Annotated in this window: 51 protein-coding genes, 2 tRNA genes, 1 rRNA gene, 1 other RNA gene and 1 pseudogene (1 of these 56 only partly in view); 32 read left to right on the forward strand and 24 right to left on the reverse strand. The window is 71.0% G+C overall.

What is annotated here, in order from left to right; translation table 11 throughout:
* Nucleotides 1-9: 9 nt before the first annotated feature.
* A 5S ribosomal RNA gene (gene rrf / locus KBX50_RS25760) occupies nt 10-126 on the forward strand.
* Nucleotides 127-242: 116 nt separating this feature from the next.
* On the forward strand, nt 243-494 hold the full coding sequence (locus KBX50_RS25765; protein WP_210940267.1) for a hypothetical protein: 252 nt from the start codon (nt 243-245) through the stop codon (nt 492-494).
* 89 nt (nt 495-583) lie between these two features.
* On the opposite strand, the gene KBX50_RS25770 is transcribed toward KBX50_RS25765, so the two are convergent.
* Nucleotides 584-2,398, reverse strand: a complete 1,815-nt coding sequence (locus KBX50_RS25770; RefSeq protein WP_210940268.1) for a VanW family protein — start codon at nt 2,396-2,398, stop codon at nt 584-586.
* 179 nt (nt 2,399-2,577) lie between these two features.
* Entirely contained in the window at nt 2,578-3,837 is a 1,260-nt protein-coding gene (locus KBX50_RS25775; RefSeq protein ID WP_210940269.1) for a polysaccharide biosynthesis protein, read from the reverse strand.
* A gap of 171 nt (nt 3,838-4,008) precedes the next feature.
* Between KBX50_RS25775 and KBX50_RS25780 the strand changes: the two genes are divergently transcribed.
* Nucleotides 4,009-4,764, forward strand: a complete 756-nt coding sequence (locus tag KBX50_RS25780) for an FkbM family methyltransferase (RefSeq protein ID WP_210940270.1) — start codon at nt 4,009-4,011, stop codon at nt 4,762-4,764.
* Between the two features lie 71 nt (nt 4,765-4,835).
* Here KBX50_RS25780 and KBX50_RS25785 read toward each other — a convergent pair whose 3' ends face one another.
* The gene (locus KBX50_RS25785) at nt 4,836-7,160 is read right to left on the reverse strand and encodes a hypothetical protein (RefSeq protein WP_210940271.1); all 2,325 of its coding nucleotides are present in this window, start codon (nt 7,158-7,160) and stop codon (nt 4,836-4,838) included.
* A gap of 241 nt (nt 7,161-7,401) precedes the next feature.
* On the opposite strand from KBX50_RS25785, the gene KBX50_RS25790 reads away from it, so the two are divergent.
* On the forward strand, nt 7,402-9,120 hold the full coding sequence (locus KBX50_RS25790) for a hypothetical protein (protein ID WP_210940272.1): 1,719 nt from the start codon (nt 7,402-7,404) through the stop codon (nt 9,118-9,120).
* Entirely contained in the window at nt 9,117-9,278 is a 162-nt protein-coding gene (locus KBX50_RS25795) for a hypothetical protein (RefSeq protein WP_013736401.1), read from the forward strand. The genes KBX50_RS25790 and KBX50_RS25795 overlap by 4 nt, the downstream gene beginning before the upstream one ends.
* 126 nt (nt 9,279-9,404) lie before the next feature.
* Here the strand turns inward: KBX50_RS25795 and KBX50_RS25800 are convergent, their stop codons facing one another.
* On the reverse strand, nt 9,405-10,565 hold the full coding sequence (locus KBX50_RS25800) for a glycosyltransferase family 4 protein (RefSeq protein ID WP_210940273.1): 1,161 nt from the start codon (nt 10,563-10,565) through the stop codon (nt 9,405-9,407).
* A gap of 259 nt (nt 10,566-10,824) precedes the next feature.
* Between KBX50_RS25800 and KBX50_RS25805 the strand changes: the two genes are divergently transcribed.
* From KBX50_RS25805 to KBX50_RS25820, 4 genes are all read left to right on the forward strand, one after another.
* Nucleotides 10,825-12,492: a substrate-binding and VWA domain-containing protein gene (locus KBX50_RS25805; protein ID WP_210940274.1), complete on the forward strand. Its 1,668-nt coding sequence runs from the start codon at nt 10,825-10,827 to the stop codon at nt 12,490-12,492.
* Nucleotides 12,489-16,787 (forward strand): alpha-(1->3)-arabinofuranosyltransferase, encoded by a 4,299-nt coding sequence (locus tag KBX50_RS25810; protein ID WP_247674436.1) that lies wholly within the window; start codon nt 12,489-12,491, stop codon nt 16,785-16,787. Before KBX50_RS25805 ends, KBX50_RS25810 begins: the two co-directional genes overlap by 4 nt.
* Entirely contained in the window at nt 16,784-17,605 is an 822-nt protein-coding gene (locus tag KBX50_RS25815) for a bifunctional 2-polyprenyl-6-hydroxyphenol methylase/3-demethylubiquinol 3-O-methyltransferase UbiG (RefSeq protein ID WP_210940276.1), read from the forward strand. The genes KBX50_RS25810 and KBX50_RS25815 overlap by 4 nt, the downstream gene beginning before the upstream one ends.
* 68 nt (nt 17,606-17,673) lie before the next feature.
* Nucleotides 17,674-18,816 (forward strand): DUF3068 domain-containing protein, encoded by a 1,143-nt coding sequence (locus tag KBX50_RS25820; protein WP_210940277.1) that lies wholly within the window; start codon nt 17,674-17,676, stop codon nt 18,814-18,816.
* A 111-nt stretch (nt 18,817-18,927) separates the two neighbouring features.
* Here the strand turns inward: KBX50_RS25820 and KBX50_RS25825 are convergent, their stop codons facing one another.
* On the reverse strand, nt 18,928-20,598 hold the full coding sequence (locus KBX50_RS25825; protein ID WP_210940278.1) for a DUF885 domain-containing protein: 1,671 nt from the start codon (nt 20,596-20,598) through the stop codon (nt 18,928-18,930).
* A gap of 49 nt (nt 20,599-20,647) precedes the next feature.
* Nucleotides 20,648-21,241, reverse strand: coding sequence for a Uma2 family endonuclease (locus KBX50_RS25830; protein WP_247674445.1), 594 nt, complete (start codon nt 21,239-21,241; stop codon nt 20,648-20,650).
* Between the two features lie 122 nt (nt 21,242-21,363).
* Here KBX50_RS25830 and KBX50_RS25835 point away from each other — a divergent pair.
* A pseudogene (locus KBX50_RS25835) lies at nt 21,364-22,493 on the forward strand (DMT family transporter); the annotation flags it as partial.
* On the opposite strand, the gene KBX50_RS25840 reads toward KBX50_RS25835, so the two are convergent.
* From KBX50_RS25840 to KBX50_RS25850, 3 genes are all read right to left on the reverse strand, one after another.
* Nucleotides 22,382-23,446 (reverse strand): PHP domain-containing protein, encoded by a 1,065-nt coding sequence (locus tag KBX50_RS25840; RefSeq protein WP_210940280.1) that lies wholly within the window; start codon nt 23,444-23,446, stop codon nt 22,382-22,384. The pseudogene KBX50_RS25835 and the gene KBX50_RS25840 overlap by 112 nt on opposite strands.
* Before the next feature lie 73 nt (nt 23,447-23,519).
* The gene (locus KBX50_RS25845) at nt 23,520-26,432 is read right to left on the reverse strand and encodes a glycosyl hydrolase (protein WP_210940281.1); all 2,913 of its coding nucleotides are present in this window, start codon (nt 26,430-26,432) and stop codon (nt 23,520-23,522) included.
* 160 nt (nt 26,433-26,592) lie between these two features.
* Nucleotides 26,593-27,369, reverse strand: coding sequence for a M23 family metallopeptidase (locus KBX50_RS25850; protein WP_210940282.1), 777 nt, complete (start codon nt 27,367-27,369; stop codon nt 26,593-26,595).
* A gap of 49 nt (nt 27,370-27,418) precedes the next feature.
* Between KBX50_RS25850 and KBX50_RS25855 the strand changes: the two genes are divergently transcribed.
* From KBX50_RS25855 to KBX50_RS25870, 4 genes are all read left to right on the forward strand, one after another.
* The gene (locus KBX50_RS25855; RefSeq protein ID WP_307871073.1) at nt 27,419-27,778 is read left to right on the forward strand and encodes a hypothetical protein; all 360 of its coding nucleotides are present in this window, start codon (nt 27,419-27,421) and stop codon (nt 27,776-27,778) included.
* 87 nt (nt 27,779-27,865) lie between these two features.
* The gene (locus KBX50_RS25860; protein WP_210940283.1) at nt 27,866-28,033 is read left to right on the forward strand and encodes a hypothetical protein; all 168 of its coding nucleotides are present in this window, start codon (nt 27,866-27,868) and stop codon (nt 28,031-28,033) included.
* A 130-nt stretch (nt 28,034-28,163) separates the two neighbouring features.
* The gene (locus KBX50_RS25865) at nt 28,164-28,697 is read left to right on the forward strand and encodes a tRNA adenosine deaminase-associated protein (protein ID WP_210940284.1); all 534 of its coding nucleotides are present in this window, start codon (nt 28,164-28,166) and stop codon (nt 28,695-28,697) included.
* Between the two features lie 145 nt (nt 28,698-28,842).
* Nucleotides 28,843-29,337: a nucleoside deaminase gene (locus KBX50_RS25870; RefSeq protein WP_210940318.1), complete on the forward strand. Its 495-nt coding sequence runs from the start codon at nt 28,843-28,845 to the stop codon at nt 29,335-29,337.
* Between the two features lie 12 nt (nt 29,338-29,349).
* On the opposite strand, the gene KBX50_RS25875 is transcribed toward KBX50_RS25870, so the two are convergent.
* From KBX50_RS25875 to deoD, 3 genes are all read right to left on the reverse strand, one after another.
* A complete protein-coding gene (locus KBX50_RS25875; protein WP_210940285.1) occupies nt 29,350-29,802 on the reverse strand; it encodes a thioesterase family protein in 453 nt (150 codons plus the stop codon).
* Nucleotides 29,799-30,437 (reverse strand): TetR/AcrR family transcriptional regulator, encoded by a 639-nt coding sequence (locus tag KBX50_RS25880; RefSeq protein WP_210940286.1) that lies wholly within the window; start codon nt 30,435-30,437, stop codon nt 29,799-29,801. Before KBX50_RS25880 ends, KBX50_RS25875 begins: the two co-directional genes overlap by 4 nt.
* 126 nt (nt 30,438-30,563) lie before the next feature.
* Nucleotides 30,564-31,271: a purine-nucleoside phosphorylase gene (gene deoD / locus KBX50_RS25885; RefSeq protein WP_210940287.1), complete on the reverse strand. Its 708-nt coding sequence runs from the start codon at nt 31,269-31,271 to the stop codon at nt 30,564-30,566.
* Between the two features lie 75 nt (nt 31,272-31,346).
* Between deoD and KBX50_RS25890 the strand changes: the two genes are divergently transcribed.
* A tRNA-Ser gene (locus tag KBX50_RS25890) sits at nt 31,347-31,433 on the forward strand.
* A gap of 106 nt (nt 31,434-31,539) precedes the next feature.
* Here KBX50_RS25890 and KBX50_RS25895 read toward each other — a convergent pair.
* Entirely contained in the window at nt 31,540-32,088 is a 549-nt protein-coding gene (locus KBX50_RS25895) for an RNA polymerase sigma factor (RefSeq protein ID WP_210940288.1), read from the reverse strand.
* Nucleotides 32,089-32,126: 38 nt separating this feature from the next.
* On the opposite strand from KBX50_RS25895, the gene KBX50_RS25900 reads away from it, so the two are divergent.
* Nucleotides 32,127-33,554 carry a serine/threonine-protein kinase gene (locus KBX50_RS25900; protein ID WP_210940289.1) on the forward strand — a complete coding sequence of 476 codons (1,428 nt, stop codon included), beginning with the start codon at nt 32,127-32,129 and terminating at the stop codon, nt 33,552-33,554.
* On the opposite strand, the gene KBX50_RS25905 is transcribed toward KBX50_RS25900, so the two are convergent.
* On the reverse strand, nt 33,551-34,252 hold the full coding sequence (locus KBX50_RS25905) for a hypothetical protein (RefSeq protein WP_210940290.1): 702 nt from the start codon (nt 34,250-34,252) through the stop codon (nt 33,551-33,553). The genes KBX50_RS25900 and KBX50_RS25905 overlap by 4 nt on opposite strands.
* A 188-nt stretch (nt 34,253-34,440) precedes the next feature.
* Here KBX50_RS25905 and KBX50_RS25910 point away from each other — a divergent pair, with 188 nt between their 5' ends.
* Nucleotides 34,441-35,670, forward strand: a complete 1,230-nt coding sequence (locus KBX50_RS25910) for a cytochrome P450 (protein ID WP_210940291.1) — start codon at nt 34,441-34,443, stop codon at nt 35,668-35,670.
* Between the two features lie 6 nt (nt 35,671-35,676).
* Here KBX50_RS25910 and KBX50_RS25915 read toward each other — a convergent pair whose 3' ends face one another.
* From KBX50_RS25915 to KBX50_RS25935, 5 genes are all read right to left on the reverse strand, one after another.
* Entirely contained in the window at nt 35,677-36,207 is a 531-nt protein-coding gene (locus tag KBX50_RS25915; RefSeq protein ID WP_210940292.1) for a hypothetical protein, read from the reverse strand.
* Nucleotides 36,208-36,246: 39 nt separating this feature from the next.
* Nucleotides 36,247-36,804 carry a hypothetical protein gene (locus KBX50_RS25920; protein WP_210940293.1) on the reverse strand — a complete coding sequence of 186 codons (558 nt, stop codon included), beginning with the start codon at nt 36,802-36,804 and terminating at the stop codon, nt 36,247-36,249.
* Nucleotides 36,805-36,847: 43 nt separating this feature from the next.
* Complete coding sequence (locus KBX50_RS25925; RefSeq protein ID WP_210940294.1) at nt 36,848-37,054, reverse strand: DUF397 domain-containing protein; 207 nt, start codon at nt 37,052-37,054, stop codon at nt 36,848-36,850.
* On the reverse strand, nt 37,045-37,812 hold the full coding sequence (locus KBX50_RS25930) for a helix-turn-helix transcriptional regulator (protein WP_210940295.1): 768 nt from the start codon (nt 37,810-37,812) through the stop codon (nt 37,045-37,047). The genes KBX50_RS25925 and KBX50_RS25930 overlap by 10 nt, the downstream gene beginning before the upstream one ends.
* 221 nt (nt 37,813-38,033) lie before the next feature.
* The gene (locus tag KBX50_RS25935; RefSeq protein WP_210940296.1) at nt 38,034-38,486 is read right to left on the reverse strand and encodes a hypothetical protein; all 453 of its coding nucleotides are present in this window, start codon (nt 38,484-38,486) and stop codon (nt 38,034-38,036) included.
* Between the two features lie 131 nt (nt 38,487-38,617).
* Here KBX50_RS25935 and KBX50_RS25940 point away from each other — a divergent pair, with 131 nt between their 5' ends.
* Complete coding sequence (locus tag KBX50_RS25940; RefSeq protein WP_247674437.1) at nt 38,618-38,779, forward strand: flavin reductase; 162 nt, start codon at nt 38,618-38,620, stop codon at nt 38,777-38,779.
* 102 nt (nt 38,780-38,881) lie between these two features.
* Here the strand turns inward: KBX50_RS25940 and KBX50_RS25945 are convergent, their stop codons facing one another.
* Together KBX50_RS25945 and KBX50_RS25950 are read right to left on the reverse strand one after the other, a co-directional pair.
* Nucleotides 38,882-39,961: a hypothetical protein gene (locus KBX50_RS25945; protein ID WP_210940298.1), complete on the reverse strand. Its 1,080-nt coding sequence runs from the start codon at nt 39,959-39,961 to the stop codon at nt 38,882-38,884.
* Nucleotides 39,958-40,323 (reverse strand): PadR family transcriptional regulator, encoded by a 366-nt coding sequence (locus tag KBX50_RS25950; protein WP_210940299.1) that lies wholly within the window; start codon nt 40,321-40,323, stop codon nt 39,958-39,960. Before KBX50_RS25950 ends, KBX50_RS25945 begins: the two co-directional genes overlap by 4 nt.
* A gap of 151 nt (nt 40,324-40,474) precedes the next feature.
* On the opposite strand from KBX50_RS25950, the gene KBX50_RS25955 reads away from it, so the two are divergent.
* Genes KBX50_RS25955 through msrA form a run of 3 tightly spaced genes read left to right on the forward strand, consistent with a single transcriptional unit; the run spans nt 40,475 to nt 42,616 of the window.
* Complete coding sequence (locus KBX50_RS25955; protein ID WP_210940300.1) at nt 40,475-41,182, forward strand: thioredoxin family protein; 708 nt, start codon at nt 40,475-40,477, stop codon at nt 41,180-41,182.
* A complete protein-coding gene (locus tag KBX50_RS25960; protein WP_210940301.1) occupies nt 41,179-42,078 on the forward strand; it encodes a redoxin in 900 nt (299 codons plus the stop codon). The genes KBX50_RS25955 and KBX50_RS25960 overlap by 4 nt, the downstream gene beginning before the upstream one ends.
* A 25-nt stretch (nt 42,079-42,103) precedes the next feature.
* On the forward strand, nt 42,104-42,616 hold the full coding sequence (gene msrA, locus KBX50_RS25965; RefSeq protein WP_210940302.1) for a peptide-methionine (S)-S-oxide reductase MsrA: 513 nt from the start codon (nt 42,104-42,106) through the stop codon (nt 42,614-42,616).
* Between the two features lie 89 nt (nt 42,617-42,705).
* Here the strand turns inward: msrA and KBX50_RS25970 are convergent.
* Nucleotides 42,706-42,790: transfer RNA gene (locus KBX50_RS25970), tRNA-Ser, on the reverse strand.
* Between the two features lie 81 nt (nt 42,791-42,871).
* On the opposite strand from KBX50_RS25970, the gene ffs reads away from it, so the two are divergent.
* The 10 genes from ffs (at nt 42,872) to KBX50_RS26020 (ending at nt 54,093) form a co-directional block, all read left to right on the forward strand.
* An RNA gene (ffs, locus tag KBX50_RS25975) (signal recognition particle sRNA small type) lies at nt 42,872-42,961 on the forward strand.
* A gap of 218 nt (nt 42,962-43,179) precedes the next feature.
* Nucleotides 43,180-46,191, forward strand: a complete 3,012-nt coding sequence (locus KBX50_RS25980; RefSeq protein ID WP_210940303.1) for a DNA polymerase III subunit gamma and tau — start codon at nt 43,180-43,182, stop codon at nt 46,189-46,191.
* 124 nt (nt 46,192-46,315) lie between these two features.
* Complete coding sequence (locus tag KBX50_RS25985; RefSeq protein WP_247674451.1) at nt 46,316-46,624, forward strand: YbaB/EbfC family nucleoid-associated protein; 309 nt, start codon at nt 46,316-46,318, stop codon at nt 46,622-46,624.
* Between the two features lie 8 nt (nt 46,625-46,632).
* A complete protein-coding gene (gene recR, locus KBX50_RS25990; RefSeq protein WP_093410030.1) occupies nt 46,633-47,226 on the forward strand; it encodes a recombination mediator RecR in 594 nt (197 codons plus the stop codon).
* A gap of 99 nt (nt 47,227-47,325) precedes the next feature.
* Nucleotides 47,326-47,763, forward strand: a complete 438-nt coding sequence (locus tag KBX50_RS25995) for a hypothetical protein (RefSeq protein ID WP_210940304.1) — start codon at nt 47,326-47,328, stop codon at nt 47,761-47,763.
* 262 nt (nt 47,764-48,025) lie between these two features.
* Nucleotides 48,026-49,687, forward strand: coding sequence for an ABC transporter substrate-binding protein (locus KBX50_RS26000; RefSeq protein ID WP_210940305.1), 1,662 nt, complete (start codon nt 48,026-48,028; stop codon nt 49,685-49,687).
* Between the two features lie 77 nt (nt 49,688-49,764).
* Entirely contained in the window at nt 49,765-50,769 is a 1,005-nt protein-coding gene (locus tag KBX50_RS26005; RefSeq protein WP_210940306.1) for an ABC transporter permease, read from the forward strand.
* Entirely contained in the window at nt 50,766-51,734 is a 969-nt protein-coding gene (locus KBX50_RS26010; protein ID WP_210940307.1) for an ABC transporter permease, read from the forward strand. The genes KBX50_RS26005 and KBX50_RS26010 overlap by 4 nt, the downstream gene beginning before the upstream one ends.
* Nucleotides 51,735-51,797: 63 nt before the next feature.
* The gene (locus tag KBX50_RS26015) at nt 51,798-52,913 is read left to right on the forward strand and encodes an ABC transporter ATP-binding protein (RefSeq protein ID WP_210940308.1); all 1,116 of its coding nucleotides are present in this window, start codon (nt 51,798-51,800) and stop codon (nt 52,911-52,913) included.
* Between the two features lie 76 nt (nt 52,914-52,989).
* Nucleotides 52,990-54,093 (forward strand): ABC transporter ATP-binding protein, encoded by a 1,104-nt coding sequence (locus KBX50_RS26020; RefSeq protein WP_210940309.1) that lies wholly within the window; start codon nt 52,990-52,992, stop codon nt 54,091-54,093.
* Nucleotides 54,094-54,174: 81 nt separating this feature from the next.
* On the opposite strand, the gene KBX50_RS26025 is transcribed toward KBX50_RS26020, so the two are convergent.
* Together KBX50_RS26025 and KBX50_RS26030 are read right to left on the reverse strand one after the other, a co-directional pair.
* Nucleotides 54,175-54,621, reverse strand: a complete 447-nt coding sequence (locus KBX50_RS26025; RefSeq protein WP_210940310.1) for a hypothetical protein — start codon at nt 54,619-54,621, stop codon at nt 54,175-54,177.
* Nucleotides 54,603-55,262: an HNH endonuclease family protein gene (locus tag KBX50_RS26030; RefSeq protein ID WP_210940311.1), complete on the reverse strand. Its 660-nt coding sequence runs from the start codon at nt 55,260-55,262 to the stop codon at nt 54,603-54,605. The genes KBX50_RS26025 and KBX50_RS26030 overlap by 19 nt, the downstream gene beginning before the upstream one ends.
* Nucleotides 55,263-55,370: 108 nt before the next feature.
* Here KBX50_RS26030 and KBX50_RS26035 point away from each other — a divergent pair, with 108 nt between their 5' ends.
* Nucleotides 55,371-55,788, forward strand: the beginning of a protein-coding gene (locus KBX50_RS26035; RefSeq protein WP_210940312.1) for an MFS transporter. It continues 1,055 nt past the right edge of the window; the window shows 418 of its 1,473 coding nt (coding positions 1-418); it begins with the start codon at nt 55,371-55,373; its stop codon lies beyond the right edge, outside the window.

Genomic DNA, 55,788 nt, shown 5'->3' on the forward strand with positions numbered 1-55,788 from the left:
TGATAAGGTTACGGCGGTCATGGCGGAGGGGAAACGCCCGGTCTCATTCCGAACCCGGAAGCTAAGCCCTCCAGCGCCGATGGTACTGCACCCGGGAGGGTGTGGGAGAGTAGGACACCGCCGGACATTCTTCCCGTTCAGGGCCACCCACCAGGGTGGCCCTGAACGCGTTTCTGGATCGTGTCGGCCTGCGCACCCTTCCCCGGTCACGACGGACGCCCGATCTGCCCTAGGCTCGGTTCGTGGATGGTGTGCTGGTGTTCCTGGTGGTGATCGCCTGTCTGGCCGCGATCCTGGGCGCGCTCGCCTGGCTTGGAGTTCGTGTTCGTCGCCGCGGTGTCGGCGGCGAGATGATGGGTCCGTTCGAGGAGATCTGGCATCCGGCTGCCCATCGATCTCGTGCGGAGATCCGGGTGCAGGAGGAACGGGCGGTTCCGACGCCGTCGCCCGATGACTTGGATAAGCGGCACCATCGCGAACCCGGTCGGGCATAGCGGCAAGTTCGACGAGAGAGCCTGGACAACAAACGACCCCGCCGGCCGAGGCTGGCGGGGTCGTGACGGAGCTGGGTGCCCGGCGGACGTCAGGTGGGTTCCTTGGCGCAGATGAAGCGCGGCTCGGCGCTGTAGGTCCAGCTGAACTTCTCCCGCTTGACGACCTTGCCGTCCTTCTTGATGACCCGGAACGCGTCCTGCGTGAAGCCCTGGCTGCCGCTGGCGGGAATGCAGGTCGGCCCGGGCTCCAGGTAGACGGTCTTCGGCGAGGTGATGTTCCGCCGGGGGCCGTACTCGGTCTTCACGCTGTCCCAGATCTTCGTGCTCCACATCGACACCGTAAGCGAACTGCCGGTGTAGGAGGTGTCGATCAGAACGCCGTAGTCGGTGTTGTTGCGGAACTTGAAGTCGAGGTTGGGCCAGAAGATGGTCGACTCGATGACCGCCGGGTACCGGCTGAAGTAGTACGAGTGTGGCTTGTGCTCGACGTCCTCCAGGCCGGCGTAGTAGGAGGCGTTGAAAAGAGTCGTCGTGAATTGCGAGGTGCCGCCGCCGACGCCCGGCACCAGCTTGCCGTCGAGGATCACCGGCGCGTCACGGTAGCCCTGTGCGTAGCCGCGTTCGCCGGTGTGACCGTTCAGCGAGAACGTCTCGCCCGGCAGAACCACAGTCCCCTTCACGTCGTTGGCGATCGTCACGATGTTCTGGCTGCGCGGCGAGGAGAGCCCGCCGGTGAAGTTGGTGGTGAAGGAGGACACCTTCTCCTTGATCCCCAGGCTGCGCAGCTTCGCCGCGGTGAGCTTCGGCTCGACCGGCTTGAGGTCGGCGGAGACCGTACGACCCTCGCCGCGAGGGAGTACGGCGAGCAGGTCAGGGCCGAGGTCGCCGGTGTCGACCTGCTTGCCGGCTCGCCCGTCTACCACCTTCGGCTTGCCGCCGGAGATGGTCATCGTGGCGTTCTTCGGAGCCACCTCGACGCTGTCGAGCTTGCTTCCGAGCGCGGCCTTCAGCTTCTTGACGTCCACGCTGGGCGTGAGCTTGCCGGTCTTGTCGGCCTTGAAACGGAGGCCCTTCGCGATGGCCTCCGGCGGGATGGTGACCGAACCACGCTCGGTGGTCAGCTTGACCGGTGCCGCCACGGCCGGCTCGGCCAGCTCGGCGACCAATCGGTCCACCTCCTCGGCGGTGGTGGCCGGGTGGTTCTCGACCAGCGGAACAGTCACCGGCTGCCCGCTCAACCAGCCCTGCTTGACGGCCTCGGCGGAGTGCTCCGGGTCGATGGTGAGGGCGGGCTTCGGGTAGCGCACCTTCGGCTTGGTGCCGGAGAAGGTGATCGCCGGCATGGTCATCTTCCGGCCCTGGTCGCCCACGAGCTTCGTCAGGGCGGTCTCCAGCTTCGGCACGTCGACCGAGACAACCGGCTCGACCTCCCGCGACCCGACCAGGCGGTCCACCGCGTGGGCGTTCGTCGCGGCGGCGGCGGCCACGGTGGCGTCCACGTCGACGGTGAGCCCCACCTCGGCGGGGTTGATCTCAGCTGTCCGCTCGCCAACGCGTACCTGGATGGGGGCCTGAAGTTCGGCGGCCCGGCGGTCCAGTTGCGCCCGCAGCTCCCGCGCGGCCTCCGTCCGGCTGCGCCCACCGAGCTCGGTGCCGAGCACGCTGGTGCCGCGCGGCACGTCGCCCGCGTACGCCCAGACGGCCACCGCGCCCATCGAGCCGAGCACGGCGGTGGCCACGCCGGAGGCGAGTAGCAGCCGGAACCGGCGGGACCGGGGGCGGTCACTGCCCGGCGGGACGGGTGCCGGGCGCGCCGGCTCCTCGATCGGCCAGTTGACCGCAGCCACCTGCACCGTGGGCCGGTCGTCGGCCGGCGGGGGACGTTCTTCGCCGTACAGCGTCACAACTACCTCTTAGCGACATACCGCGTGCGGAGCCGGGGTTCCTTCTCCGGAAGAGAACCACGGTAGCCAACCAGACCACCGTCGGGGAGCCTGAGTCGGCACGGATCTCCAGTCGTGCCCGTTCGGCGTGGCGAGCATGCCGAATTATCACTCATGGTGACGGTCGGGTCTTCCGCGGGTCAGCGCCGACCGCGCCCGAACACCAGCCAGGCCATCACCACGGCAGCCAGGGTGGCGACGGCCAGCGAGCAGGTCAGCACTCCCGTCACGGTGCGTGGCGCGATCAGCGCGGTTGCCGCCGTCAAACCGGCCGTCGCCAGCCACAGCGGCGCGGCGGGCCATCGGGCGGCGGTCGCCACCCGATCGTTCACCAGCATGAACACCATCGCGTAGAGCGCTCCGACGGCCGCGAACATCGGCGCCGTCCCGGCCAGGTGCAGGTAGTCGGCGCCGCCGACGAGCCGGAAGGCCAGCTCGCCGGCGACCGCCGAACTGACCACCAGGACCGCCCCGCACGTCAGGATCAGCGCCAGTGCCACCAGCCGGGCCCGCCGATCACCCTGGGCCAACCGGGGCAGCACCAGCAGCGTGACGACCTGGGGCGCCCAGAGGGCGCCCTTGGTGAGGACCGCGCCGACGGCGTACGCGCCGGAGGCGGCCGCCGGTAGGAGTTGACGGGCCAGGATCAGGTCCGCGTACGAAATGGTGAGCATCGCCAGCGTCGCTCCGCACGCCGTCATCACCTGCCGTGCCCCCAGCCGCTGCACAGCGGGGCTCGGAACAGGGGCTGTCCCGGTCACATCGACGTCAGAGGGGCCGGGCGTGGTCGGGTCGACTGGTCGCGGGTACTCGGGCGTACTGGCGAGACGGGCCAGGAGCGGCAGCGCCAACAGGCCGGTCAGGCTGGTCAGGAACAGGCACATTTCCGGTCCCTGGCCGAGCAGCAGCCCGGCGACCAGTCCCCCGTAGCGGCCGACGGCCACCGCGACCATGGCCGCGGCGAGCCGCAGGAAACGCTGCTGCCCCTGGAGTTCTCCGAGCCACCGGCCGCTGAGCACGGTGGCGAACGTGGTGGTCGCGAGCAGCAGCGTGAGTGCCAGCGGCAGCCGCAGGGCGATGGTCAGGATCGGTGCCGCGGCGACTGTCACCCCAGCCGTGAGGGCTGCGGTTCGCAACCCGAGACGGCCGGTGTCACCAGCGCCCCTCCGTGCCCGGTGGGCGGCCACCGCGATCTGCAGACCGAAACCGGGTACCGCCGCGATCGCGGCCAGCGCGAGCACCGTCGCCAGCGCGCCCAGGTCGGCGGCAGTGAGCCGGCGCGCACCGAGCATCGGGACGACGTACGCCAGCGCATTTGTCACCACGGTCGCGACCGTGACCGCGGCACCCGCCGCGCCGAGTCGCACCCGTGCGACGTCCCTGCTCGTGGTCTGGGCCATGCCACTCCGCGTCGTGTCGGTCGTCCGCGCGGACGACCCGGCGTCTTCGGGCCGCGATCCGGTCGGGACGGCGGCCCGACCGGAAGACGGTATCGGCAGCTCGACAGTTCCGACAGCCCCGCACCGGTGGCCCCTGCCCAGCAGGCCCGGAAACGTCTAGTGTGCTGCCCCATGGCGTCGACGAAGCTGGCCCCCGCCGCGACCTCCGGACTGGCGGCGCTGCTACCTGCCCGCCTGCTGGCGGGAGCGATCCGCCGCGCGTACCCACGGGTGGAGCCGGAACTTGCCCGGCTCACCGATTTCGTTCCGGCCGGGGGCACCGCTGTCGACGTGGGTGCCTGGTACGGGCCGTGGACGGCCCGACTGCTCCGCCGAGCCGACCGGGTGGTTGCGGTGGAGCCGACCACGGCGCTGGCCGGGCAGCTCCGAGTGGCCTTCCCGCAGGTCGAGGTGGTCGAAGCAGCCGTCTCCGACCACGAGGGCACGGCCACCCTCTACCTGCCGGAGGGTGGGGCGATCGTCGGCACCTCCTCCCTGGAGGACGCGGCCCAGGGCCCTGCGGTCTCGGTCCGAAGGATCACGCTGGACTCGCTCGACCTGACCGACGTGCGTTTCATCAAGCTCGACATCGAGGGTCACGAACTACCCGCCCTGCGCGGTGCGGAGCGGACCGTCCGGCGGGACCGTCCGGTGCTGCTGATCGAGGTCGAGGAGCGGATCCAGCCGGTGGAGCCGCTGCTGGACCTGCTGACCGGCTGGGGCTATCGCGGGTACGTGCTGCCGGATCGGACGTGGGTGCCGTTGGCCGACTTCGACCTCGGTGGGCATCAGCGCGCGGCGATCGCCCGGGTGGGTCAGGGCTTCGCGCGCCGGGTCGTGTGGCCCCGCCCCCGGTACGTCAACTCGGTGCTGTTCCGGCCCGAGTGACCGGGCTGTTCGGGCCCGGGTGACCGGCGGGCGGCGGGACGCGGTTTGCCCCGCCGCCCGCCGGCTTGGGCCTACTCGGGCTTGGGTGCCGGGTTGCCGATCGCGATCTCGTTGGTGCAGAGCGACACGTCGCTACCGGCCACCGTCAGTTCGACCGCGTCCCCGCCACCGACGATGCGGAAGAAGCGCTGGTTGAGGCCCTTCTTGACGGGGAACTCGGCGGTGCCGGTGCCGAACCGCAGGGTGGCTGTGCCGTCCGCCGAGCTGAGGTAGCCGATACGGGCCACCCAGTGCCAGTCGTCCCGGGGCTCGTTGAGCGGCATCCGTACCGTCTGCCCGCTGGCGACCAGGTAGCCGCAGCCTTCCTGCGGTCCCGGCTGGATCGTGCTACCGACGATCGTAGCCACCTGGATTCGGCCGAGGGCGTCCAAGACCGAGACGTGGTCGGCCTCGTCCACGTACGTGGGACGGGTGCCGAAGGCGCGGAAGAAGCGTGACTGCAGGTTGTACGGCCAGGACAGGCTCGGTACGACGTTGTCCGGGACCGGAGCGTCGAAGAACACCGTGTCGGGCGGCGCGCTGGCCATCTCGATCCGAACGGTGTCGATGTACGACCGGCTCGACTTGACTGCCCACTCGTCGCTGTAGCGGGACGTGGTCCACACCGTGCCCAGGCAGACGGCGACGAGCATCAGGGCAAGCATCACGTTCACCGCCTCCCGGTAGCGCTCGGGCAGTGGGCCGAGCAGCCCGGGAGGAGGAGGCCCGAGCGGGTCGGAAGGGGTGGCGGCCGGTGGTCGCCGGTCCGGCCCGGTCGGTCGGTCGTCGGCGTCGCGTGGCGGTGGGCCGGCGGTCGAGGCGTCACCGGCATCCGGGGGGCTGCTGGGGTGCGGCTCGACGACCGGATCAGGGGCGCGGACGGCACCGGCCTCGGCGTCCGGCACGGAGTCGGCGACGGATGCCGTCGGCGGGGTCACGTCCGGCGCGGTCGTCGATGCCGGATCCGGCTCGGGGTCGACGGGGGCTTCGGCGTGGATGACGCCGAGCCGGGCCACCACCCGCGCGGGCCGTCCGGTCCGGACCGACTCGGCCAGCACCGACGCGGTCGGGCCTTCCGGCGGTGCTGTGGCGCTCGGCGCGGCCACGGTCTGCGGGACGCCGCTGTCCGGGGCCCGGCCGTCTCTCGGTTCCGGGAGGGCCATGGGCGCCGTTCGAGGCGTATCGACGGTGGGTGACTCGGTCGCGTCGGGGAACCGGGACGGCCGGGCCAGCCCCACCACGGCGACGCCGAGACAGATGGCGGCCACCACGACGACGTCACTGACGTAACGGGGAACGCCGCCAGCGACCCCACTGAAGGTCGAACCGAGCCGGGTTGCGGCAAGCATCGCGGCCACCAGCACCAGGTACGACCCGAGCAGCAGCCAGGCGCGTCCGGCGCGACGGCGACGGCGGACGGTCGCCACGACCAGGGCCACGAAGATCGTCCAGGCCACCCAGGTGCCGAGTTCCGGTGGTGCCGCGACCGGGGCGCCGTCTCCTGCCCCCAGCCACTGCCATGGTCCGCCCACCAGGCCCGGCACCACAGTGGACCCGAGCATCTGGGTGAGGAAGGAGAACACCTCACCGGCCGATGCCGGCCGTCGCAGGGAAGACTCCGAGTTGCCCAGGTAGGCGGCGAGGAAGCCGAGCGACAGGACGGTGAGCAACAACCACGACGGCCACCAGCGGCGGATGGTGGTCCAGATGGTGCGGAAGAAGCCGCCTTCGGCGTAGAGGGCAGCGGTGAGCAGAAAGACGAGCGCCACGACCAGAATCGCCTTCTCGAAGAAGACGAGGCCGAGCAGTACGGAGAGGGCCAGCGTGACCAGGTGCCGTTTGCGTCGGGTCTGCACATAGCTGACCTGCGCGCCCACCGCGAGCACCATGGCGATCTGCATCGGCAGCATGTTGACCCCGACCGCCCACCAGGACGTGGCCTCCAGGGTCAGCGGGCTGAACATCAGCGCCCCGAGCGGCAGGAGCAGCAGCCAGGACGGTTGCAGCAGTCGACGCAGCAGCCGGAAGAAGGTGATGCCGAGGATCGCCTGGCCGATCGCCATCAGCAGCACGTACGGCCAGTAGGCCATGCCGACGTGTTCGGTGATCAGCCAGGTGAGCAACCGACCGCCGGGCATGAGGTGGTTGTTGTAGAGGGCGAGCAGGTGCTCGACGGTCAGGTTCGACTCCGCCGCCTGCGTGATCATCACGTAGTCGTCAGCCGCCAGGAAGCCGCCGGAGGCCACCTGGGCACGCCACAGCACGCTGAGCGCGACGATGGCGAGCGCCGCCGTCCGGATCCGGTCCGTACCCAGCCAACCGGTGCGAGCGGACGCGGAGGCACTGTCCGCAGCCATCGACGTACCCTCACCAACCCGGCCCGGACGCAGCACGTCCGGCCCACCGGTCCGGTCGACCGTGAGGGGAGGTGGAGAAGGGTTCGCTGCCATGGCGGGAAGACTGCCACACCCAGGGTCGCCCATCCCATCAGGTCAACGGATGGTTCGGTGGTGACAGGGGAGGGTCGCCGCCGGCCGCGTACAGTGGCCGCCACCAGCGCGGTCGGTCGCCGCGCACCGGCAGTGGTGAGGTCGACGGATGCGGGAACGGCTGGTGCCGCACGCGGTGGCCGCCGCCGTGGCGGCGGTGGTGCTCGCACCGCTGGCCCTGCCCGGGTACGTGCTGCGCTACGACATGGTCTTCGTGCCCCGGCCGACGTTGAGCTGGGAGGTGATCGCCCCGGCCACGGCCCTGCCCCGGGCCGTCCCGCAGGACGCCGTGGTGGCGCTGGCCTCGCAGCTGCTCCCGGGGTGGCTGCTGCAACGACTGGTGCTGGTGGCGATTCTCTACCTGGCCGCACTGGGTGCCGCGCGGCTGGTACCGACGGAGCGGGTCGGAGTGCGGGTGGTGGCCGCCCTCGGGTACGCGTGGACGCCGTATCTGGCAGAGCGTCTGCTGATCGGGCAGTGGGGGCTGCTGGTCGCGTACGCCGCGTTGCCCTGGCTGGTGCGGGCCGCGATCGGGTTGCGTGACGCCGAGCGGGGTTCCCTGCGTCGGCTGTTGCTGGCGGTGGCGGCGTCCTCGATCACGCCGACCGGCGGGCTGCTCGCCCTGGTCGTGGTCACCGTGCTGCTGGTCGGCCGGTACCCGGGGGCGGCCCGGACGGCGCTGACCGGGGTGGGTACGACGCTGCTGTTGAACGCGCCGTGGCTGGTGGCCGGCTTCGTCAGCACGGGGACCGGCCGGTCCGACCCGGCCGGCGTGGCGGTCTTCGCCGCCCGCGCGGAGAACTGGGCGGGGCCGCTGGTGGCGCTGGCCGGCACCGGTGGCATCTGGAACGGACAGGCCACCCCGGCCTCCCGCAGCGGATGGCTGATACCGCTGGCGACGCTGCTGGTGCTGGCGGTCGCCGGGTTCGGCGTGCCGGTGCTGTGGCGTCGCTGGTCGCGGCCGGTCGTCGGTCGGCTCGGGCTGTTGGCGATCGCCTCGTGGCTGGGTGCCGCGCTCGGAGTGTTGCCCGGCGGGGCCGGTCTGCTGGGCTGGTTGGTCACCGCCGTGCCCGGCGCCGGGTTGCTCCGCGACGGGCAGAAACTGTTGGTGCCGTACGTGCTGCTGCTGGCGGTCACCGGGGCGCTCGGCGCGGAGCGGCTGTTCGGACGCCTCGCGGCCCGGTTCGACCCGGCCACCGGGCGGGTGCTGCTGGCCGGCGCGGCGCTGCTGCCGTTGGCGGTGATGCCCGACCTCGCCGTCGGCGGCGCGGGACGGCTGCGGCCGGTGGCGTGGCCGGCGGACTGGGACACGGTGGCGCGGCTCGTCGACGAGCGGCCCGGCGAGGTGGTGTCGCTGCCGTTCCAGGAGTATCAGAGCTACGCGTGGAACGGTGGCCGGGTGGTGATCGATCCGGCACCTCGTTACCTCGGCGTGCCGGTCCTGATCGACGACACTTTGCGGGTGGACGGTACTGCGGTCGCCGGTGAGGACCCGCGCGCCGCCCGGCTGCGTGAGCTGCTCGCGGCCGGCGAGCCGGTGGCGGCGGCCGGGCCCCGCTGGGTGCTGGTGCAGCGCGCCGCCGGCCCGACCCCGGACCCGGCGACCTTGGCCGGACTGCGACCGGTGTACGCCGGTGCCGAGCTGGCGTTGTACGAGAACCCGGCGTGGCGTCCGGCAGCGCGGCCGAGCCACCCCGGCCCGGTGGGCCTGGCGCACCTGTTGGCCGGAACGGTGGTGCTGGTCCTCGTTTTTTCGGGCACTGCGCAATGGTGCTACCGCGTGGTAGCGTCCCGGCACGCGAGTCCCGCGGAAGGAGAAGGTGGATGAGGAACCTGCCCGCGTTCGTCGCCGTCGGGGTACTCGGGGTCGTGCTCGGCATGCTCGGCAGCGTCGGTCTGGCGAACGTGCTCAGCCCGTCCGCCAAGGAGGCTGCCAACTCCAAGGTGAGTGAGCAGACCGAGGCCCCGCTGTACGGCACGCGCTGACCTCGAACGGCGGAAAGGCGCCCGCAGCACGCGGGCGCCTTTCCGCCGTGTCCGGGATCGACGGCCTGAGCGCGGCCGATCGAGCCGGCCGACTCAGCGGGCTGATCGGCCGGCTTGATCGGCTGGTCAGCCGGTGCGAAGGGTTGCCGCCGTGACCAGCTGGGCGAACCGGGCACCGGTCGCTGTCCAGGTGTAGCGGGCGGCATGGGACAGTGCCGCCTCGCCCATCGCCTTGCGCCGGACATCGTCGGCGAGCAGTTCCCGAACGGCCGCCGTGAACTCCTGTTCGTCATCGACGAGCAGGCCGGTCTCCGTGTCGACCATCGCCTCGGCGACCCCGCCCGCGTACCTGAAGGCCACGGTCGGGGTGCTGCGTGCGGCGGCCTCCACGATGGTCAGACCCCAGCCCTCCTTGAGTGACGGGGTGAGCGCGAGCCAGGCCGAGCAGAGCAGGGCGTGCTTCTCCTCCTCGCTGACGAAGCCGGTGAACCGTACCCGGTCGCTGATCCCGAGGGCGGCGCATCGCTCGCGCAGCGGCTCCTCCCACCACCCCTGTCCGGCCACCACCAGCTCCAACTCGGGTAGCTCCGCGGCCAGCTCGGCGACGGTACGCAGGGCGATCTCGACCCGCTTGTGCGGAACCAGGCGGCCGAGCACCAGCAGCGACGGGTTGCGGGTGCGGGGCAGGGACGGACCGGTAACCGGAGGGGTTCCGTTGGGTACCACGTCGATCCGTTCGGCGTCGACGCCGAGGGTCGCCAGCTCGGCGCGGGTCGCCTCGGAGACCGTGACGTAGCGGCACCGCCGGTAGAGCCGTACCGCGAGCCAGGATTCGATCCACCAGCCGAGCCGGCACATCCACGGCCCGAACACCACCGGCCACTGCTCCCGGTGGACGTGGTGGACCAGCGCGATGACCGGCCGCCCGGCGTAGAGCGGGGCGAAGAACGGCACCCCGTTGCAGACGTCGACGATCAGGTCCGGTCGGCCGAGACCGCGCCGGCTCAGCGGGCCCAGGCCGAACCGGCCGGCGAGGCAGACCAGCGCCGCCCGGAGGTACACGGTCATCCGCGAGCCGCGACGCAGCACACGTACGCCGGATTCGGTGGTCCCGGCCGGCCCGGCGTTGCCGTGAGCCGCACAGAGCAGAGTCACCCGGTGACCGAAGGTGACCAGTTCGGCGGCGATCCGCTCGATGTAGACCTCCGAGCCGCCGCCCTCGGGATTGGTGGTGTCTCGCCAGTTGAGGAACAGGACGTGGCGGGAGGGGGTGTCGGTGTTGTCCACGCTGCTCCTACTGGTGAGTAAGTGAGCACGATCGCGCCACCCTAGGGCGGTCCGGCCCGGCTGCGCAATGGGCAGATCTGGCGGCGACGATCCGGTAACGGGTCGTGGACGAGGGGTTTGCCGACGGGCGGAAACCTTGGCAGGGTGTGCAGCGCAACCGCGTGCGATGCCCGGTGTCTGGTGCCCGATTTCGTCGCGGCAGGTGTTGTGACCTGCGGCGGGACATCGTCCGCAGGCGTGACGAGGAGGTGAGGCGGCGGTGGTTGCCGACCGTCCCGCGCCGGCGCGCGTCCTGTCCCGCCGTTCACCGGTGGTGCTGCTCAGCGCCGCCCTGGTGCTGCTGCTTGCCGGCTGGGCGGCGGTGTCGTACATCCGGGCCGATCGGGGCACCCCGACCTGTGTCGAACAGGTCCGCCTCCGGGTGGTGGCGGCTCCGGTGATCGCCCCGGCCCTCGACCGGGTGGCCCGAGCCAACGCCGGAAGCCAACCATGTGTCTCCGTCGAGGTGCAGGCCCGGCCGTCGGCGGCGGTCGCCCGGGAACTCGCCAACGACGGCGACGTGGCCGACGCGTGGCTGCCGGAATCGACGTTCTGGCTGCGCCGGGCCCGTGCCGCCGGTGCTTTCGAGGTGCCCGGACAGGGCACGTCGGTGGCGAGCACTCCGGTGGTACTGGCCGTCACCGAGCGGATCGCGCGTCGATCCGGTTGGCCGGACAAGCGGCTGAACTGGGCGTCGCTCCTGGGTACCCGGGCGAGCACTGTCCAGGTCGGGCTGCCCGACCCGGCGGCCGACCCGGCCGGGGTCGGCGCCCTGCTCGGCGCCCGCGCACTGGCCGACGACAACCGGGACTCGGCCGCGACGGTGGCGGCCACGTTGCGTCGGCTCGCCGAGCGGACCTTCAGCCCGGCCGAGGAGGCCAGCTCGTTGACTCCGAACCAGGACCTGCCGGGTCGGGTGAGCGTCGTCGCCGCCAGCGAGCAGGCGGTGCTGGAACACAACGCGCTGGCGGCCAGCGGCAAGCTGGTGGCGGCGTATCCGGAGGTCGACGTGCCCTGGCTGGACCTGCCGTACGTGGTGCTGCCCGCCGCGCAGGGACGGGCTCGGGACGCCGGTGGCGCGTTCCTCGACACGTTGCTGACCGGCGAGGCGCGGGAGGTGTTCGCCGATTACGGTTTCCGGACCGCGGCCGGTTTCCCGCCGGCCATGCCGGAGGACGACCGGCTGCGGGCCGAGGAACGCCGTCCGGTGCCGCTACCCGCCGAGGAGACGGTCAGCGACGTGTTGACCGGTTGGAGTGGCGTCCAGCGCAGCGCCCGGATCCTCACCCTGCTGGACATCTCCGGCTCGATGGCGGCACCGGTACCGGCCGGTGGCACCCGACTCGACGCCACGGTGCGGGCTGCTCGGGAGGGTGCGGCGCTCCTGCTGGACAACAGCGAACTCGGCATCTGGGCCTTCTCCACCAGGGTCGACGGCGACCGGGACTACCGCGAGGTCCTGCCGGTGCGTCCGCTGGGTGGCCAGCGCAAACGGTTGGCCGAGGCGTTGGCCGAGATCGCGGTCAAGCCGCAGGGCGGCACCGGGCTGTACGACAGCACGCTGGCCGCGTACCGCGACGCGCGCCGTAACTGGACACCGGGTCGGATCAACCTGGTGCTCGTGATGACCGACGGACGCAACGAGGACGACGACACCATCGGGCGGGCCGACTTCCTCGCCGAGCTCAAGCGGTTGCAGGAACCACGCCGCCCCCTGCCGATCATCTTCATCGGTCTCGGCGCGGACATCGACCCGGAGGAGCTGAAGGCCATCACGAAGGTCACCGGCGGCCGGGTATTCGTCACCGAGCAGCCGGGCGGGATGCGGCGCATCTTCTTCTCGGCGCTGGCCGACCTGAGTTGCCTGCCACCGGAGTGCCGCCGATGAGGAGAATTCCGGCGCGGCTGCGCCGCTCACCCGGCAGCGGGCTGTCGATGCTGCGCCGCTCGCCCGGCACGCTGCTGTCGCTGCTGCTGCTCACCGCGATCGCCTTCGGTCAGCGGCCCGGTCAGGTCACCTTCGACACCAAACTCGACCTGGCCGCGAACCCGATCCACTTCATGGCCCGGGCGCTGCACCTGTGGAACCCGGAAGCCACCTCGGGGGAGTTGCAGAACCAGGCGTACGGCTACCTGTTCCCGATGGGACCGTTCTTCGCCGCCGGGCAGTGGCTGGCGGTGCCGCCGTGGGTCACGCAGCGGTTGTGGACGGCACTGCTGCTGGCTGCCGCCTTCTACGGGCTGCTGCGGCTGGCCCGGGCGCTGCAGATCGGCACCGAGCCGACGCGGTACGCGGCGGCGCTCGGCTACGCGTTGGCCCCGCGCATCCTCACCGAGGTCGGCGCGCTCTCGTCGGAGACGCTTGCCGCCTCGATGCTGCCGTGGGTGCTGCTGCCGCTGGTGACCGTACGCCGGATCGGTTCTCCGCGCCGGGCCGCCGCGCTCTCCGCCCTGGCGGTGCTCGGGATGGGCGGGATCAACGCGGCGGTGGTGCTGATGGCGCTGCTGCTGCCCGGCGTCTGGTTGCTCACCCGACGGTGGGACGCCCAGCACGTACGGCTGGTCGCCTGGTGGTGTGCCTGCGTCATCGGGGTCTGCCTGTGGTGGATCGTGCCGCTTCTGCTGCTCGGCCAGTACAGCCTCCCCTTCCTCGACTACATCGAGTCGTCCACCACGACCACCGCGGTGGCCTCCCTGTTCCAGGCGGTACGTGGCACCAACCAGTGGGTCGCGTACATCGTGCAGGGCGAGCCGTGGTGGCCGGCGGGCTGGCTGCTGATCGACCATCCGGTGCTGATGGCGCTGACCGCGGTGGTGGCGCTGGTCGGGCTGGCCGGGCTGGCCGGCAACCTGCTGCCGCAGCGACGCTTTCTGGTGGCCGGCTTCCTCACCGGGCTGACCCTGCTCACCATCGGCTACGTCGGTGCGGTGGACAGCCCGGTCTCCGGGCTGGTCCGTGATCTGCTGGACGGCCCGTTGGCGCCGTTCCGCAACGTTCACAAGCTCGATCCGGTGCTGCGGCTGCCGCTGATGCTCGGTTTCGCGCACGGCGTCGACGCGGTGGCCACCCGGATGCATCACGCCCTGGCCCGCCGTCGGCCCGGGATCCGGCTGCGACCGCTGGTCTTCGCACCGGTGCTGCTGCTGGTGCTGGGTGCTGCCGCACCGGCGTGGCTGGGCCTGTTGCGACCCGGCCCGGGTTGGTCCGACCTGCCGCCGCACTGGCGATCGGCAGCGACCTGGTTGGCCGACCGTGACGCGCTGGCCCGCACCCTCGTGGTGCCCGGCTCCGGCTTCGGGCAGTACGACTGGGGACGCACCGTCGACGAGCCGTTGCAGGCGCTGGCCGGAGCGCCGTGGGCGGTCCGCCACCAGGTGCCGCTGGGTTCGGCGGGCAACACCCGGATGATGGACACCGTCGAGGAGGTGCTGGCCAGCGGCCGGGGCTCGACCGGCCTTGCTGACCTGCTCGCCCGCTCCGGTTTCCGACACCTGCTGCTGCGTAACGACATCGACCGGAACCAGGTGGACGCGCCGCCGGTGACGGTGTTGCGCCGGGCGCTGGCCGACTCGCCCGGCATCGCCCGGGTGGCCACCTTCGGCACCACTGACGCGCTGTCCCGGACACTCGGCAGCCCGGTGGACGACGGCGCGGGTTCGCCGCCGGCAATCGAGGTGTACGAGGTGCAGCGGCCGGTGCCGGCCGCTTCGGTGGTGCTGACCGCCGACGTGCCGACGGTCAGCGGTGGTCCGGAGTCGCTGCTTCCCCTGCTGGAGCAGGGGGTGGTGGAACGGGACCGCCCCGTGGTGCTCGCGGGTGACCGGGCCGCGTCCCCGGACGACGCTGTCGGCGACCGGTGGATCGTCACGGACGGTCTGCGTCGCCGGGAGCGCGACATCGGTCGCGTCCGCGACAACCTCTCCCAGACGTTGACCGCGAGCGAGCCGGGGCGGCAGCGCCGCGTCGCCCTCGACGTGCTGCCCTTCGCCGGGGAGCAGCACCAGACGACCGCGACCTACCAGGGCATCCGCGAGGTGACGGCGTCCTCGGCCGCGAGCTTCGTGGACAGTCTCGGCCCGGCCGACCCTTCGCGCCTGCCGTTCGCCGCCGTCGACGGGGAGTACGACACCGCCTGGCACTCGGCGCCGCTGGTCGGGCCGGTCGGCCAGTGGCTTCAGGTGGACCTGGACACCCCGCGTCAGGTCGACAGCGTGCGACTCGCATTCGTCAGCGATCTGGCGGTGGGCTGGCCGGTGACGCGGTTCCGGCTCACCACCGACCGAGGTTCGGTCGATCATGAGGTGGCGTCCACGCTGGGCGGTCACTCGTACTACACGTTGCCCGGCCCCACCAGCCGGATCCGGGTGACGGTGCTGTCGGTGGCCGGTGGCCGCCTCGACGGCGCCGTCGGCATCGAGGAGCTGTCCATCCCGGACACCGAACCACGCCGAGCGCTGCGGGCCCCGGCTGATCTGCCGGACGACCTGTCGACGCCGGTCAGTTGGGCGCTCAGCCGTGGACCGGCGGACCGGCCGGCGTGCTATCCGGCGCAGCAGACCACCCCGGAGTCGGCGCCCGTTGGTGGTTCCGGCGGGGCCTCCACCCGGCCGGCCGGCACGGTGATTCGTTGCGACCGGTTCCTCGCCCGGGTCGGAGAGGAACCACTGGGCCTGGACCGGTTGTTCCGCAACCCGGCCGCCGGTACGTATCAGCTGGAGTTGTCGGCGGTGCCGCGGCCGGGTGGTGAACTGACGCTGTCCGGTACGAAGGTGCGGGCGGCTTCGTCGTCCCGACTGAGTGGCGACCCGGCGGTGGCCGGGTACGCGGCGATCGACGGTGACCCGGGAACGGCCTGGCTGGCCGGCACCGGAGACCTGCGGCCCACCCTGAAGCTGAGCTGGTCCGGTGAGCGTCGCATCGACCGGTTGCGGCTGCGGGGCAGCCAGTTACCGATCGGATCGCTTCCGCGACAGGTGGAGATCCACACGCCTGGCCGCGAGGTGCAGGTGCCGGTCGAGGCCGACGGGACGGTCACCTTCCCGGCGGTGCGTACCGACCGGCTCGACATCGTGGTGCGGGAGACCGAGCACCGGCTGGCGGATCTGCGGGGCAACGGCTGGCCCGCCACGGCCGGCATCGCGGAGGTGGAGATCCCGGCGTTGGCGAGCCTGCTGAGCCCGGTCGACACCGACACCCGAGTGGTGGAGCGCTGCGGTGACGGACCCGCCGTCGAGCTGGGCGGCTTCCGGTACGACACGTCGGTCTCCGCCAGCCTGGCGGACGTGCTGGCCGGACGGCCGGTGCCGCTCCGTATCTGCGGCGAGGACGGCGCGGTGCTGGACCTGCCGGCGGGCGGGCAGCGGCTGGCCACGTCGCCGTCGGCGGGCTTCGTCGTCCAGGACGCGACCCTGCGGCCAGAGGCCGACGCGCGCCCCGGACCCCGGCATCGGGAGGTGACGGTGCTCGACTGGGCGGCGACCGACCGGACCGTCCGGGTCGCCGCTGGTGAACGGGCGTTGCTGGTGGTGCCGGAGAACGCCAACGCCGGCTGGACGGCCACGCTCGACGGGAAGACGCTGGCCAGTTCCCGGGTGGACGGGTGGCAGCAGGCCTGGGTGCTGCCGGCCGGCGCCGGCGGCGAGGTCCGGCTCGTCTTCGCCCCCGACCGGGCGTACCGGGGCGGACTGGCAGCCGGCGCGGTGGCGGTGGCCGGCGTGCTGGTGCTGGCCCTCTGGCCGGTACGCCGCCGGGCAGTGAGCAACGGGTACGCGGCCGACGCCATCGCGGCCGAGGCCCCCGCCTGGGTGATCGGGGTGCTGCTGGTGGTGCTGCTTGCCGCGTTGGGCGGGGTGCTTCCGGTGGCCATCGTGCTGGCCGCGATGCTGCTGCGGCAGTTGGCGGTACGCGCGCTGCCGGTGGTGGTGCTCGGCGGGCTGACCGTGGCCACCGTGACCGCCGTGGCCGGTCGGTTGCAGGGCCACGGACAGGACTGGGCGTACCGGTCGTGGGTGCAGGCGGCGATGCTGGTCGCGATCGGCGCGGTGGTCGCCGCGGTCGTCCCGGTCCCCGGTGTACGCCCCGGACCAACCATCGCGCATGATGTGACGCCGGGCACGTCCGGCGGGCCGCCGGACACGGCTGTCGGCCGGGGCGAGGAAGAGGACGGGACGGTGGCGCGGTGACGGCAGCGGACGACCGTACGCGACGGGCGGAGCGACGCCGTTTCGCCTCGCTGCGCCGGTCGGTGGCCCTGTTCCGGGCGTTCCTGGTGGAGCAGACCGACCCCGACCACTTCTACGGCCTGCTGGCCGCCGACTCGGTACGTCAGGTTTCCGGCTACACCGAGTTGGCCGGCCGGACGCTGCTCGACGTGGGCGGCGGCCCGGGTTACTTCGCGGCCGCCTTTCGCGAGGCCGGTGCCCACTACCTCGGACTGGATCCGGACGTCGGGGACTTCTCCGCGGCCGGTGAGTCGGTGGCGGGAATGTTGCGGGGCAGCGGCACGGCGCTGCCGATCCGCACCGGCAGCGTGGACGTGGCGTTCTCGTCAAACGTCGTCGAACACGTCGCCGAGCCACCCCGGATGCTCGACGAGATGGTGCGGGTGACCCGGCCCGGCGGGCTCATCTTCGTGTCGTACACCCCCTGGCTGTCGCCGTGGGGTGGCCACGAGACCGCGCCCTGGCACTACCTCGGCGGCACCCGGGCCCGCCGTCGCTACGAGCGGCGGATGGGACGGCCGCCCAAGAACCGCTACCGGGAGACGCTGTTCCCGGTCTCGATCTCGGACACGCTGCGCTGGGCGCGGGGCAACCGCGACGTCGAGGTGCTGGACGCGTTGCCGCGCTATCACCCGTGGTGGGCGCGGTGGGTGATCCGGGTGCCCGGCGTTCGCGAGCTGGCGGCGTGGAACTTTGTGCTCGTACTGCGGAGGGCCGGTGAGCGGCAGCCCGGTGCGGTGGAGAAATCAGAGCTGACCGGGGGTCGCGTGGCTATGTGACTTGGTAGTAACCTCGCGGCCATCTCACTGATTGACATCGACGATATTGAGCTCCTCAGGGAGGAAACATGAAGCACCGCGCCGTGGGTGCCGTGCTGTTCGGCGGCGGCGTCCTGCTCCTGGCGCTGGCCGCCGGGTTGGTGTTCGTCGTCAAGCCCGCGATGACCAAACTGCCCTACGACCTGGAGTCGTCGACGTCGGTGGCCGAGGCCCGGGCGGCGACGTTCCTTCAGATCACCAACGGTGCGGTCGACATCGTCGATCAGACGGACCTGAAGTCGACCGTTCAGGTCACCCCGGAGCGTGCCAAGACCGCAGCGCTCAGCGGTGACCTCGCCGGTGACGCGGTGGTCTGGCGGGTCGGCCAGACCGTCGAGCGGACCGACACCAAGGCGCTGGTCAGCGCGTACGGCGCCGAGCTGGCACTGGATCGGGTCTCCGCGGCCGCCGTGGAGTGGAACGAGCAGTTCCTCGACGAAAGCGGCGCACCGGAGAAGGTCTCGTTCGCCGGCCAGGTCTACAAGTTCCCGTTCAACTCCGCCAAGGACAACTACGAGGTCTTCGACCGGGACCTGCGGCAGACCCGGATGGCCGAGTTCAAGGGCACCGAGGACATCAACGGCATCGAGGCGTACCGGTACGAGCAGGTCATCACCGATGAGAAGCTGCCGTTGGCCACCGACCGGGTGGCGCTGCTGCTCGGTGCGCTCGCACCGGGCTCCACGTCGGGTGACGTCGTCTACAGCAACACCCGTACGGTCTGGGTGGACCCGGTCACCGGCTCCTACCTGAAGGTCCGGGAGCAGCAGAAGAAGGTGCTCGTGCCGAACACGGGCACCCCGGTGACGCTGCTGGACGCCGACTTCTCCTACAACGAGGAGACCGTGGCGTCCTCGGTGGACCGGGCCAAGAAGAGCCGGAACCAGCTCAACATCCTCGGTGTGTTCGCACCGCTCGGGCTCGCCGTGCTCGGCCTGGTGCTGATCCTCGTCGGGCTGCTGGTCTCGCGCAGTCGTACCCCGGCCACGGTGGCCCGGCACGCCGCCGCCGACCCGGCGCCGACCCGGGTCGACCAGCCGCCGGTGCGGGACGACGCTCGGCCGGGTGGGCCGTTGACCGACGAGATCCCGCCCGCCTCGACCAACTGGAAGTCCGAGGAGCCCACGGTGCCGAGCCAGCGATCGGCACAGGGCGAGTCGGAGAAGCAGTAGGACCAGCAGTGACGTTTCGGGGCGGGCCGGCGGCCCGCCCCGAAACGTCGACCAGGCTCCAGCTGCCGACGCGCGGTCAGTGGGCCGCAGCCGGCACTCTTCCTCGGGTGTTCAGAGCCGGGCCAGTGCCCGGCGGAGCGGGTCGAGGCCGAGCCCGCCGAGGTCGAGTGCCTGGCGGTGGAACTCCCGCAGGTCGAAGTCGGCGCCCTTGCGGGCCTTCGTCTCCTCCCGCGCCTGAAGCCAGATCCGCTCGCCCACCTTGTACGACGGTGCCTGCCCCGGCCAGCCCAGGTAGCGGTTGAGCTCGAAGCGCAGCATCTCGTCCGGCACCCGGCAGTGCGCCCGCAGGAACTCCCAACCCAGCTCCGGGGTCCAACGCTCACCCGGGTGGAAGTCGAACGGGTTGTCCTTGGGAATCTCCAGCTCCAGGTGCATGCCGATGTCGACGATCACGCGGGCCGCCCGCAGCGCCTGACCGTCCAGCATGCCGAGCCGGTTGCCCGGGTCGTCCAGGTAACCCAACTCCTCCATCAGCCGCTCGGCGTACAACGCCCAGCCCTCGCCGTGCCCGGAGACCCAACAGAGCAGCCGCTGCCAGCGGTTGAGCAACTCGGCCCGGACGGCGGTCTGGCCGATCTGGAGGTGATGCCCGGGGACCCCCTCGTGGTAGACGGTGGTCACCTCGCGCCAGGTGGAGAAGTCGGTCAGGCCCTGCGGCACCGCCCACCACATCCGACCCGGTCGGGCGAAGTCCTCGCTCGGGCCGGTGTAGTAGATGGAGCCGTCACTTGTCGGCGCGATCATGCACTCGATCCGCCGGACCTGCTCAGGGATGTCGAAGTGGGTGCCGTTGAGGTCGCTGATCGCCTGGTCGGCCAGCTCCTGCATCCAGTCGCGGAACGCGTCCCGACCCCGGATGGTGCGGGCCGGGTCGGCGTCCAAGGCCGCCACGGCCTCGTCGATGGTGGCACCCGGGCCGGCGATCTGGGCGGCCACCGTCCGCATGTCGGCCTCCAACCGGGCCAACTCGGCGAACCCCCAGGCGTACGTCTCGTCGAGGTCGATCCGGGCACCGAGGAAGTACTGGGAGGCCAACTCGTAGCGCTCGCGGCCGGCGGCCTGCTTCTCCCGTCCGTGGGGTGCCAGCTCGGTGCGGAGGAACTGTCCGAACTCGGCGGTCGCCGCCGTGGCCGCCGCCGCACCGCGACGCAGCTCGGCGCCGAGGGCGCTCTCCTCGCCCAGCCGCTCGACCAGCCCGTGGAAGACGTTGTCACCGTCCGGATCGACCCAGGCGTCACACTGCTTGGCCACCTCGATCAGCTGCTGACGGGCGCTGACCCGTCCGGCTGCCGCCGCCTCGCGCAGCGTGGTCTTGTACTCCTCCAACGCGTGCGGGAAGAGGTTCAGCCGGGCGGCCAGGTTGGCCCGTGCCTGCTCCCCGTCGGTGGGCATCAGATCGAAGATCATCCGGATCTCGTGCAGCCCGCTGGTGATGACGCTGACCTCGCTGGTCGTCTCTCCGGAGACGTACCGGTCCAGGTCGAGGCCGAGGCGTTCCTGCATCGCCTCCCGCGCGGTGCGCTCGGCCTCCGTCTCCGGCTCGATGGTGTCGAGCTCGGCGAGGGTGCGTCGGGCCAGCTCGGCGCGCGCGGCGTACCCCTCCGGTGACAGGTCGTCGAACTTGTCGTCGTAGCCACTGATGCCGACGTAGGTGGCGCCGGTAGGGCTCAGTGCGGCCCAATCGGCGACGTAGCGATCTGCGAGATCGTCGATTCTTCCCACGCTGCGTACCCTACGCGAGGTGCGCGTCGAGATGATGCCGCCGACGCCGTCAGGGCAGCAGGTCGGCAGGATCGAAGTCGATCGGGAACGGTTCGTCGGCGCGTAGCCGGTCGCCGCTGACCGCCTTGGCGAGCGTGTCGTAGCCGCCGAACTTGCCGAGGGTGAACAACTCCACCGCGGCGTGCCGTAGCCGGCGTGAGATCTCCACCCGCATGAAGTAGGGCACCCGTCCCTCGGCGCAGCGGATCGGCTTGTCGACGAAGTCCTGCCGGCGGCTGCCAGGGGAGACGAACTCCACGGCCATGGTGCACAGGTGGGCCGGGATCCAGCGATCCTCCTCGTCCGTCTTCGGCAGCGCGTGCAGCACGGTGATGTCCGGCTGGATCCACCGCTGTGGAGAGAAGGTCAGATTCACCTGACCGAAGACGTAGAAGTTGTGGGCCTCGGCAACGGGTGAGAGTAGCCGGGCGAGCTTCAGCTCGCCGTAGCTGTTCGTGCCGACCTCGGCGGGCGTCATGACCAACCTCCCGTCGATGCACTCGTACCGCGCATCGGGTAGCTCAGGCAACGGGAGGTAGCGGTCGGCGAGCTGGGTCGTCCACATGCCGTCAAGGTCGACGAGCGGGTCGAAACGGATCGGCATCGCCACGATGTTCACCTCCTCGGTCGGTCAACGCTCTACCAATGTAGGTGGTTTCTGTGGCGCGCGACACGACGGCCGAAAACCGCAGGACAATGTCGTACCCCGGCGGCAGAGTGTCAGGGGTGACAGGCAACTTCACCCCTGACCGGCCGGCGCTGCGGAGCTGGCTGCCCGGCTTCATCGCCCTCGCCGCGATCTGGGGTTCCAGCTTTCTCTTCATCAAGGTCGGGGTGGCCGAGCTGCACCCGCTGCACCTCACCCTCTACCGGGTCGCCTCCGGCGCGCTGACCCTGCTGGTGGTGCTCGCCGTGCTGCGGGACCGGCTCCCCCGCGAGCCGCGGGTCTGGGGTCACCTGACGGTGATCGCCGCCTTCGGGGTGGCGTTGCCGTTCACCCTGTTCGGCTACGGCGAGCAGCGGGTCGAGTCGATGCTCGCCGGCATCTGGAACGCGACCACTCCGCTTGTCGTGCTGCCGCTGGCGGTGCTGGTGTTCCGCACCGAGCGGCTCACCGCACGCGGCGCACTCGGGTTGGCGCTCGGCTTCACCGGCGTGATGGTGGTGCTCGGCGTCTGGCAGGGCGTCGGCGGTGCGCACTTCGTCGGCCAGTTGATGTGCTTCGGCGCTGCCGCCTGCTACGGCTTCGCCATCCCGTACCAGAAGAAGTTCATCGCCGGCAGCACCCTGTCCGGGCTGTCTCTCTCTGCGGCGCAGCTGATCGTCGCGGCGGTCCAGCTCGCGATCGTGGCGCCGGTGGTGGCCGGTGCGCCGCCGCTGCCGACCGCGCTGTCGCCGCGGGTGCTCGCGGCCGTGCTGGCGCTGGGCGCGCTCGGCACCGGGCTCGCCTTCGTGATCCACCTGCGGAACATCCGGACCGTCGGCGCGACGACCGCCTCCACCGTGACGTACCTGATCCCGGTGTTCGCGGTGCTGATCGGTGCCGTCGTGCTCGGCGAGCGACTCACCTGGCACCAGCCGGTCGGCGCGCTGATCGTGCTGCTCGGCGTCGCCGTGTCGCAGGGCCTGCTCGGCCGACGTCGTCGTCGCCGGGTGGCACCGGGTGTGGGCACCCCGACAGCACCCCTGGTCGAGCCCGCCACCCGCTGACCGGAGGCGGGCGGGCCGGGCGGTTGGGCACGCGTCAGTCGCGCGTCCAGGCGACCAGCTCGTCGGCCGCCCACGTGTTGATCACGCGGTCCGCGGGGACTCCGCACAGGGCGGCCCGCTCGCAGCCGAAGCGCTGCCAGTCCAACTGGCCGGGGGCGTGCGCGTCGGTGTTGATGGCGAACCGGCAACCGGCCTCCAGCGCCCGCCGGATCAGCCGCTTCGGCGGGTCCTGCCGCTCCGGCCGCGAGTTGATTTCCACGGCGACGTCGTGTTCGACGCAGGCGGCGAAGACGGCGTCGGCATCGAAGTCACTCTCGGCCCGGGTCCGGGCGCGGTGCCCCCGGTCGCCCGGCCCGGTCACCCCGGTCGGTCGGGACGAGACCATCCGGCCCGTGCAGTGGCCCAGGATGTCCAGATGCGGGTTGGCGATGGCGGCCAGCATCCGGCGGGTCATCTTCGCCCGGTCGTCGTTCAGGCCGCTGTGCACCGACCCGACCACCACGTCCAGCCGGGCCAGCAACGCCTCGTCCTGGTCGAGCGACCCGTCGGCGAGGATGTCGACCTCGATGCCGGTGAGGATGCGGAACCCCTCCGGTAACGCCTCGTTGACGCGTGCCACGTGGTCGAGCTGGCGGCGCAGCCGATCTGCGGTCAGTCCCCGGGCCACCTTCAGCCGGGGCGAGTGGTCGGTGAGCACCAGGTACTCGTGGCCCAGCTCGACGGCGGCCAGCGCCATCTCCTCGATCGGTGACCCACCGTCGGACCAGTCCGAGTGGGTGTGGCAGTCGCCGCGCAGGGCGGTACGCAGGGCGGTGGCCTCGGCATCCAGGTCGGTGCCCTCGGTAGCGAGCAGTCGGCGCAGGTAGACCGGCTCCTCCCCGGCCAGCGACTCGGCCACGCAACGCGCGGTGACGTCGCCGACCCCGGCCAGCTCGGTCAGCTTGCCGGTACGGGCCCGCTCGGCCACCTCCTCGACCGGCAGCGCGGCCAGCGCCTTGGCCGCCGAGCGGAAGGCGCGTACCCGATAGGTCGCCTCGTTCGCCCGCTCCAGCAGGAAAGCGATCCGGCGCAGATCGGCAATGGGGTCCCGCTCGCTCATGCATGCAACCTACGTGGCCGCGCCGCCGGTCGGGGTACGACCGGCGGCGCGGGGCGGATCAGGGTGTGCGGAATCAGGCGTACGGCAACCGCACCACGGATCGGTCACCGACACCGAGGTTTGTGGGGTTGTTGCCGATGGCGGACCAGACCTCCACCCGGACGGTGCCACCACGCAGGTTGCCGAGGGAGCCACTGCTGGAGTGCAGCCCGGCGGCCTGGGTGTAGTGCTCCCAGCCCGGCACCGGGTCGGTGGCGAAGTAGCGGTACGTCTCCACCCGCTCCCAACTGCCGTCACCGGTCAGGTCGTACGAGACGCGGGCCTGCACCCCGTTGCCGACCGCCGTGCCGGCGTCGAGGAACAGATCGAACGCGGTCTGCCCGCCGTTGTGGTTGAGGTTGAGCCCGGTCGCGGTGAAGACCACCGGGTTGCGCGGCGTGCCGTCGTGGTTCGCGCCACCGGCGCTGCTCACGGTGGTGGTGCCGGCGCTGCCGGACGCACCCAGACCACCCCCGGACAGCAGGTAGCGCACCGGTGAGCTGGACGGCGGGTCGGTCGGCGTCGGCGTGGGAGTGGGCGTCGGGGTCGGGGTCGGGGTGGACGTGGGCGTCGGGGTCGGGCTCGGTGGCGTACCCCCACCGCCGCTGCCCCCGCTCCAGGTGTGCGCCCCACTGGTGGTGGTGCGCCCGGCCGCCACGGTCAGCTGCGTGCCGTCGGAGAACCGTACGGTCAGCGGTGAGCCGGAGATGTTGCTGGCCACGTACGTCCGGGCGCCGTTGCGGTTGAACACCGCGGCCAGCGGGTGGTCGGCGGTGATCCCGGTGTCGACCCGGCCGAGGGCGGCCAGGTTACGGACCCAGTGGAAGGTGTGCGCCCGACTCTCGCCCTCCTCCGGGGTGTAGCCGGGGTTGGCCCGCAACTTGGCCAGCGCCGCGTCGGCGTCACCGAGGGCGAGGAACTGCCAGTGGATGTCCTGCCACACGGTCGGCTCACCGCCGTTGTTGCGGACCAGTTCGGCGTACTTCACCGAGTTGTAGTTCGGGTGCTGGCCCAGGTAGAGGTGCCCACCGGTGATCGGCAGCAGGTTGATGCCCTGGATCATCTCGGGCTCCGCGCTGAACCAGGTGGCGTACGCGCCGCCGTCACCCCAGACCATGCCCACGTTGGAGTGCCCGAACTCGGTGGGGAAGTTCTCGCCGGTGACGTCGAACCAGTATTCGTGGATCGCGGCGGCCTGGGTGGTGTAGAGGTAGATGCCGGCGTCTCGTACCGCGGTGTCGCCGGTGGCCTGCCCCCACTGGATGAGGGCGTTGGCGAAGTTCATCCCCTCCGACGACGACTCCTGGTTGTTGCCGCTGGCGAACGCGCCGTGCCCGGAGGCCCAGTCGTGTCCGGCGTAGATGTCGAAGTCGCGCAGGTACGGGAAGCGGGTGTCCGACCTGTCGTAGTTGTTCGCGTCCCGGATGAGCAGGTCGATCATGCCGCCGTACTGGTCGTCCCGCGCCCAGGCCGGGTCGAACTTGGCAAGCGTCGCGGCGGCGGCGATGTAGTAGCCGTAGTGGAAGTGGTGGTCGTTCAGCTCCTGGTCGGATCCGTACGACGCCGGGTAGCCGATGAGCGTGCCCCACCGCTGGTCGTAGTAGAACAGCCGTTGGGTCTCGCCGGACGAGGCGGTGAGCCAGTCGTTGAGGGTGGTGCGGATGGCGTTCAGCGCCGAGGTGCGGGTCTCGGCGTCGCCGACCAGGTCGGCGATCTCGGCGATGCGGGCCGCCCGGCCGAGTCCCTTGCCGGTCCAGTAGGTGTCGCCACCGCGTTGGTCCATCGGGTTGCTCCGCACCGCCGCCAGGTGCTGCCGCAGCGTGGTCAGGTCGCTGCCGGCTCCGGTGGCGACGGCGGGCAGTTCCGGCAGTACGCCGTTGAACCGCATCGAGGTGCGGAACTCGCCGACGCCGGTGACCACCTTCATCCGCCCTCGGGCGGACGGGTAGGTCGGCGTGACCGGGGTGGCCCCGGTCAGCGCCCGCCACTGGTGTGGGTAGAGGCTGACCACGGTCCGCGTCTCGGTGCCCTCGCGCGGCGTGGTGGTGAAGGTGTAGCGGGTCTCCACCCGGCTGGTCGTCGCGTTGTAGCTGTAGCTGACCCGGGTGCCGGTGACGTGGGCGTGCGCGTACTGACCGTAGGTGCCGGCGAGTTGGGTGCGGGCGGTGCCGCCGCCGGTGGCCGGGAGCAGCGCGACGGTGAAGTAGCCGCGTCCGGCGAGGTTGGAACTGATCCGGCTGCCGCTGACGGTCCAGGTCGCGCCGGTCGGCGCGTACGCCACGTAGTCGTGGCCGCGCACGGTGAAGCCGATGCTGCTTCCGTTGTTGGACCAGACCGTGGGGCTGCCGCCGGTCGCGTTGATCACCGCATCGCCGCCGCTGGTGCGGAAGTACGCCAGCGGCAACCCGTGGCCGATGGTGGCGCGCATCGTCCGCGTCCCGTCGCTCCAATACGGGGTGACCGTCCAGTCAGTCCAACCGTCCACCAGCGCGTTGGGGGCGGCCAGCCCGGCCACGCCGACCCGGATGTCCTCGACGTACGGGTACTTGAACTCGCCCACTCCGGTGGCGGTGCCGGAGATGGCGGGGGTCGAGGTGGCGGAGAAGCCCAGCCCGTCGGTGACGGGTTGGTAGGACACCGGGTGCGCGTGCAACGGCTCGCTGAAGGTGCAGTTCAGCCGCTTCCACAGCAGCGACGACCACCAGTCGTTCGTGGGTACGGCCCCCGATGGCGCGGCGGCGGTGACGTACTGCCGGGGGTTGTTGGCGATGTTGCCGCAGCCGCCGGGGAGCGGGCCGACCGCAGTGGTGGTGTAGCTGCCGGCGCCGACCGGCGCGGCCTGCGCGGCGGAGCCGGCGATGACGGCCAGCCCGCCGAGGACGAGGGTGGCGGCGGCGGTGGCGGCCAGGATCCGGTGGTGGGGGCGGCGTGGGACGGGAGGTCTCATCTTTCCTCCAACGCGTGCCGGCCCGGCCGCGCCGGTCGGCGCACGCTTCGTCGGTATTGTGAATTAAGCGACGTGAGAGAGCGCTCTCTCTGGTCTACCGGACGGTAGTTCACCGGCGAGACCTGCGTCAATGTTTCGGACTGATGAACCCGGATGGCGCTTATCGGCGCGCGGGCGGTTTGCTCGGGCAGCCGTGCTTGCGATGCCACGCGGCCACCTCGGCGGCCGGCTCCCGGTTGCCGCCCTTGCGCCACGAGTCGAGGTACGGCGCGGGCCAGACCACGCCCCGGCGGATCCACCAGCCGTCCTCGCCCAGACACGGCGGGGAGATGCCGAAGTGCAGATGGCAGACGTTGTTGGCGTTGCCCGTCCGGCCCACCGTGCCGAGCCGCTGACCGGCCCGTACCCGCACCCCCGCGTCGATGTCCTCGGTGATCTCGGTCAGGTGCGAGCCGTAGTAGCGCACCCCGTCGTCACCGAGGACCGACACGGACAGGCCACCGTTGTACGGCCCCTGCGGACCACTCTTCTGGTACCGGTCACGTCGGCTGACCTCACCGATCGTGCCGTCGGTGACCGCGACGACCGGCTCACCGCAGTCGGCGAAGATGTCCGTCCCCGGGTACGCCGAGTGGGTCGGGTGATACGAGACCTTTCCGGCGCGCACCGGGAAGACGTGGGGCAGGCCCTTGCGGGGAGTCGCCGCCGGCTGGTCCGTGAGGTCGGGCGCCGCGCTGGCCGCGGGCGGTGCGCCGGTGGTCGCCGCGGCGGTCGGTCCGGGCCCGGCCGTCGGGCTGGTCACGGCCGTCGGACTGGTCACGGGGGTCGGGCCGGCGTCCGTCGGCACGCCGGGCGTACCGCAGCCGCTCGCCGCGAGCACCGGCACGAGCAGCATCACGGCGTACGCGCGTCGGCGTCCGATCGTCAGCGGAACCATCCGGCCATCCTGACAGACTCGATACGGTGGTGAGACAGCGTCCGTGCGTGTGGAGGAGTGGGTACCGGTGTTGCCGTACAACCCGTCGGGCCTCTTTCCGTCCGGGCGGCCACCGCGCCCCGCCTACCGCGAGCCGAACCCGGTCGGCGGCGCCGGTGTCGCGGCGGGCGCGGTCGGAACCCTCGCCTGGCTGGTCCTCTTCGGTCTGCTCGGTGGCAGCCTCGTCGGGTACGTCTGGTGGACGCTGCTCGCCGGTGTGCTGGCCTGGCTCGCGGCCCTGGCGTTGGTCAGGTACGGCGACCGGGGAGTGGCGGCCGGCATCGCGATCGTCACCGCCGGAGGGTGGAGCATCGCCACCGCTGCGGTCGTCACCCGCTGGATGAGCAGCGGTGACTGGCCGCTCTGGTGAACCGTGCCGGTGGCGACTGCGGTGCGTCGTCGCGCAGACACCGAAACCCGTCTTGACTGGATGGCCGTAACTCGGCACTCTCCCGGTATGGCCTGGACCACTCCGCGGCTGGATCCCGATCGCAGCCGCCGCCGCCTTCAGCTTCTGGCGCAGTTGGCGGACGCGCGCGCGGTACGCGAACGCGAACGGCCACAACGCGCCCGCACCGCACAGCTCCGCCAACTGATCGCCACTCGCCGACGCCTCGTCGGCTGAGCGGCGCGGAGATCCTTCCCCAGGAATGACCGGCCCTTCGGGGCGTTGACCGGTCGCCTGCCGACCCGACCGGCTAACGTGCACGCGTAACGGGTCGGCGAGTGCTGTGCCGAGGCAACTTGGGGGAAACGTGTCGTACTTCGCTGCGGCCGTCGTACGCGAGAAGGGCGGCTGGACAGCCGCCGAGCTGAGTCTGCGGGGTGCCGCAGACGTAGATGACGTCGCCGAGCGGCTCCGCGATGTCGCTCCGGACGCGGACCTGTCGCTGCTGTTCGTCGAGGCGGACGACACCTACCTGGTCATCCTGCGCCTCGACGAGGGCGAGGACCTGCGGGTCTTCGGCTCCGACTCGGCGTACGCGGAGGAGTCCCGGCTGGGCGCTCTGCTGGTCGGTGACCTGAAGACGTCGGTGACCGGGCTCGACGACACCGAAGAGGTGCGTCCGGCCGCCGCCAGCGGTGGCGACGAGGAGGGCGACCAGCCGGCCGCCGATCCGGAGGCGGACCCGGTGGGCGAGGCGGATCTCCTGACCGACCTGGGCATCCCCGCGCAACGGCTGCTCGCCCTCTGCGCCCACGAGGGGATGATGCCGGCCGACGTCACCGCCGAGATCTGCCAGGTGCTGGGTTGCGTCGACGACGTCGAGGAACTGCGTGAGGTCTGAGCCTTCCGACGTGACCGATCCGGCGCTGGAGACGGTCCGGCCGGGGCAACCCACGCCCGGTTCGGTCGGCCGGTACGGACCGGGAGCGGATGAGGGCCTGGCCGACCCGACCGGTACCGGCCGGCGACAGCGGCACGAGCTCTGGATGCGCCGCGCCCTCGAAGTCGCGGTGACCGGCCCGGCGGTTCCGGGCGGAGGCGGCGGTCCGGCCGTCTCGGCGAGCGGCGACGCCGTCGCCGCTGGTGAGCCCGGCCAGTCCGGCGATGTGCCGGTGGGTGCGGTGCTCTACGGGCCGGACGGCCGTGAGCTGGCGATCGGTCGCAACGAACGCGAGCTGACCGGCGACCCGACCGCGCACGCCGAGGTGCTCGCACTACGCCGGGCGGCCGAGCGGCTGGGCCGCTGGCGGCTGGACGGCTGCACGCTTGTGGTGACCCTCGAACCCTGCACGATGTGTGCCGGGGCACTGGTGCTGGCCCGGGTCTCGACAGTGGTCTTCGGTGCCTGGGAACCCAAGACGGGTGCCGCCGGTTCGCTCTGGGACGTGCTGCGCGACCGCCGGCTCAACCACCGACCCGAGGTGTACGGCGGCATCCTGGAGGCCGAGAACGCCGCCGTCCTGCGCGCCTTCTTCCGCTGAGCCCTCGGGGATTCAGGAGCGCAGCAGCGTGGTGGCGACCGCGCGGGCGGTGTCGGTCCAGGGGGCCGGCCGCAGGGTGGACGGGTCGAGACGGACGACCGCGCGGTGCCCTTCCGCGTACGTCGTGGTGCCGTCGAGCGAGTGGAAGCGGAAGGCGTACCGGGCGCTGCTGGTGCCGAGCTGCTCCAGCCAGAAGTGCACCGCGATCGGGCCGGTGCCGGTGACGGGCGCGAGGTAGCTGATGGTGAATTCGCGTACCGCGTGGAACACGTCGGGCGTGCTGGCCCGGCCGGCCTGGTAGGCGACGCCACGGTCGGACCAGTACGCGGTGAGCGCCCGTTCCAGCAGCAACGCGTACCGGGCGTTGTGCAGGATGCCGAGGGCGTCGAGGTCGTCGAAGTGAACCATGGTGCGCTCGACGTGGCCGTACTCGACGGCGGGCTGTTCGGCGACTGCGTGACTCATGACGGGCCTTCCGGTAGCAGAGCGGGGTCGGGGCAGAGCGCCCGCAGGCGGCCCAGCACGCCCAGGCGGGCGTGCCGGTAGGTGACCTCCGGGTCGAGCAGGCGGGAGCGCATGGCGGCGGCGATTCCGTACGCGTCGATCTCGTACGCCAGCAGCGCGACATCCGTGCCGGCGGGCAACTCGCCCAGCTCGACCGCCTCGGTGACGAGCCGTTCCAGGAACCTCGTCCAGGCGGCGAAGACGTCGGCGAGGCGGTCGCGGACGGCGCCGGGCCGGGCGTTGAACTCGAATTCCGTGGTGGCGAAGAAGCAGCCGCCGGGCAGCACCCGACCGGCGTAGAAGTCGATCCGGGCCTCATGCAGGGCGTGGATCCGGCGTACGCCCCGGGGAGTGCGCAGCGCCGGGCCGATGATCTGTTCCTGCCACTGGGCGACGGCCCGGTCGATGGTGGCGAGCTGCAACTCCTCCTTGGAGCGCCAGTGCGCGAAGAGGCCGGACTTGCTGACCCCGAGTGACTCGGCGAGATGCCCGAGGGAGAGCCCGTCGAGGCCGCTGGCGGAGGCCAGGCTGACGGCGGCGTCCAGCACGGCGGTGCGGGTGCGCTGCCCTCGGGCGAGCCGGCCGTCGACGGTCATGCGGCGAGACTACTAAATAAGAACGACCGGTCGTATACATTTACCGAGTGGAGGCCGTCACACCGACCCCGACACAGAGCGTCCCGCCACCGCACGGGGGGTGGCGGGACGTCGGGCTCGACCGGATCAGGCGGTGATGGTGTCCAGGGCGATCTCGACCATCTGGCTGAAGGTCTGCTCCCGCTCCTGGGAGGTGGTCTTCTCGCCGGTCTTGATGTGGTCGCTCACCGTCAACAGGGTCAGGGCGCGGGCCTTGAACCGGGCCGCGATCGTGTACAGCGCAGCCGACTCCATCTCCACCGCCAGCACGCCGTACTCCGCGAGGCTGTCGTAGAGGTCCGGCCGGTCGGTGTAGAAGGCGTCCGCGGCCAGGATCGGCCCGACCCGCATCGCGATGCCGCGCCGCTCGGCCACCTCCACCGAGGTACGCAGCAGCCCGAAGTCGGCGACCGGGGCGTAGTCGATCAGCCCGTCGAAACGCATCCGGTTCATGTTCGAGTCGGTTGACGACCCGATCGCCGCGATCACGTCGCGCAGCTGGAGATCCTCGCTGAGCGCGCCGCAGGAGCCGACCCGGATCAGCGACTTCACGCCGTACTCGTTGACCAACTCGTGGGCGTAGATCGAAGCCGAGGGCATGCCCATGCCGGAGCCCTGCACCGAAACCTCCACGCCGTTCCAACGGCCGATGAAGCCCAGCATGCCCCGGACCGTCGAGTAGCAGTTCGCGCCCTCGAGGTAGGTCTCCGCGATCCACTTGGCCCGCAGGGGGTCACCCGGCATCAGGACCCGCTCGGCGATCTCGCCCGGCTTCGCGCCGATGTGCGTACTCATGGCGTTGATCCTGCCAGGCCGGCCTGGCCGGGACCGGTTCGGCGTCGGAACCTGTGGTCCTGTACCCTCGTCGGCGGTGGCGTGTCCGAGCGGCCTAAGGAGCACGCCTCGAAAGCGTGTGAGGGTTTACGCCCTCCGAGGGTTCAAATCCCTCCGCCACCGCTCGTGAGCAGCGCGAACGCCCGGCAGATCCGTGAGGATCGACCGGGCGTTCCGCCTCTGGTCTCACTTCAACAGCAGCCCCGACGTCGGCCACCCTCATGCCGCGTCAGCCGCCGTTCAGCCAGTTGCGGACGTGCCGCCGAGCCCGGTGGACCTGCGACTTGGCCGTGCCGGCGGGAATTCCGAGCTCGGCGGCAATCTCGTCGTAATCAAGCTGGCACAGGTCGCGAAGGATCAGCGCGTGCGCCAAAGCGGGGCGGTGAGCCTCCAGGCGTTCCAACGCGTCCAATAGGTCGATGCGGAAGCCGGCGATCACGCTCGTGGTACGCGGGTCCGGATGTTCAACCAAAAGTTCGGCATTTGTTCGCTCGGCGGCACGCCGTTTTAACGATCGGTACGTCTGTCGGGCGCAATTGGTGACCACGATATGCAGCCAGGTCGAGAATTTCGACCGACCCTCGAACCTGTGAACGTGCTGCGCTACTTGCAACAGCGCGTCCTGGCACGCCTCCTCCGCGTCCTCGAAGCAGGGCAATATCCGTCCACAGTGGCGCAGAACGTGTGGTCGAATGCACGTCAGAAGCGCATTGAGCGCGTCGGCATCGCCGTTAGCGGCCATTCCCGCGAGCGCCTCGGCTTCCGGTTTGAGCGCCATTTCTCGTCCATTCCCCTGGTCTGCGTCGGCCAGCCGCAGTGCGGCCCGGCTATAGTAAGTCGGTGTCAATACCCGAGCAGATCGGTCGCTATCGGATTCGGCGACGCCTCGGGTCGGGTGCGTTCGCCACGGTCTGGCTCGCCGACGACGAAGTCCTTGACACCTCGGTGGCGGTGAAGGTTCTGGCCGACAACTGGACCCATCACGTCGATGTCAGGACCCGCTTCCTCGAAGAGGCGCGCATCCTGCGCCGCGCCGAGTCGGACCAGCTGGTCCGGGTGCTCGATGTGGGTGAGCTGGCCGATGGCAGGCCCTACCTGGTGATGACGTACGCGTCGGGCGGCACGCTCGCGGAGCGGCTCGAAACCGGCCCGATTCCGGTGCGCGAGGCATTACGGACCGCGACCGATCTGGCTCGCGGCGTCGCCGTCCTGCACCGGCTCGGTGTCATCCACCGGGATCTGAAACCGTCGAACGTGCTTTTCACCGGACCACCCGACGCCGAGCGGGTGGTGGTCGGTGATCTGGGACTGGCGAAGGCCCTCGCCCACGGCTCCGGCTTCACCGTCGTCGCCGGATCGCCCGGCTACATGGCACCCGAACAGGCACGCCTCGGCGCCGGCCTGGACGAGCGCGCCGACGTCTACGCGCTCGGTGCGCTGACCTACCACATGCTCACCGGCCGGCCACCCAACCTTCCGGCGTCGGTCCAGGCCGTCGCCGCAGCCGCCGCCCTGCCGGTGGTACGGCCGTCGAAGAGCAGGCCGGGCATACCCTCGCGGGTGGACGGCGTGGTGCTGCGCGCACTCAATCCCAATCCGGCACGCCGCTGGTCGTCGGCGACGGCCTTCGCCGACGCGCTGGACGCCGCCGCCGCGCGCCCCGTCCGGCGACCCGTGCCCGTCCGGCGTCTGATCGTCCTGCCTGTCTTGATGCTGGCGACCGTCCTCGCCAGCACGGCCTCGAACGCTGGGCCCTCCATCACATCGGGCTGGATACGGGTGACGGACGCCTCGGGCGGCCTGTCGGTGGCGGTGCCGGCGGCCTGGGCCAACCAGGTTCGTGATTCCGGATGGAATCCGCAGGCGATCAGCCTGCCCACCGGCCAAGCTCCTGGCCTGGTCGTCGGCACGGATCTGACCGACTGGTCGGATCCCGCTAGCGCCGTCCCGGGTGTTTTCGTCGGCGCGAGCAGAGCGTTGCGGGACGGCACCCCGGCACTGCCCGATCACTCGCGGTGCAGGCGGGAGCCGGACCGGCCATACATCGACACCTTTCGAACCGGGATCGTACGACGCTGGACGAACTGCGACGGCGGCACCATTTCCTTCTCCGAGGTGATCATGACGTCGCCGGATGACAGCTACGGCATCTATCTTCAGATCCGGCAGGTCGACGGGACCGACCGCACCGAAGAGATCGTGAGTACCCTCCGGACCAGCGACTCGCTCGCCCCCGCGGCCTAGAACTGTCCCCAGTTGTTGCCCCCGTTGAATCGGTAGCGGCGCGTCTCCTGGGTGCCGTCCGCCCGTCGGACGGTCGTCACGATCACTTGCTGCTCGACCGCGTACGACAGGAACGTCATGCGCTCACCCGGCCGGCTGGGCGGGTCGGCCTCGATCACCCCCACCGCCCGCCGCTCCTTCTGGTCGTAGCCGAGCTGGACCATGATGAGCGCCTGGTCCATTGCGTCGCTGCCGCACTCGATGAGGATGAGGGCGTCCTCGGTGATCGGGCTGTTGGCCGGCTCCTCGGTGAGATACTCGGCGTACACGGGCCGCGCGCCGCCGGGCAGCATCACGCAGTTGTTGGCGCCTGAAGAGGCCCGGCCATTCCGGAACGTGATGTCTCCCAGATCCATGAAGGACACACCCCCCAGCCGCACGTTCGCCCAGTCGGTTGCACGGATTCCGCGCGGCTTGGGCGACGTCGACCCGGCCGGCTTCGTAGCGGTGGGCGACGGGGTGCGGGGGACACTGGCGGGCGGGGTGACGGTGGCGGTCGCCGACGGGGTGCCGGGGACACTAGTGGGCGCGGTGACGGTGGCGGTCGCCGACGGGGTGCCGGCCGGTCCGGCGGCGCCGCCGACATTGTTCGGCCTGGAGGTACAGCCGGCGAGGAGCGAGACGCCGATCGCCGCGATCAACAGGGTTCGTGCCCGCATGGGTCGTCCTTCCACAAGGCGTCTGGTGTCGTGCTGTGTGATGCGGGTTCTCGTAACCGCGTTCGCCCCAGCGGCAGCAAATTTGTGCCGTAGCTGCCGAGGGGGATCGGGGCAGCCGGTGCCGACCGCACCGGCGTCACGCTCAGTGATCGATTGCCTTCACTGGGAAGTAATGCCATGGTATTCCCATGGTCTCGGTCGAGGATGATCCAGTACGACACCCATTGAACGTCGACGCGGATGGCATCGACCGGACGCGCGGCCCGGAGAAGCACCCCTACTACGCGCAGCTCGCCGCCTCGGAATCCGGCGTCCTGCCGGTGGTCCGTCAGGTTGGCGGGGAGTGGCTGCCGGCGCTGCTGATCTGCCGGTACGACGACGTCCGGGAGGTGCTCCGGCGACAGGACCTGTTCTCCCGGGCTGCCGCCGCCCACGCCGACCAGGTCGATGTGACCGGGACGATGCTCGGCATGGACGGGGCGGAGCACGCCGCGGTCCGGGGAACGGTGAAGGACAGCTTCACCAAGCCCGCCGTGTCCGGGCTACGCGACACGGTGCGCGCCGCTGCCCAGGCGCAGCTCGCGGTGCTGGCCGCCAAGGGCGGCTCGGCGGATCTGGTGGGTGACTTCGCCGTACCGTTCGCCCTGAACGTGATCTCCGATCTGCTCGGCCTGCCCGAGCCGGACCGGGCGCAGTTCCGCCGCTGGGGCGACATGTTCATGGGCACCGCCGACCTCACCCGGGCCGATGCCGCCCGGTCCGCCGAGGAGATGGGCGGCTACCTGTGGCAGCAGTTGGACGGGCGGCGCGGTTGCCCCCGTGATGACCTGATGACCCGGATCGCCACGGCGGCAGCGAACCAGCCGGTGGACGTCCAGGTCAAACTTCTACTCTCGCTGATCGTCGGCGGATGGGAGACCACGGCCAGTTCCATCTCGACGTTCGTGTACCTGCTGCGCACCCGCCCGTACGCCGGGCACGACTGTGCGTGGGACTACCTGCTGGAGCATCCGGAGCAGGTCGACGGGGCGGTCACCGAGTTGGAGCGGCTGCACTCGACCTCCAACGGCGACGAGATGCCCCGGCGGGTGATGGCGGATGTGACGCTGCCCAGCGGCGCGCGGCTGACCGAGGGCGACGTCGTGATCCCGTCGCACGACGCCGCCAACCGGGACCCGCGGGTCTTCGCCGACCCGGAGCGGATGGACTTCGGCCGGGACCCGAACCCGCACCTCTCTTTCGGGTACGGCCCGCACTACTGCGTCGGCGCGCACCTGGGCGCCCTGGAGGTCCGGCTCGCGCTGGCGCTGCTGCTGCGCGAGCTGCCGACGTTGCGGCTGGCCGTGGCTGCGGACGAGGTGCGGTGGAAGCAGGGGCACGCCATCCTCGGCCCGGTGGAACTGCCGGTCAGGTGGTGACGCGGCTCAGCAGGGGGCGTGGCCCTCGATGAAGAGGCGGTGGGCCCAGTCGGCGTACCCGGCGATGATCTTCTGCACCGTCTGGCCGTCGTGCAGGAACAGGTAGGCGCGGTCGCCGTCGCGGGCGAGCAGGCCGTCGAAGCGGTACGTCCCCTGTGGAGCTTGCAGTTCGCGTACCGTCGGATGGCTTGCCCGGACCTCGGCGACGGGCGAGCCGGCCGCGATGCCCTCGGGAGTGCGGACCGGGTCGCCGGCCCAGAGCAGCACCAGCCGATCCTCGATGAAGATCGGGCTAATCTCGTCGTACCCGGCCAGCGTCGGGCCGCAGGCGTCGACGTCGGTACGCAGGATGCCGCGCCGGGTCAGCTCGCTCTCCGAGTCACCGAAGTCCACATCGGCCACTCCGTCGAGATCGACGACGCTCACCGACGCGACGGGCTCGCGGACGGCGATGGTGTCCGGTGGCATGACTCCGCTACCCGATGCCGAGGCAGCCAGAAGCAGTGCGGCGATGAAGCCGAATTGTCGCAATTTCATCAGAATCCCCCAGTCCCCAACGTGACGGGGGCGCTGAGGTTATTGCCGAGCTTCCCATTCGTCGGCCAATTCGTCCCAGTAGTCGGCGCTGAGCCCTCGCCGCCCGTGCGCGAGCCACCCCTCGGTGCTCCGCTCGACGTGCAACCCCAGCTCAGCGAAGGGGTCGATCCACCGGCCCGGCTCCACGCCCAGCTCGATCAGCGCCGCGTTGATCGGCCACTCCGGGCGCGGCCCGTCGAGCGCCGCGTCGAAGCGTGGGCCCCAGGCCAGTGCACCGCCCAGCCAGACCGCCGCGGCCTGGTGCCCGGCCCCACCGGCGAACTCCGCCTCGACGTACGCCAGCGGGCCGCGCACCGACCAGCGGGCCAGGACCTCGGTCAGCGCGAGGGAGAGGACCAGCTCGAACGGTTGTTCCGGACCGGGCTCGTCGGTGAGATAGTCCGGCGGGGTGCCGGTCAGCTCCAGCACGAGCTGCGGCGTGACCGGCAGCAACGCGAAGTCCTGCCGCAGCTCGCCGAGCACGGCATGATCCAGCTCGCGGGTCTCCTCGCGCAGCAGCTCGGCGTCCGCGACGACCGCGCTGAGCTGGTAACTCACCCGGCGTCCACAACCTGTGGATAGAACATGTGTACGACGGTGGTCAGGTCTTGTCCACGGTGGCGACGAAGGCGCGCCAGGCGGCCGGGCTGAACACCAGTGCCGGGCCGGTCGGGTCCTTCGAGTCGCGTACGCCCACCACGTCGGGCAGGTTGCCGGCGACCTCGACGCAGGCGCCGCCGTTGCCGCTGCTGCGGCTGCTCTTGTGCCATCGGGCACCGGCCAGCGCCGGGATGTCGTTCAGTGCCATGACTCCGCCACCTCCCTGATCAGGTCGACCGACTGCCAGTGCGAGAGTGTCTCGCCGCGCACGTTCTCCCAGGCGGCCAGTATCGCCGCGATCTCGGCCTGCTCGCTGACCACCTGCCCCTGCAACTGGTTGTCGAGGTAGCCGGCGATGCGGTGATCCGGCGCGGTGGCGATGATGAACGGGCCGTTCAGCCCAGCGTATTCGCCCACTGTGGACGGCACCACGTGTACCCGGATGTGCGGCTGGGTGCACGCCTCGGCGAGCGCCAGCAGTTGCTCGCGCATGACGGCCGGGCCGCCGACCGGCCGGCGCAGCGCCGCCTCGTCCAGCACGGCGGTGAGCAGCGGCGGCTCCTCCCGGTGCAGGATCAACTGACGGGACATCCGGTGGTCGACAAGCCGGGCCACCTCGCTGCGGGGGATCAGGCCGCCGCCGGTGAGCACCGCGCGGGCATACGCCTCGGTCTGGAGCAGGCCGGGTAGGACGTTGGGCTCGAACCAGCGCAGCGTGGTCGCCTCGCGCTCGATCTCCTGCCAGGGGCGGAACCAGACCAGCGCCCGACGTCTCGAAATGTCCGGCCAAATGTCCGAGACATTCTTCTGGAGCGCATCTGCCGCCGTGAGGCGGTGCCGGGCATGCGGGATCCGATCTTCGAGCAACCAGCGGCTTACCGTCTTCGGGTCGACGCCGACGCGTTCCGCGAGCGACTCGATCGTGTGCCCGGTGTCTCGCAGCGCCACCCGCAGCGCGTCGTTCATGGCCGCCTCCCATCGGACGTCTCGAATATCCGCCGACCATACCCACACGCCATGTAGTTGTCCCGTTACCTACGGGAAGTTGGGGTATCGATGGCGCGGCCGGTGGAGGTTCATCCCCCTTGACCCGGCGGTCGTGACATCGGGGGGCCGCCGTAGGGCGAGCAACCACGGCGGCCCCCATCCACTACTCGACGCGCTGTCGAGCCGAGAGCGCAGCCGACTCAAGCCCGCTGGCGGACGCGGGACCGGGCGACCTGTGCCGGCCGGCTCGACCACCGGACGGAGCGAGGCGACCAGTGCCGCACCACACCGCAAGCCCGCGATCGCATGGTCGTCGGGTTGGGCACCTCCCCGGCCGCGACGTCCTCGGCCGGGATGCCGTCGGTCGGGGCGTCGTCGGTCGGGATGCCGTCGGGCCGCATCCGTGCCGCCGACCCGGCCCGTGCGTATGCGCTGGCTCGATCACTCCGGGGGAACTCTTCCTGCTGAGCAGCGCGGCGTCCCCGCAGTTCGTTCGCCCGATCACGGTCCGGGTCATCCGGCACCGCACCGACCGGGTCACCTACGACGGGTGGACCTGGATCGAGTGCTACCAGCTTGACGCCCGAGGCGACGCTGTCGAGCGCCGCGAGCTGTTCCTGATGCCGGCCGGCCTGATCCGGGCCGGAGATCACCCGTCGGCGTCCCGTGCCCGGTCAGGCCGTCCGGCCGGGGTGGCTAGCCGATGAGCCGCCGTCGTCCGGAACATGCGCCGTCCCGCCCTACCTGGCGTTGCCGGAACTGCGGCGTCAGGTGGCCGTGCAGCGTGGCCAAGCTCCGGCTGCTCGGCGAGTACCGGGAGGACCGGGCCGCGTTGCTGGTGCACCTCGCGACGCTGTACGCGCAGGCCAGCGTGGAACTCGGTGACCCGGCGTCGACGGTCGGGCTGTTCGACCGCTTCGTGTCCTGGGCGCGTGTGCGAGGTTAGGAGGCTGTCCGCGTACCGTCGCGGGAGCCGGACCGGGACGGGCCCGGCGCATGCCCAGGGGCCGCTCCCGGTCGGAGCGGCCCCTGCCCCCGTTGTCGCGCGTCAGCCTGGTACGACGCTGGGCTGTGGTGGTTGGTCGCCCGGACGGGCGGTGAGGATCGCGGCGACGGCGGCCACGAGCCCGGCGACGGTAAGCCCGAGCACCAGCCAGTGCGGACCGAACGGGTAGTACTCGCCGGGCGTGAAGGCACTGTGAACGGTCAACGGAGATCCCTCGTGGACGCTGCCGTCCCGAAACACCCGCATGACGTTGCCGTAGAGAGCGACAGCCGGCAGGGCCAGCGCCACCAGGGCCCCGCCCCAGAGCGCGGCGGCGTGGCGGCGTCCGGGCGGCGCTGCCGCCATCCGGTACGCGACGGCCGCCGCGACCAGCCAACCAACGAGCAGCCCGGCGGCGGTGCCGACGACGACAAGCGGCAGGAACACGGCGGTACGCTGCGGCATCGCGAGGAGCGAGACGTCGCTGCGGATGGCGATGGAGCTGTTTTCTGCCGGGTTCCAGCCCATCACGATGATGCTCAGGTCGGCCGACTCGGCTGTGAAACGCGTGCCGTTCAACGGGACCTCGACGAGAGAGCCAGCCTCGTCGCGGGTGCCCGACATGCCGGTGACCGGGGTGAAGCCGGAAACCGACCAGCCGTCGGCGGTCAACCGCTGCCGGACCTGCTCGGCGTCCCAGAGGCCGTCGACCCGGCTGAACGAATGGGCCGCCTCGGCGGTCCACGGCGACGACGAGTAAAAGGAGTGCAGGGTCTCGTCCCCGCCGGCCTGCTGGGTGAGTCTGGCCATGCCGGCCTCGTCGGGCAGGTCGGCGAAGGTCTGGGCACCGAGCCAGGAGCCGGCGGCGGCACCGAAAGCGCCGACGACAAGTGCGGTGAGCAGCGCCGCGACCGCCATGAACGGGCGACCGGCGGGCAGCCGGAACCGTAGCCGCAGGCCGCTGCCGATGAGGTGCAGAGCCTCACCGGCCCGGGGACGGCGCTGGCCCGGTTCCGCCATCTCCAGCAGCGTGGTCACCACCTCGGTACCGTGCCGCCGCCGGTGTCGGCGCGGGTAGGCGAGCAGCAGCCTGCGGTAGCCACGCTCCAGCCGGTCATCGGCGGTCGGCCAGGCCGCGGTCATCCGGTCACCGGGCCGAAGGTGGGGGCGCTCGCCGGGCCGAAGCTCAGCGCACCGCCGAGGCGCCTGCCCAACTGGATCTCGGCGGCGGTGGCGTGCCGGCGCAGCCGCTCGACCTGCGCCTGCAACGCGGCGGCACCGGCGTCGCTGAGCCGGTAGTAGCGGCGCAGCCGGCCCTCGACGGCCTCCTCCCGGTCGACGGTGACCAGGCCCTGCTCGGCCAGCCGGTCCAGCGCACCGTAGAGGGTGCCCGGCCGCAGCTTGACCTCGCCCGCCGACAGCTCGTCGACGGACCGGATCACCCCGTACCCGTGCAGCGGCTGCGCCGCCAGCGCGGTGAGGATCAGAAAGGTAGGTTCCTGCATACCGCGATAGTACGGCCGACGGTATATAACGTCTACCGTTCTGTTCGAGCGGTCTCTGTCTGGACGGGTGGGCTCTTCGCGGTTCGGACATGAACGCGGGCTCGGCGGGAAGGCAGCGCTGCCAGGAGACCGGACCGAGAGGACGCACGCCATGGCGGACCCATCGCGTTCCGCAGCGGTGGACGGCGGATTCGCCGTCGTGGAGATGTTCACCTCCCAGGGCTGTGACAGCTGCCCGCCGGCCGAGGAGGTGCTCTCCGAGATCGAACGCACCGCCCGGGAACGGGGGCAGCGCGTGTTCACCCTCGGCTTCCACGTCGACTACTGGGACCACCTTGGCTGGGCCGACCCGTACGGCGATCCGGCGCACACCCGTCGCCAGGAGGACTACGCGCGCGCGTTCGGCTCCGGCGGGCTGTACACGCCGCAGATGGTGGTCAACGGCACCGTCGAGTTCGTCGGCTCCAACCAGCAGGCGGCGTCGTCGGCGATCACCTCCGCCCTGTCGGCAGCGCCCGTCACGGCGGTGACGCTCTCGGTCGAGACCAGCGACGGTGGGCGTCGGGTCGCGGTGGACTACCAGGTGGATCGGCCACCAGCGTTGGGCATGCTGAACGTGGCGGTCGTGGAAGACGGCCTGGCGAACGACGTACCCCGGGGTGAGAACGCCGGGCGACGACTGCGGCAGGACAGCGTCGTGCGCGCCTTCACGGCGGCGAATCTCAACCTGACCAGTGGCCGGGTGGAACTCGACGTGCCGTCGGAACTCGATCCCCGTCAGGCCATGGTGGTCGGCTACGTCCAGAACGACGGCGACCAGGCCATCGTCGGTGCCACGGCGGTGGAGGTGCCCGCATGACGACCGGCCTGACCCTGCGGCTTCCTCCGATCACCGTCGACCGGTGGGTGAACTCGCCGCCGTTGACGCCCGACGACCTGCACGGTCGGGTGGCCCTGATCGACATCTGGGAGTACACCTGCATCAACTGGATCCGCACCGCCCCGTACGTCAAGGCGTGGCACCGCGACTACACGGACCTCGGGCTGACCGTCGTCGGTGTGCACGTGCCCGAGTTCGCCTTCGGCCGGGACCCGAGCAACATCGAGCAGGCCGTCCGGGGCCAGGGGCTCACCTATCCCGTCGCCATGGACAACGCGTACGCGTTCTGGCGCGCGTTGCGCAACGACGCCTGGCCGGCGAAGTACCTCTTCGACACCGACGGACGACTCGTCGACAGGTGGGTCGGTGAGGGTGCCTACGAGCAGGTGGAGTCGGAGATCCGGCGGCTTCTTCAGACACGGGCACCAGGTACCGAACTGCCGCCGGTCAGCCCCGAGACGACGCGGTTCGCCGCCACCGGCGAGCCTTCCTACCTCGGCATCACGCCCGAGACGTACCTCGGTGCCGACCGGGGCGTACCGGGCAGCTACGCGGTGGCCGGCGACTGGCGCAGCGAGGGCGAGTACGTCGAGCTGGCCAGCGGCGGCGGGGAACTCGGGTTGCCCTTCGACGCCGGCGAGGTGAACCTCGTCGTCGACCCGGGACCTGACGGGCCGGCCACCGTCCAGGTGCTGCTCGACGGGAACCCGATCGGCCACGAGCGCGGCGCCGACGTCGAGCCGGACGGCGTCGTGCGAATCGACCGGGCACGCATGATCCGACTCGTCGCCGGTGCGTCCCGGGGTGACCGCCTGCTGACGCTCGTCACCGACCAACCGGGTCTGCGTGCGTACGTCTTCACCTTCGGTCCGTAGGATTCTCTAGCGCAGGGAGGAAGCGATGACGACGCAGAAGGCGATCCTGGCTGGCGGTTGCTTCTGGGGCATGCAGGATCTGATCCGCAAGCGGCCCGGCGTGCTCGACACCCGCGTCGGCTACACCGGCGGAGACGTGCCGAACGCGACCTACCTCAACCATGGCACGCACGCCGAGGCGATCGAGATCAGCTATGACCCGGCGCAGGTGTCCTACCGGGACCTGCTGGAGTTCTTCTTCCAGATCCACGATCCGACCACGAAGAACCGGCAGGGCAACGACGTCGGAGTGAGCTACCGGTCGGCCATCTTCTACGGCGACGACGAGCAGCGGAGGGAAGCCGAGGACACCATCGCCGACGTCGACGCCTCCGGCCTGTGGCCCGGCAAGGTGGTCACCGAGGTGAGCCCGGCCGGTCCCTTCTGGGAGGCCGAGCCGGAGCACCAGGACTACCTGGAGAAGCACCCCGGCGGGTACACCTGCCATTTCCCCCGGCCGGACTGGAAGCTGCCCCGGCGAGCGAAAGACCGCACCTGACCGAGACCGTGCCCGGCTCGCGGGGGCCGGCCACGACTCAGGGCCGGTCCCCTGGGGGCCGGCCCTGTCGTTTTTCCTGCTCAGGTGAGCGGAGGATACGAGATTCGAACTCGTGAGGGTGTTAACCCAACACGCTTTCCAAGCGTGCGCCCTAGGCCTCTAGGCGAATCCTCCGCGAGCCAGGATACAGGTCCGCGCCGGGCTTCCCACCCCACCACCCCCTGAAGATCCACGGTCGGTCGGGTAGGCTGGGCGTACCTCCCGTGCGGCGGTATCTCGTGAACCTCCCCAGGGCCGGAAGGCAGCAAGGATAAGCGAGCTCTGCCGGGTGCACGGGGGGCCTTTCTGTCTCCGGCGCTCTTTGGGTTCTCCAGTTGCGGCATCCTGGGGTCTCCCGGCCGCTGGAAGCCGCAAGATGCCGCAATCGGAGTGGATCATCCCGGCAGTGCGCCTGTCGCGGCCTACCGCAACCCAGCCGGGCCACCCGAGGCGGCCCGGCGGGGTGGGTGGTCAGGCGGGCGAGGTCGGCGCAGAATGGCTCGGTCGAGAGGAGGCGGGACGCCGTGGCACTGGCGCTCTACCGCAAGTACCGGCCGCGTACCTTCGCCGAGGTCATCGGGCAGGAGCACGTCACCGAGCCGTTGTCGCAGGCGCTGCGCAGCGGGCGGCTCAACCACGCGTACCTCTTCTCCGGCCCACGCGGCTGCGGCAAGACCTCAAGCGCCCGGATCCTGGCCCGCTCGCTCAACTGCGAGCACGGGCCCACCCCGGAGCCCTGCGGCACCTGCGACTCCTGTCGGTCACTGGCCGGTGACGGGGCCGGCTCGATCGACGTCATCGAGATCGACGCGGCCAGCCACGGTGGCGTGGACGACGCCCGTGAGCTGCGGGAGAAGGCGTTCTTCGCGCCGGCCAACAGCCGCTTCAAGATCTATGTCATCGACGAGGCGCACATGGTCTCGTCGGCCGGCTTCAACGCCCTGCTCAAGCTGGTCGAGGAACCCCCGGAGTACGTCAAGTTCATCTTCGCCACCACGGAGCCGGAGAAGGTCCTCGGCACCATCAAGTCGCGGACCCACCACTACCCGTTCCGACTGATCCCGCCGAAGGTGCTGCGGCCGTACCTTGAGCAGCTGACCCAGGCCGAGGGGGTGCAGGTCGAGCCGGCGGTGTTCCCGCTCGTGGTGCGCGCCGGTGGCGGCAGCGCCCGGGACAGCCTCTCCGTACTCGACCAGCTCATCGCCGGTGCCGGGCCCGACGGGGTGAGCTACGCCCGGGCCGCCGCGCTGCTCGGGGTGACCGACGCGGCGCTTATCGACGAGATGTGCGACGCCCTCGCCGCCGGGGACGGCGCCGCCGCGTACGCCACCGTCGACCGGGTCGCCGAGGCCGGGCACGACCCCCGCCGGTTCGCCGCCGACCTGCTGGAACGGCTCCGCGACCTGATCGTGCTCCAGCAGGTGCCCGACGCGGTGACCAAGGGGCTCATCGACGGGCCGGACGACCAGATCGAGCGGATGGCCGCCCAGACCCAGCAGCTCGGCCCGGGCACCCTGTCCCGCTGCGCCGACATCGTGCACGACGGCCTGGTCGAGATGCGTGGCACCACCGCGCCCCGGCTGCTGCTGGAGTTGATCTGCGCCCGGATGCTGCTGCCCGGCGTCGACGACGGCACCGGCGGCCTGCTCCAGCGCCTCGAACGCATGGAACGCCGGCTCACCCTCGCCGGCACCGACGCGCCGCCGGCCACCGCCGGCTCCGCGCCCGCCACCAACCCCCCGGCGGTACGCACCCAGCCTCCCGCCGCGCCCGCGGCTGCCGCCGCGAACCGGGCCGGGACCGGCGCTGCCGCGCCGGCTACCGCCACCTCGTCGATCGGCCGCGACAGCGCATCCTCGTCGGCGGAGCGCGGCAGCGGCCGTTCGTACTCCGCTCGTGGCGACAGGTCGTCGGCTGGCCCGGACAGCGCGACTCAGGCCGCCGGTCATGACGGGGTGTCGTCCGCCGATCCCGACGGCACGACCCGGCACGCCGGTCGTGGCGGCGCGATCCCGAGCGGTGGTCCTGACGGCGGTGCCGAGAACGCCGGTCGTGCTGGAGCGACCTCGACCGCTGGCCCGGGGACGGGCGGTACCACAGCGGGTGGTCGGGCCGACGCGGGTCAGGGTGCCGCCGGGAACGGGGCCGGCACTGGTCCGGCCGGTGGACCCGGTGGCGGCAGTTCGGGGGGACCGGATGGCACCCAGAGCGATGCGGTCGACGGTGTCGCCACGCCCCGGCGACCCGTGCCACAGTCGGCCGTCATGCCCGATCCGGCGACCCCGGAGCCGCCCCGCCCCGGCGCGGTGAGCCCCGGCGTACTGGACGCGGTCGCGGTGCGCCGGGTCTGGCCGGAGGTGGTCGGCAAGGTCAACCGGAGCAACAAGCGGATCGCCGCGCTGATGCGCGACGCGGTCGTCCGTGACCTCGACGGGGACACCCTCGTGCTGACCGTGAAGTCGGCGGTGTTGGCCCGGATGATGTCCGACCACGCGCAGGTGCTCACCGACGCGCTCTACGAGGAGTTGGGCGGACGCTGGCAGATCCGCTGCGAGGTGGCCGGCGAACGGGGCGGGGCATCGCCTGGCCCACATCGCAGCCCGTCCGCTCCCGGCCCGGCTCCCGCTCCGGTCGTCGCCAGTCCGCAGGTGCCCGCAGGGCGGGCCGATCGAGGCCGCTCCGGCGGTGCCTCCGGCGCTCATCGGTCGGGTGACCCGGCCACCACCACGGCTGAGGACAGCGACGACGACTGGCCCGAGCCGGCCCGCCCAGGTGGTAGTGCCGCGTCCGCTGCCGACGACGACTGGCCGGAGGCGGCCCGTCCCGGCGGTGGGTCGGTCGATGCGGCGGCGGACTCGTCGGGCGACCCTCGGGCAGCTGCCCCGCACGCCTCGGCGGACCCGGTAGCGCCGGGTGCCCCGTCGAGCCGTGGCGCGGGTGACGGCTCACCGGTCGCCGGTGCGGACGGCGCGGGTACGCACGCCACCGGAACGGCCGGTGGGCAGGACGGGGCGCGGACATCCTTCGGTTCGGACCGGACCGGCGTGAGTGGGGTGCCGGGTACCGCGCGGGCGACCGTCGGATCGGCTGGAGCGGCGACAGCCGCCAGGTCGGGTGGGGCTCGGGCGAACGGTGGGTCGGGCGGCCACGGGTCGGTTGCCGCACCGCGCCAGGCGGGAGCGCCCAACGGCAATGGCAGCTCCGGTGGTGCCCCGGTCAGCAGCGCGATCGCGGCGGCTCGGGCGGCAGCGGCCGGGCGGGGTACGCGTACCGCCAAGGGGGCCCGGCAGACCGCGGACGCGGAGTTCGCCGGCGAGCCGCCGTACGACCCGGATTTCGACGGCCCGTTGCGCGGTGGCGCGGGACGTCCCGGCGGTGCTCAACCGGCCGCCACCCCTGCCTACGAGGGCTTTGACCCGGGTGACGAGCCACTCGACGAGATCATCGACGAGAAGACCGCCCGCGAGTCGAGCGAGGAACAGGCCGTACGCCTGCTCCGGGAGACTTTCGGCAGCGTCGAGAAGATCAACGACTGAGTTCGCGGCCGGCACCGTGACCGGGGTGCGGCGCGCGGGGTAGGTCGGTGGGTGGCGTTAGGGTGGGCGGCGGCAGCAAAGGCGAGTCGAGGGAGTCATCGTGCGGCCTGGTGGACAGCCGAACATGCAGCAGATGCTGAAGCAGGCGCAGAAGATGCAGCAGCAGATCGCCAAGGCACAGGCGGAGCTGGCCGAGGCCGAGGTGACCGGCACCGCCGGCGGCGGCCTGGTCACCGCTGTCGTCACCGGTTCCGGCGAGGTCAAGAGCATCAAGATCGACCCGAAGGCTGTCGACCCGGACGACGTGGAGACCCTGGAGGATCTCGTCGTCGCCGCGCTCCACAACGCCACCGAGGCGGCTCGCGAGCTGACCGAGCAGAAGATGGGCCCGGTCGCGGGCGGGATGGGCGGCCTCGGCCTGCCCGGGTTCTGAGCCCACAGATGTACGAGGGCGCCATCCAGGATCTGATCGACGAGCTGGGCCGACTGCCGGGCGTGGGCCCCAAGAGTGCCCAGCGGATCGCCTTTCACGTGCTGTCCGCCGACCCGGCCGACATCAACCGGCTGGCCGGCGCGCTGCGCAAGGTCAAGGAGCTGGTGCGGTTCTGCACCAGCTGCTACAACGTCGCCGAGTCCGACCAGTGCCGGATCTGCCGCGACCCGCGCCGCACCGACGAGGTGATCTGCGTGGTCGAGGAGCCGAAGGACGTGGTGGCGATCGAGCGGACCGGTGAGTTCCGCGGCCGGTACCACGTGCTCGGCGGGGCGATCAATCCGCTGGAGGGCATCGGGCCGGACAATCTGCGCATCCGCGAGTTGATGACCCGTCTCGGCGGCGGCGCGATTCGTGAGCTGATCCTGGCCACCGACCCGAACACCGAGGGCGAGGCGACTGCGACCTACCTCGCGCTGATGGTGAAGCCGATGGGGATCGCGGTGACCCGGCTGGCCAGCGGGCTACCGGTCGGCGGCGACCTGGAGTACGCCGACGAGATCACCCTGGGCCGGGCGTTCGAGGGCCGCCGCGCCGTGTGACGGATCCGCCGAGCGGCGGCCCGTGGGGGTTGCCCGTCGGCGGTGACGTGCTGGTAGTGGCCGGCCCCACCGGTTGCCTGCGGCGCGAGGGAGGTCGAGGTGCGGCAGGAACGGGACGAGCGGCCTTGGGCACCCTCGGTGCTGGCTGCTCTGTTGGTGCTTGCCGTGCTGGCCGGTTGGTGGTGTGTCGCGGGAAAGATGCGCCAGTTCCGCGAGGCGAGCGACCGCGGCGAGACGGCGGCTGCGGCGGAACTCGACCGACGGGCTGGCGACTACGCCGAGGCGGCGGTCGCCGCCGGGGCAGGGACGTCCGACGACCGGTTGCGCGACCTGGCCGCCGAGCGGCAGGTGGAGATCTGGGAGATCCGCCGAGAGCCGGCACTGTCGCTGGTCGTCCAGTCGACCGAGGCCTACGGTCCCTGGCCGGACGGACTGTTGCAGCTGTGCCATCGACTTGATTTCCGGGGGCTGGGCACCCCGGATGCCGGCTTCGATCTGGTACGTCTGCCCTCGTGCCCAGCCCCGCCGACGCCGTAAGAGGTGCCGGGTCGACGGTATGACACACTGCTGATGTTCTGCCCAATCGATGTAACAGAATGATATCGATTGTTTGGGGCTATTGAGCGCTTTTGTCCGTGCGCCTGCTGGTCCGCGTGACCGGGGCCAGGCACTAAGGACACGATCCGGTACCAAGAGCTTCCAGCGCCGTTTCCCGCCGGTCCGAACGGGAGCTAAGGTCACGGCCATCGGTGACCCTGTCACCACGTTGTCCGTACCCCCAAGGACGAGGTGAAGCACCATGCGTGCATCCAGGCCGAAGGTCGCTATCGCGGCCGTGGCGGCCGCGGCCCTCGCGGTTGCAGGCTGTGCCGAGAGCGACCGCGAAGGTTCCGGCGGTAGTAAGAACGAGACGCTCGTCTTCGGCGTCGCTTCTGACCCGAAGGTGCTCGACCCGAGCTTCGCCAGTGACGGTGAGTCGCTGCGCGTGGCCCGCCAGGTGTTCGAGACGCTGGTTCGCCCGGAAGAGGGCGGCACGACGGTCAGCCCCGGCCTCGCCGAGTCGTGGGAGCCGGACGCCGCCGGTACGACCTGGACGTTCAAGCTGCGGTCCGGCGTGAAGTTCCACGACGGCACCGACTTCAACGCCGAGGCCGTCTGCGCCAACTTCGACCGTTGGTACAACGCCAAGGGCCTGATGCAGAGCCCGGACGTGACCGCCTACTGGCAGGACGTCATGGGTGGCTTCGCCGCCAACGAGGACGACACCCTCGGTGAGAGCCTCTTCAAGTCCTGCTCTGCCACCGACCCCACCACGGTCGCGCTGACCTTCAGCCGGGTTTCCAGCAAGATCCCGGCCGCCCTGATGCTGCCGTCCTTCTCCATGCACAGCCCGAAGGCGCTCCAGGAGTACGACGCCAGCAACGTAGGCGGTAGTGCGGACGACATCAAGTACCCCGTGTACGCGACCGAGCACCCGACCGGTACCGGCCCGTTCAAGTTCAAGACCTGGGACATCGCGAACAAGACGCTGACCCTGGAGCGGAACGAGGACTACTGGGGCGACAAGGCCAAGCTGAAGAGCCTGATCTTCAAGACCATCTCGGACGAGAACGCCCGTAAGCAGGAGTTGAGCTCCGGCGGCATCCAGGGTTACGACCTGGTCGGCCCGGCCGACGTCGAGCCGCTCAAGAACGAGGGCTTCAACGTCCTGACCCGGCCCGCCTTCAACATCCTCTACCTGGGCATCAACCAGAAGGGGAACCCGAAGCTGGCCGACCTGAAGGTCCGGCAGGCGCTCGCCCACGCCATCAACCGTCAGGCGCTTGTCGACTCGAAGCTGCCCCCGGGCGCCCAGGTCGCGGTGAACTTCTTCCCCGACACGGTGGAGGGCTGGAACGGCGACGTCACCAAGTACGAGTACGACGTCGAGAAGGCCAAGTCGCTGCTGGCCGAGGCCGGCGCATCGGACCTGACCCTGCGGTTCCACTACCCGACCGAGGTCACCCGGCCCTACATGCCGAACCCGAAGGACCTGTTCGAGCTGGTCTCGGCGGACCTCCAGGCGGCCGGCATCAAGATCGAGCCGATCCCGCTGAAGTGGAGCCCGGACTACCTCAACGCCACCACCTCCGGGGACAAGCACGACCTGCACTTCCTCGGGTGGACCGGCGACTACGGCGACGGCTACAACTTCATCGGTACGTTCTTCGACCGGCAGAAGGACGAGTGGGGCTTCAACAACCAGGCCCTGTTCGACAAGTTCCGTCAGGCGGACACCACTGCTGACCAGGCGGCCCGGGTGGCGCTCTACAAGGAGCTGAACGCCGACATCATGAACTTCCTGCCCGGTGTGCCGATCTCGCACTCGCCGCCGGCCATCGTGTTCGGCAAGGACGTGACCGGGGTCAAGGCGAGCCCGCTCACCGACGAGCGGTTCGCCACCGCTGAGTTCAAGTCCTGATCTGACGCACCGACCACGGGCGGGCGCTGTGACCCACAGCGCCCGCCCGTGATCCCTTGCCCCCTTCTGAGGCCGCCGTGTTCCGGTTCATCGTCAGACGCCTGCTTCAGCTGATACCCACGCTGTTCGGGCTCTCCATCCTGTTGTTCATCTGGCTCCGGCGACTGCCCGGAGGCCCCGAGACCGCCATTCTCGGCGAGCGGGGCACGCCCGAGATGCGCGCCGCGATCCGCCGCAATCTCGGTCTCGACGAGCCGATCCTGATCCAGTACGGACGGTTCGTCCGCCGGATGATCCGCCTCGACCTGGGTACGTCCATCTCGACGAAGCGCGAGGTGACGACGGAGTTCCTGCAACGATTCCCTGGCACCGTCGAGCTGACCATCACCGCGATGGTGATCGCGATCGGCATCGGCATCCCGCTGGGCTACCTGGCCGCCCGTCGGCGCGGCCGGTTCCTCGACCACGCCTCCGTGGGCGGGTCGCTGATCGGCATCTGCATCCCGGTCTTCTTCCTGGCGTACATCCTCAAGGCGATCTTCTCGGAGAACCTGGGCTGGTTCCCCTCCAGCGGTCGGCAGGACCCGACCATCGACGCCACCCGGATCACCAACTTCTTCGTGCTCGACGGGCTGATGACCCGGGAGTGGGACGCCGCCGCCGACGCGCTCATGCATCTCGTGCTGCCAGGGGTGGCGCTGGCCAGCATTCCGCTGGCGATCATCGTCCGGATCACCCGGGCCAGCGTGCTTGAGGTGCTCAACGAGGACTTCGTGCGTACCGCCGAGGCCAAGGGCCTGACCGAGAACGTGGTCCGTCGCCGGCACGTGCTGCGAAACGCCATGCTTCCGGTCGCCACCTCGATCGGTCTGCTCACCGGTGGTCTGCTCTCCGGCGCGGTGCTCACCGAGACTGTGTTCGCGTTCAGCGGGATCGGCGCCTTCCTCGCCGATTCGATCGATCAGCGCGACTATCCGGTGCTGATGGGCTTCATCATGATCATCGCGGTGGTGTACGTGTTGGTGAACCTGATGGTGGACCTCTCCTACAGCCTGATCGACCCGAGGGTGAGGGTCCGATGACGACCATCGGCGGGAAGAAGCGCGAGAAGATCGACCGGCTCGCCGAACTCGCCGCCCGCGACGAGGAGCGAGGGGTCAGCCTCTGGCAGGACGCCTTCCGCCGGCTGCGGCGCAACCCGGCGGCCATCGTCGGCGCGGTGATCCTGGCCATCTTCGTGCTGGTGGCGGTCGTCGGCCCGTTCTTCGTGCCGTACGGCCCGAAGGACACCATCGGCATCCGCGAGGGCGTGGTCCGGGTGGGGCAGGGGATGATCCCCGGTCACTCGGCCGAGCACTGGCTCGGCTACGACCACCAGGGCCGGGACGTCTTCAGCCGGATGATCGTCGGGGCCCGACAGACCCTGCTGGTCGGCGTGGTCGCCACCCTGATCGGTCTTGCCGTGGGTGCGCTGATCGGTGGCGTCGCCGGTGCCGCCGCCGGCCTCGGTGGCCGGTTGGGCCGCTGGGTGGACACCGTCCTGATGCGCTTCATCGACATGCTGCTGGCCATGCCGAGCCTGCTGCTCGCGGTGAGCATCGCCGCACTGCTCGGGCCGAGCCTGACCACCGTGATGATCGCGGTCGGGATGGTCTCGGTGCCGGTCTTCGCCCGGCTGCTGCGTGGCTCGATGATCGCCCAGTCCAACAGCGACTACGTGCTGGCCGCCACCTCGCTCGGCGTCCGCAAGTCCAAGATCGCGCTGGCCCACGTGCTGCCGAACTCGCTCGCTCCGGTCATCGTGCAGGCCACCCTGACGCTGGCCACCGCGATCATCGAGGCCGCCGCGCTGTCCTTCCTCGGACTCGGCAACCCCGACTCGGCCACCCCCGAGTGGGGCGTGATGCTTGCCGACGCGCAGCAGTGGCTCGGCATCCGGCCAGCCCTCGCCATCTACCCGGCGGTCGCCATCATCATCACCGCGCTGGGGTTCACCCTGCTCGGTGAGGCGATGCGTGAAGCCCTCGACCCGAAGCTGCGGAAGTAGGTGTGCCTAGCATGAACAGTGCGTACGCGACTTCCGGGTCCGTGAACGAAAGGGCGGTGCGGTATGGCACTGCTTGATGTCGAAGACCTGTCCGTCACCTTCGCCCGGCGCGGTCAGCGGACCGTACGGGCCGTCGACGGAGTCTCCTTCTCCGTGGAGGCGGGTGAGGTGGTCGGCCTGGTCGGCGAGTCCGGCTGCGGCAAGTCGGTCACCTCACTGGCGATCATGGGCCTGCTGCCCAAGCAGCCCGGCCTCCAGGTGGCCGGTAAGGCCGTCTTCGACGGCACCGACCTGCTTCAGCTCGACGATCGGTCGCGGCGGGACATCCGGGGTCGGGACGTCGCCATGATCTTCCAGGATCCGCTGTCGTCGCTGAACCCGGTCGTGCCGATCGGGCTTCAGGTGACCGAGGTGCTGACCCGGCACCGGGGGATGAGGGGGGAGGCGGCGGCGAAGGAGGCGGCACAGTTGCTGGACCGGGTCGGCATCCCCGACCCGAAGCGGCGGCTGAAGGAGTACCCTCACCAGCTCTCCGGTGGGATGCGCCAGCGCGCCCTGATCGCCATGGCGGTGGCCTGTCAGCCCCGACTGCTCATCGCCGACGAGCCGACGACCGCGCTGGACGTCACCATCCAGGCGCAGATCCTGGAACTGTTGAAGGATCTGGTCCGGGACTCCGGCACCGCGCTGGTGATGATCACGCACGATCTGGGCGTGGTGGCCGGCATGTGCGACACCATCAACGTGCTCTATGGCGGTCGGGTGGTGGAGACCGCGCGGCGGCGTCCGCTGTTCCGTCAGCCTCGGCACCCGTACACCGTGGGGTTGCTCGGCTCGGTGCCGCGCCTGGACGCGGGACGCGGTGAGCGGCTGAATCCGATTCCGGGCTCGGTGCGTGACCTGCTGCCCTGGCCGGACGGCTGCGCCTTCGCCCCGCGCTGCGACCGACGGGTGGACGCCTGCGTCGGCGAGCCGCCGGAACTGGTGTTGACCCACGACGGTCGCAGCTACCGGTGCGTCAACCCGGCCCCGGTGCCGGGCCTGACCCGCGGCGAGGAGGTCCGGGAGGCGCAACCGGGACAGGCCGCGCCGGGTTCGGTGCCCGCGCAGGCGGTGCCGGACGACCCGCCGGCCGTGCCGGGCCTGGCCGCCGCCCCCAGCGAGGAGGAGACGCCGTGAGCGAGCGCAGCGAGCGAATCAATCGGCTCAGTGTGGTGGTGCCTCATGGCGGCACGCAGCGAAGCGGAGTGCCGTCATGACCGGAGAGGACACCCTCGTCGAGGTACGGGACCTGAAGGTGCACTTCCCGATCAAGCGGGGGGTGCTGTTCGACCGTACGGTCGGCCACGTCAAGGCGGTCGACGGCGTTGACCTGCGCATCACGCGCGGCCAGACGTACGGCCTGGTCGGCGAGTCGGGCTGCGGAAAGTCCACGCTCGGGCGGGCGTTGCTCCAGCTCACCCCGCCGACCTCGGGCGAGGTCAGCTTCGACGGGGTCGAGCTGACCACGTTGGCACCGAACAAGCTGCGCACGATGCGGCGTCGGATGCAAATGATCTTCCAGGACCCGATGTCCAGCCTCGATCCCCGGCAGAACGTCGAGTCCATCCTCACCGAGGGGCTACAGGCGCACGGTATCGGTGGTGACCGGGACAGTCGTCGCAAGATCATCGCTGAGACGTTGGACCAGGTCGGGCTGCCGCGTTGGTCGCTGTCCCGTTACCCGCACGAGTTCTCCGGCGGCCAGCGGCAGCGCATCGGTATCGCCCGGGCGCTGGTGCTGGGGCCGGAACTCATCGTCGCGGACGAGCCGGTCTCCGCGCTCGACGTGTCGATTCAGGCCCAGGTGGTCAACCTCCTCGACGAGCTTCAGGACAACCTCGGTCTGACCTACCTGGTGATCGCGCACGACCTGGCGGTGGTTCGGCACATCTCCGACACCGTCGGCGTGATGTACCTGGGGGCGCTGGTCGAGGAGGCGCCGAGCGACCGGCTCTACACCGAACCGCTGCACCCGTACACCCGGGCGCTGATGTCGGCGGTGCCGGTGCCCGACCCGGACGTGGAGGACCGCCGGGAGCGCATCCTCATCGCCGGTGATCTGCCCTCGCCGGCCAACCCGCCGTCGGGCTGCCGCTTCCACACCCGGTGCCCGTGGGCGCAGCCGACCCGCTGCGCCGACGAGCGGCCGGAACTGCGGGACATCGGCGGCAGCCGGGTCGCCTGCCACTGGGCCGAGCAGATCGCCAGCGGGGAACTGCGTCGGCACAAGGTCAGCGTGGAGATCACCCGGCCAGCGGGCGAGGGTGAGGATCCCTCGGTCGTTTCCGCCCCCACCGAGCCCGGCTCCTTCGTGTAGGTCGTCCGCGCAAGGGTCCCTTCCCCACGCCCGAGCTGCCGGAAGGGGCCCCTGCCGGATACTGCCGACGACGCGGGGCGATCAGCCCTCGGGACGGTGCAGCAGGCCGAGGGCGATGCTGTGTACCGCGTCCAGCCCGGAAGCGTCGGCCAGCGGCGCGCTGCCGCCGGTGACCGCGTACCACTCGTCGGCGTCCTTGTACTGCACGTGCAGACTGACCCGGCCGTCGGCGAAGTCGGTGCGCAGGGTCAGCTCGCCGGTCACCACGCCGACCTCGTCGGTCATCACGCCGCCCGGCCCCGGCACGATGTCGGCGGTGCGGCTCTGCGGGCCGGTGGCACCGCCGGCGTCGGCGGTCATCCCGGCACCCGGCACCTCCACCTGTCCCGCGGCGGCACCGTCCGCGGTCATGCCGGCCGTGGCCGGGCCGGGGCTGCCGGTGGCCGCCGCCGCGTCCTCGCCGCCCGGGTCCGGCGTACGCTCGGGCGCCGGTGCCCCGTCGGCGCCGGTTACGGCTTGCTCTCCCATGTGCAGCCCTCCAACATGTCGGCCAGTTCGGCCTGCTCGGCACTGGTCACCGTCAGCTGCCAGTGGTGCTTCACCGCCACCCAGTCCCCGGCATATTGACACCAGTATGACCGGTTTGATGGCTTCCACTGGGACGGGTCCTGGTCACCCTTTGCCCGGTTGGAGGATGCGGAAACCGCGAAGAGCTGCGGTCGGTCGAGGTCGTTGGCGAAGTCACCGCGCTTCGAGTCGTCCCATTCGTCGGCGCCGGAGCGCCAGGCGTTGGCCAGCGGGACCATGTGGTCGACGTCCACGTCGGAGGGGTCGGTGAAGGTGCGGCCGTCATAGACGCTTTCCCACCGCCCACCGACCACGTTGCAGCCGGAGTGCTCGATGGATTTGCCGTCGCGCTCCAGCACGGTGTCGCGGACGTCGCAGTTCTGGCCGGTCTTGCGCCAGTGCGGGAAGCGGTTGCGGCTGTAGCCGCGCATCGAACCCGCCTCGGCGACGGTCAGCTCCGCGAGCATCTGATTGATGTTGCCGCTACCGCTCGGCGGCGTGACCGGCTCCTCCTCAAGCGGGACGCAGCCGGCGGCGCCGAGGGTCAGCGCCGCGATGAGCGCGAGCGCCCCCGGGACGCGCGGTCCTGATCTGGTACGCACAGACGACACCTCTCCAGCTTGCGGGCTTCCGGCGATCCCGCACAGTACCCGGCTAGGGTTTCGGCGTTTCGTGGTGTCTGACGGATGGCGCACGGCAGATTGGTAACCATGCCCGAACCCTCGTCCGCCCTCCGCCTGCGCAGCAGCGCCGGCCGGGGCACCTTGGCCGCCGCCGTGCTCGCCTCCGGCATGGTCTTCCTGGACAGCACCGTGGTCAACGTGGCGCTGCCCCACCTCGGCGCCGATCTCGACGCGTCGGTGGCGGGTCTGCAATGGACCATCAACGGCTACCTGTTGACGCTCGCCGCGTTCGTCCTGCTCGGTGGGGCGCTGGGCGATCGCTTCGGGCGTCGGCGGGTGTTCCTGCTCGGCGTGGTCTGGTTCACCGCCGCCTCCATCCTCTGCGGGCTCGCCCTGCGCACCGACTGGCTGGTGGCCGCGCGGTTCCTTCAGGGCGCCGGGGGTGCCCTGCTCACCCCGGGCTCGCTGGCATTGCTTCAGGCCAGCTTCCATCCCGACGACCGGG

Source organism: Micromonospora sp. C51, assembly GCF_018070435.1.
GTDB lineage: Bacteria > Actinomycetota > Actinomycetes > Mycobacteriales > Micromonosporaceae > Micromonospora > Micromonospora sediminimaris.

Bases quoted from the DNA above. Each gene is read 5' to 3' on its own strand.
- KBX50_RS25775 (WP_210940269.1), bottom strand. From the start codon at position 3,837: ATGGCCCAGACCACGAGCAGGGACGTCGCACGGGTGCGACTCGGCGCG.
- KBX50_RS25780 (WP_210940270.1), top strand. From the start codon at position 4,009: ATGGCGTCGACGAAGCTGGCCCCCGCCGCGACCTCCGGACTGGCGGCG.
- KBX50_RS25785 (WP_210940271.1), bottom strand. From the start codon at position 7,160: ATGGCTGCGGACAGTGCCTCCGCGTCCGCTCGCACCGGTTGGCTGGGT.
- KBX50_RS25790 (WP_210940272.1), top strand. From the start codon at position 7,402: ATGCGGGAACGGCTGGTGCCGCACGCGGTGGCCGCCGCCGTGGCGGCG.
- KBX50_RS25795 (WP_013736401.1), top strand. From the start codon at position 9,117: ATGAGGAACCTGCCCGCGTTCGTCGCCGTCGGGGTACTCGGGGTCGTG.
- KBX50_RS25810 (WP_247674436.1), top strand. From the start codon at position 12,489: ATGAGGAGAATTCCGGCGCGGCTGCGCCGCTCACCCGGCAGCGGGCTG.
- KBX50_RS25820 (WP_210940277.1), top strand. From the start codon at position 17,674: ATGAAGCACCGCGCCGTGGGTGCCGTGCTGTTCGGCGGCGGCGTCCTG.
- KBX50_RS25830 (WP_247674445.1), bottom strand. From the start codon at position 21,241: ATGCCGATCCGTTTCGACCCGCTCGTCGACCTTGACGGCATGTGGACG.
- KBX50_RS25840 (WP_210940280.1), bottom strand. From the start codon at position 23,446: ATGAGCGAGCGGGACCCCATTGCCGATCTGCGCCGGATCGCTTTCCTG.
- KBX50_RS25845 (WP_210940281.1), bottom strand. From the start codon at position 26,432: ATGAGACCTCCCGTCCCACGCCGCCCCCACCACCGGATCCTGGCCGCC.
- KBX50_RS25850 (WP_210940282.1), bottom strand. From the start codon at position 27,369: ATGGTTCCGCTGACGATCGGACGCCGACGCGCGTACGCCGTGATGCTG.
- KBX50_RS25860 (WP_210940283.1), top strand. From the start codon at position 27,866: ATGGCCTGGACCACTCCGCGGCTGGATCCCGATCGCAGCCGCCGCCGC.
- KBX50_RS25870 (WP_210940318.1), top strand. From the start codon at position 28,843: ATGCGCCGCGCCCTCGAAGTCGCGGTGACCGGCCCGGCGGTTCCGGGC.
- KBX50_RS25875 (WP_210940285.1), bottom strand. From the start codon at position 29,802: ATGAGTCACGCAGTCGCCGAACAGCCCGCCGTCGAGTACGGCCACGTC.
- KBX50_RS25880 (WP_210940286.1), bottom strand. From the start codon at position 30,437: ATGACCGTCGACGGCCGGCTCGCCCGAGGGCAGCGCACCCGCACCGCC.
- deoD (WP_210940287.1), bottom strand. From the start codon at position 31,271: ATGAGTACGCACATCGGCGCGAAGCCGGGCGAGATCGCCGAGCGGGTC.
- KBX50_RS25895 (WP_210940288.1), bottom strand. From the start codon at position 32,088: ATGGCGCTCAAACCGGAAGCCGAGGCGCTCGCGGGAATGGCCGCTAAC.
- KBX50_RS25905 (WP_210940290.1), bottom strand. From the start codon at position 34,252: ATGCGGGCACGAACCCTGTTGATCGCGGCGATCGGCGTCTCGCTCCTC.
- KBX50_RS25910 (WP_210940291.1), top strand. From the start codon at position 34,441: ATGGTCTCGGTCGAGGATGATCCAGTACGACACCCATTGAACGTCGAC.
- KBX50_RS25915 (WP_210940292.1), bottom strand. From the start codon at position 36,207: ATGAAATTGCGACAATTCGGCTTCATCGCCGCACTGCTTCTGGCTGCC.
- KBX50_RS25925 (WP_210940294.1), bottom strand. From the start codon at position 37,054: ATGGCACTGAACGACATCCCGGCGCTGGCCGGTGCCCGATGGCACAAG.
- KBX50_RS25930 (WP_210940295.1), bottom strand. From the start codon at position 37,812: ATGAACGACGCGCTGCGGGTGGCGCTGCGAGACACCGGGCACACGATC.
- KBX50_RS25945 (WP_210940298.1), bottom strand. From the start codon at position 39,961: ATGACCGCGGCCTGGCCGACCGCCGATGACCGGCTGGAGCGTGGCTAC.
- KBX50_RS25950 (WP_210940299.1), bottom strand. From the start codon at position 40,323: ATGCAGGAACCTACCTTTCTGATCCTCACCGCGCTGGCGGCGCAGCCG.
- KBX50_RS25955 (WP_210940300.1), top strand. From the start codon at position 40,475: ATGGCGGACCCATCGCGTTCCGCAGCGGTGGACGGCGGATTCGCCGTC.
- KBX50_RS25960 (WP_210940301.1), top strand. From the start codon at position 41,179: ATGACGACCGGCCTGACCCTGCGGCTTCCTCCGATCACCGTCGACCGG.
- msrA (WP_210940302.1), top strand. From the start codon at position 42,104: ATGACGACGCAGAAGGCGATCCTGGCTGGCGGTTGCTTCTGGGGCATG.
- KBX50_RS25985 (WP_247674451.1), top strand. From the start codon at position 46,316: ATGCAGCAGATGCTGAAGCAGGCGCAGAAGATGCAGCAGCAGATCGCC.
- recR (WP_093410030.1), top strand. From the start codon at position 46,633: ATGTACGAGGGCGCCATCCAGGATCTGATCGACGAGCTGGGCCGACTG.
- KBX50_RS26000 (WP_210940305.1), top strand. From the start codon at position 48,026: ATGCGTGCATCCAGGCCGAAGGTCGCTATCGCGGCCGTGGCGGCCGCG.
- KBX50_RS26010 (WP_210940307.1), top strand. From the start codon at position 50,766: ATGACGACCATCGGCGGGAAGAAGCGCGAGAAGATCGACCGGCTCGCC.
- KBX50_RS26015 (WP_210940308.1), top strand. From the start codon at position 51,798: ATGGCACTGCTTGATGTCGAAGACCTGTCCGTCACCTTCGCCCGGCGC.
- KBX50_RS26020 (WP_210940309.1), top strand. From the start codon at position 52,990: ATGACCGGAGAGGACACCCTCGTCGAGGTACGGGACCTGAAGGTGCAC.
- KBX50_RS26025 (WP_210940310.1), bottom strand. From the start codon at position 54,621: ATGGGAGAGCAAGCCGTAACCGGCGCCGACGGGGCACCGGCGCCCGAG.